This is a genomic window from Rhodopirellula sp. UBA1907 (assembly GCF_002337565.1).
GTDB classification, from domain to species: Bacteria; Planctomycetota; Planctomycetia; order Pirellulales; family Pirellulaceae; genus Rhodopirellula; species Rhodopirellula europaea.
On the sequence record NZ_DDGH01000030.1, the window covers coordinates 33,455 to 77,719 of the forward strand.

26 protein-coding genes and 1 tRNA gene are annotated in these 44,265 nt (G+C 55.2%); 15 read left to right on the plus strand and 12 right to left on the minus strand.

All coding sequences use genetic code 11. The features are described from left to right. The 3 genes from B2R17_RS06440 to B2R17_RS06450 all read left to right on the plus strand — a co-directional run. Positions 1-1,808: Ig-like domain-containing protein (locus B2R17_RS06440; RefSeq protein ID WP_286763327.1), on the plus strand; the 1,808-nt coding region annotated here is incomplete at its 5' end. Beyond that, the gene (locus tag B2R17_RS06445) at positions 1,805-4,786 is read left to right on the plus strand and encodes an ATP-binding protein (RefSeq protein WP_286763328.1); all 2,982 of its coding nucleotides are present in this window, start codon (positions 1,805-1,807) and stop codon (positions 4,784-4,786) included. The genes B2R17_RS06440 and B2R17_RS06445, both read left to right, overlap by 4 nt. Positions 4,787-5,023: 237 nt before the next feature. Further along, entirely contained in the window at positions 5,024-6,289 is a 1,266-nt protein-coding gene (locus tag B2R17_RS06450; protein WP_008665945.1) for an HD domain-containing phosphohydrolase, read from the plus strand. 216 nt (positions 6,290-6,505) lie between these two features. Here the strand turns inward: B2R17_RS06450 and B2R17_RS06455 are convergent, their stop codons facing one another. Then, positions 6,506-7,462, minus strand: coding sequence for a class I SAM-dependent methyltransferase (locus tag B2R17_RS06455; protein ID WP_037250791.1), 957 nt, complete (start codon positions 7,460-7,462; stop codon positions 6,506-6,508). 379 nt (positions 7,463-7,841) lie between these two features. Here B2R17_RS06455 and B2R17_RS06460 point away from each other — a divergent pair. Continuing rightward, positions 7,842-7,915: transfer RNA gene (locus B2R17_RS06460), tRNA-Val, on the plus strand. Between the two features lie 119 nt (positions 7,916-8,034). Next, positions 8,035-9,273: a tyrosine-type recombinase/integrase gene (locus tag B2R17_RS06465; RefSeq protein WP_007335295.1), complete on the plus strand. Its 1,239-nt coding sequence runs from the start codon at positions 8,035-8,037 to the stop codon at positions 9,271-9,273. Between the two features lie 700 nt (positions 9,274-9,973). On the opposite strand, the gene B2R17_RS06470 is transcribed toward B2R17_RS06465, so the two are convergent. From B2R17_RS06470 to B2R17_RS06485, 4 genes are all read right to left on the minus strand, one after another. Then, positions 9,974-12,274: an endo-1,4-beta-xylanase gene (locus B2R17_RS06470; RefSeq protein WP_236615631.1), complete on the minus strand. Its 2,301-nt coding sequence runs from the start codon at positions 12,272-12,274 to the stop codon at positions 9,974-9,976. Between the two features lie 54 nt (positions 12,275-12,328). Beyond that, on the minus strand, positions 12,329-15,583 hold the full coding sequence (locus B2R17_RS06475) for an alpha/beta hydrolase-fold protein (RefSeq protein ID WP_286763329.1): 3,255 nt from the start codon (positions 15,581-15,583) through the stop codon (positions 12,329-12,331). A gap of 80 nt (positions 15,584-15,663) precedes the next feature. Next, a complete protein-coding gene (locus B2R17_RS06480; RefSeq protein WP_236615630.1) occupies positions 15,664-17,025 on the minus strand; it encodes a DUF3237 domain-containing protein in 1,362 nt (453 codons plus the stop codon). A gap of 55 nt (positions 17,026-17,080) precedes the next feature. Beyond that, the gene (locus B2R17_RS06485; protein ID WP_422662593.1) at positions 17,081-20,980 is read right to left on the minus strand and encodes a PVC-type heme-binding CxxCH protein; all 3,900 of its coding nucleotides are present in this window, start codon (positions 20,978-20,980) and stop codon (positions 17,081-17,083) included. Positions 20,981-21,352: 372 nt separating this feature from the next. Between B2R17_RS06485 and B2R17_RS06490 the strand changes: the two genes are divergently transcribed. Further along, positions 21,353-21,862 carry a MarR family winged helix-turn-helix transcriptional regulator gene (locus tag B2R17_RS06490; protein ID WP_261340300.1) on the plus strand — a complete coding sequence of 170 codons (510 nt, stop codon included), beginning with the start codon at positions 21,353-21,355 and terminating at the stop codon, positions 21,860-21,862. 377 nt (positions 21,863-22,239) lie between these two features. Here the strand turns inward: B2R17_RS06490 and B2R17_RS06495 are convergent, their stop codons facing one another. Continuing rightward, entirely contained in the window at positions 22,240-23,496 is a 1,257-nt protein-coding gene (locus tag B2R17_RS06495) for a Gfo/Idh/MocA family protein (protein ID WP_286763331.1), read from the minus strand. A 582-nt stretch (positions 23,497-24,078) separates the two neighbouring features. On the opposite strand from B2R17_RS06495, the gene B2R17_RS06500 reads away from it, so the two are divergent. The 7 genes from B2R17_RS06500 (at position 24,079) to B2R17_RS06530 (ending at position 29,008) form a co-directional block, all read left to right on the plus strand. Further along, the gene (locus B2R17_RS06500; protein ID WP_008665927.1) at positions 24,079-24,759 is read left to right on the plus strand and encodes an acyl carrier protein; all 681 of its coding nucleotides are present in this window, start codon (positions 24,079-24,081) and stop codon (positions 24,757-24,759) included. Then, positions 24,734-25,327 carry a formylglycine-generating enzyme family protein gene (locus tag B2R17_RS06505; protein WP_286763332.1) on the plus strand — a complete coding sequence of 198 codons (594 nt, stop codon included), beginning with the start codon at positions 24,734-24,736 and terminating at the stop codon, positions 25,325-25,327. The genes B2R17_RS06500 and B2R17_RS06505 overlap by 26 nt, the downstream gene beginning before the upstream one ends. A gap of 3 nt (positions 25,328-25,330) precedes the next feature. Then, the gene (locus B2R17_RS06510; RefSeq protein ID WP_286763333.1) at positions 25,331-26,023 is read left to right on the plus strand and encodes an alpha/beta fold hydrolase; all 693 of its coding nucleotides are present in this window, start codon (positions 25,331-25,333) and stop codon (positions 26,021-26,023) included. 257 nt (positions 26,024-26,280) lie between these two features. Continuing rightward, the gene (locus tag B2R17_RS06515) at positions 26,281-27,252 is read left to right on the plus strand and encodes a hypothetical protein (protein ID WP_286763334.1); all 972 of its coding nucleotides are present in this window, start codon (positions 26,281-26,283) and stop codon (positions 27,250-27,252) included. Between the two features lie 124 nt (positions 27,253-27,376). Continuing rightward, entirely contained in the window at positions 27,377-27,838 is a 462-nt protein-coding gene (locus tag B2R17_RS06520) for a hypothetical protein (RefSeq protein WP_286763335.1), read from the plus strand. A gap of 61 nt (positions 27,839-27,899) precedes the next feature. Continuing rightward, complete coding sequence (locus B2R17_RS06525) at positions 27,900-28,556, plus strand: DUF2007 domain-containing protein (protein WP_286763336.1); 657 nt, start codon at positions 27,900-27,902, stop codon at positions 28,554-28,556. A 59-nt stretch (positions 28,557-28,615) separates the two neighbouring features. Continuing rightward, positions 28,616-29,008 carry a GIY-YIG nuclease family protein gene (locus B2R17_RS06530; protein WP_286763337.1) on the plus strand — a complete coding sequence of 131 codons (393 nt, stop codon included), beginning with the start codon at positions 28,616-28,618 and terminating at the stop codon, positions 29,006-29,008. An 84-nt stretch (positions 29,009-29,092) separates the two neighbouring features. Here the strand turns inward: B2R17_RS06530 and B2R17_RS06535 are convergent, their stop codons facing one another. Beyond that, positions 29,093-34,930: a DUF3320 domain-containing protein gene (locus B2R17_RS06535; RefSeq protein WP_286763338.1), complete on the minus strand. Its 5,838-nt coding sequence runs from the start codon at positions 34,928-34,930 to the stop codon at positions 29,093-29,095. A gap of 555 nt (positions 34,931-35,485) precedes the next feature. Here B2R17_RS06535 and B2R17_RS06540 point away from each other — a divergent pair. Together B2R17_RS06540 and B2R17_RS06545 are read left to right on the plus strand one after the other, a co-directional pair. Further along, positions 35,486-36,211 carry a hypothetical protein gene (locus B2R17_RS06540; protein WP_286763339.1) on the plus strand — a complete coding sequence of 242 codons (726 nt, stop codon included), beginning with the start codon at positions 35,486-35,488 and terminating at the stop codon, positions 36,209-36,211. Positions 36,212-36,350: 139 nt separating this feature from the next. Next, a complete protein-coding gene (locus B2R17_RS06545) occupies positions 36,351-36,737 on the plus strand; it encodes a GIY-YIG nuclease family protein (protein ID WP_286763340.1) in 387 nt (128 codons plus the stop codon). 31 nt (positions 36,738-36,768) lie between these two features. Here the strand turns inward: B2R17_RS06545 and B2R17_RS06550 are convergent, their stop codons facing one another. From B2R17_RS06550 to B2R17_RS06570, 5 genes are read right to left on the minus strand one after another with little or no spacing between them, the layout of a single operon-like run. Next, a complete protein-coding gene (locus tag B2R17_RS06550; RefSeq protein ID WP_286763341.1) occupies positions 36,769-37,071 on the minus strand; it encodes a cyclic-phosphate processing receiver domain-containing protein in 303 nt (100 codons plus the stop codon). Then, positions 37,068-37,967: a GIY-YIG nuclease family protein gene (locus B2R17_RS06555; protein ID WP_286763342.1), complete on the minus strand. Its 900-nt coding sequence runs from the start codon at positions 37,965-37,967 to the stop codon at positions 37,068-37,070. The genes B2R17_RS06550 and B2R17_RS06555 overlap by 4 nt, the downstream gene beginning before the upstream one ends. Next, positions 37,964-40,789: a DEAD/DEAH box helicase gene (locus B2R17_RS06560; protein ID WP_286763343.1), complete on the minus strand. Its 2,826-nt coding sequence runs from the start codon at positions 40,787-40,789 to the stop codon at positions 37,964-37,966. The genes B2R17_RS06555 and B2R17_RS06560 overlap by 4 nt, the downstream gene beginning before the upstream one ends. Beyond that, positions 40,786-42,786, minus strand: coding sequence for a hypothetical protein (locus B2R17_RS06565; RefSeq protein ID WP_286763344.1), 2,001 nt, complete (start codon positions 42,784-42,786; stop codon positions 40,786-40,788). The genes B2R17_RS06560 and B2R17_RS06565 overlap by 4 nt, the downstream gene beginning before the upstream one ends. A 46-nt stretch (positions 42,787-42,832) precedes the next feature. Continuing rightward, positions 42,833-44,176, minus strand: coding sequence for a hypothetical protein (locus tag B2R17_RS06570; RefSeq protein ID WP_286763345.1), 1,344 nt, complete (start codon positions 44,174-44,176; stop codon positions 42,833-42,835). Positions 44,177-44,265: the final 89 nt, after the last annotated feature.

The window sequence follows — 44,265 nt, forward strand, 5'->3', positions numbered from 1 at the left end:
ATGGCACGGAACTTTGGTTGGTCGACAACGCAGCGTTGGATTTCGATAGCAATTCGACGTTGGACGTGACGGTGGAGGTCTACGACGCGAGTTTGTCCGCGAGTGCTCTGGACAGCGTCGCTCATTCGATGTCCGTGACGGATGTGAACTCGTCGCCAACGGTGAGCCTGAGTCCATCAGGGACGTCGCTTTCAGAAGACACGGCAACGGGTTCGCGAATCAAGATGGCGGATATTATCGTGACGGACGACGCTACGGGAACGAACAATCTGTCTTTGTCAGGCGACGACGCGGCCTTGTTTGAGATTGACGGAACCGAGTTGTTCTGGCGTGGTGATACGCCTTTGGACTTCGAGACCGCATCGACTCTCACTGTAACGGTGAACGTGGATGATTCGACCATCGGTGGTGGAATCGATTCCTCAACCAATTTCACGCTGACCGTCACCGATGTCAACGAAGCACCCAGTTTCACCGTCGTTACTCCGCTCACAGTTATTGCGGAAGACGAGGATCTCTCGGGCGGATTGAAGGTTGCTGATTTGGATATCACCGACGACGCACTTGGTGCCGAAACTTTTTCATTGAGTGGCGATGACGCCGCATTGTTCGAAGTGGTCGGCACCGAATTGCGGTTGCGAGCTGGAATCACCCTCGATGCAATCACGAATCCTAACTTGGACGTGACCATTGATTTGGATGATGCGAGTCTCGGTGGAGGTTCCGAGGACACCGAATCGTTGCAGATCCAAGTCACCACGACGAACACACCGCCGACGCTCAGTGATTGGCAAGACAACTCGCTGGCGGGACAAACGGTCACCGTGCCCGCTTCCGTTTTTAACGGGCTATCCGACGATGTGGATGGGCAAGTCCTCACGGCTCATTTGAGTGCCGGACCGCTGGTTGGGGTCTTGGATCTGCAAGCCGACGGCAGCTTCACATTCACACCGCCGCCAGGATTCATTGGTTCCATTTCATTCGAATGGACCGCGTTTGACGGACGACAACACAGTGCGGCGGCGACGGTGACGCTGACGTTCTTGCCCGTGCCAGTCGTGCCGACCCCGCCTGCACCGACCCCACCGGAGGACACGTCTGGTTCCAATTCGGACGCATCGGATGGTGACTCCAACGACTCCAACAACGATTCCGACAACGGCGATAATTCGGAAGACAGTTCCAGCGATTCGGAGTCGGAATCCACAAACGAAAGCGACTCGGCAGAAGTCGCCGTTGGCATGCCCAACGCCGCCACAACCAATCCCGATGGAACCGCACAACAGTCGGGGCAATCCGGTGGTGCTGAAGAAACATCGACGGAACTCGAACGGATGAATGCGAGTGTCAACGAAGCGAGACTGGCGCAAGAGGCCGCCGAACGTGAAATGCAAACCGAAAGAAACCAGCTTGGTCTGACACAATCGGGCGGTCGAGTCCAGCGTTTGGATCTCGACTTCGATTTCGGATCCGACGGCGTCGCGATGACATCCATCGACTATGCCTTGATGAGCCAACCCGGCGAGATGTGGGACCAACTTGACAACTACCAACAAAAGGTCAATTCCCAAATCAAAGGTGACTTGATTGTCGTCGGTACCGCCGGTGCCGCGGCATCCAGTGTGACCGTCGGCGTTGTCGCATGGGCGTTGCGCAGCGGATTGTTGTTGTCTGGATTGATTGCCCATATGCCAGCTTGGAGCGCGGTCGACCCGTTGTTGATCATGCAAGGATTCTCTGGAACCGGTGACGGAGAAACACTCGAAGAACTCATGGACCGCCACGATAAAGCGATGACAGACGAATGATTAGTCTCTATCAGCGTATCCCGATTCGCATTCGGATTTCACTTGGATTGGTTGGTCTGATGGCCGGCAGTTTGCTGGTCGCCAGCGCTGCTGGATTCTTCCCCAACGAACAGGAAGAAATCCTTCACGGACGTGCGCGCTTGTGCGAAACGCTGGCAATCAGCGGAACCGCAATGGCCAGTCACGGTCAGGTCGACTCTTTACGAGTCACCATGGAATCGATCGTTCACCGAGATCCTCAAATTTTGTCGATCGGTTTGGTCTCGAGCGAAGGCAAATTGCTCGTTTCCGCGGGAGAGCACGCTGAGTTTTGGGACGAGAGTCTCGAGGATGATGTCAATCAAATGAAAGTCCCCGTGTTTCGATACGGAAAACAATGGGGCGAAATGCAGTTCGCTTTTGCATCAACCGGGGGTTTGTTCGGTCTGAACTATTGGGCTCCCGCTTGGTTGTTGATCGTCCTGATTCCCGCTTGTTTGATTCAGTTTTCATTCTTCTTGAAGAAGACGCTGGAGAGTTTGGATCCCTCCGGAGCCGTCCCGACGCACGTCGAGAACGCGCTGGATACCATCACGGTCGGATTGGTTCTGCTGAACTCGAAAGGCCGCATTCTGTTTACCAACCGTCGTCTGAACCAATTGCTGTCTCAAGAATCAGCGGATTTGATGGGAAAGAAGATCGACGATTTGGAATGGCAAATGATCGCCGACACCGGTGCTGTTCTGCCATGGGAAGAAGCGAAACAGAACGACGATTCGGTCATGGATCGAATTCTGCAATTCGACAACAACGGCCGCATGCTGACCTTCAGCGTCAACTGCACGCCCATCGCTGGCCAAGGGTACCTGGTCACATTCGAAGACATCACGCTGATCGAAGAGAACAAAGTCGCTCTCGCGAAAGCTCGTGACGCCGCCGAAAACGCTAACGCGGCCAAGAGTGATTTCCTGGCCAACATGAGCCACGAAATCCGAACGCCACTCAATGCGGTTCTCGGTTTCACCGATGTGCTGCGACGCGGATTGGTGTCCAGCGGTGACGAAGCCGTTGACCATCTCAACATGATTCACCGATCCGGTGCTCACCTGTTGGAACTGATCAACGACATCCTGGATTTGTCCAAGATCGAATCGGGGCACCTGCAGACTGAGACGATTGATACCAGCCTGGACGACATCGTCACGGATGTGGCCAACACATTGAAAGTCAAAGCCGACGAGCAAAACTTGGCGTTGAAAGTCGACTTCCGGACCGCGATCCCTAGAACGATTCAGTCCGACCCGACCCGATTGCGGCAGGTCATCACGAACCTGGTCGGCAATGCGATCAAGTTCACCGAGAGCGGATCCGTGTCGATTGTCACGTCACTATTGAAGACGCCATCCAACTCGCTGGAAGGCTATGATCCGATCGTTCGAGTCGACATCATCGACACCGGAATCGGGATGACGCCGGACCAGCAAGCCAAAATCTTTGACTCGTTTGTGCAGGCCGACAGTTCGACCACTCGTAAGTTTGGTGGAACGGGACTTGGGCTTTCGATCAGTCGTCGTCTCGCCGAGGCGATGGGTGGATCCCTGACGGTGCACAGCGAAGTTGGGATCGGCAGTACCTTCCGCGTGGAACTTCCGACCAGCATCGCGAGCCTGCAAGACATGGTCAGTCCCGAAGAGCTGGCTCGCTTGGCACAAGAGAAATCAGCCGGTGCGGTGAATTCGGAACTGCTGCGACTGCCTGCGAAACGAGTGTTGGTCGTCGACGACGGCGAAGCCAACCGCCGCCTCATCGAGTTGGTGCTCAAACGCGCCGGAGCGACCGTGATGAGTGCCGAAAACGGTCAAGAAGCCCTGGACATGATCGCCGAAGGAAACGATTCAGGCTATCCATACGAGTTGGTGCTGATGGACATGCAGATGCCGGTCTTGGACGGATACTCCGCGACTCGATTGCTGCGTGAGCGAGAAGACACGACTCCTGTCATTGCATTGACCGGTAACGCCATGCGTGGTGACCGTGAGAAGTGCATGGATGCTGGTTGCGATGACTTCCTCACCAAACCCGTCAACTTGGATGAGTTGCTTGAGATGGTCTCGCAATACTTGGGAGAAGTCGATCCAGGCACGTTGCGCAATGCAAACGCTATTGCAAATGAAGCTCCCTCCTCGGCGACTTCCAGCAGTGCAGGCGTTCTGCCAACAATGCAGTCGCCAGTTCTCGAGGCATCCACGCCCTTGTCGCCATCTGATTCACCAACCCCGGCTTCGAATAGCTTGCCATCTTCCGCCATCGTGCCAACGTTACCGATGGACGACGAAGACTTCCGAGCGATCGCGGGCGACTTCGTGACACGATTGCACGCCAGATTGGATGGAATCGAACAAGCGATTCAGGAATCCAAGTTTGACTTCGTGCACGGCGAAGCTCACTGGCTCAAAGGTGCCGGCGGAACCGTCGGATTGGATGTCTTCACCGAACCAGCACGAACATTGGAACAAGCCGCAAAGGATGAATCGACCGACATTGCTCAATCGATCCTCAACGAAATTCGCGATTTGCATGGTCGAGTGGCAATCCCGGGTATGGATCTGTCGCAGGAATCGAGCCCATCCGAATCGCTCAGTCCCGCTTTCGCGTCGGTCGATCCAGCGACCATCATCAATCCAATCCATTGTGCCTTGCCACTGGATGACCCGGACTTCCACGCCATTGTCTCGGACTTCATCGGTCGACTCGACAAACGTTTGGTAGACATGCGAGACGAGCTTCGCGATCAACGCTTTGATGCTCTGGAACTCAGCGCTCACTGGTTGAAGGGAGCCGGCGGCACGGTTGGCTATGGCGACCTGACCCAACCATCACGTGATTTGATTGACGCCGCACTGGCAAACAATCCGACAGACTGCGAAACCTATCTGTCGCAAATTGAATCGGTTCGTGCACGCATGATCCTTCCTGAACCATTGCCACAACCGGTTTGAGTCCACCTGACAAAGTTGGATTTGAGAAACGGAATACGAAGATCATCGGAAGACGGTATTGGCTCGCGAGCTTTTCTCAATCGTTGCGACCGACACAATCGTTCGGGTCGTTCGGGGGGCAAAAAGCAATCGCCATCAAATCCTGCTGGTGCGCGTTGCGCATCGTACCGTGAGGCATGTTTTTGAAACGTCCTCGACACTGCTCTTTTTGAAACCGCTCCCTTCGGACCACACTCGATGAACGCTTCCAATACCTCCACTGATACGGCCGTCTTCAGCGCGCCCGTTGTTCCTGGAAGTCATGGTGTTCTTCCACAAGGGAACTCAGCCAAACCCGTCGCCGCTTTGCCCGGCAAGATCATGATCGTGGACGATGAAATCGCCAACGTTTTGGTCGTCAAGAAATACTTAGAACGAGCCGGCTATCGCGATTTCGAAACGACTACCGATTCCACCTCCGCGTTTCGAATCCTCGAAACCAGCATGCCAGATGTTCTGCTGCTGGACATCAATATGCCCAACGTCGATGGCATTCAAGTGTTGGAGCGAGTCCGACAAGACCCGCGTTTCAAGCACTTGCCCGTCTTGATTCTGACCGCCAACACGGATGAACGGATCAAATTGGTTTGCTTGGAATTGGGCGCGACTGACTTTTTGCTCAAGCCCGTCGACCCGATGGATTTGACTCCGCGAGTTCGCAACTCACTGCAAAGCAAAAGCTTTCAAGATCGACTGCAGCATCACGCGGCGGAGCTCGAACTCAAAGTCGAACAACGCACGCGAGAACTGGAAGCATCCCGCCGCGAAGTCATTTACTGTTTGGCTCGTGCCGCCGAAATGCGAGACAACGACACCGGGAACCACGTCATCCGAGTCGGCCGTTTCGCAGGGATCATCGCCGCTGGGATGGGATTGCCGGATTGGTTTGTTCGTGACATCGAAATGGCCGCCCAGTTGCACGACGTAGGCAAGATCGCCATTCCCGATGCCATTTTGTTGAAACCTGGCAAGCTCGAACCAGAAGAGTTCGACGTGATCCAAAACCATGTTAAGTTTGGACACCAAATCATCCAGCCACACACCAGCACCGACGCTCGCCGAATGCGTACGCACGTGGAACTCGGTGCCGACATGCTCAGCAACGGCAGTGCATTGATGCGACTAGCCGCCAGCATCGCACAAACCCACCACGAAAAGTTTGATGGCTCGGGTTACCCGCTTGGATTGGCCGGCAGCGACATTCCTCTTGAAGGCCGAATCACCGCCGTCGCTGATGTGTTCGACGCCCTGTCCGCAGAGCGACCCTACAAGAAAGCCATGCCTCGCGAGAAGTGTTTCTCGATTCTCGAAGAAGGCCGCGGATCACACTTCGACCCCGATGTCTTGGACGCGTTTTTCGATTGCACCAAAGAAATTGTTCGCGTGCAGTTGGACTACATGGATCACTGCGAACCCACACCAGCCCCCGCGGCCCCAAGCGAACCCAACGAACAAGCATCCTAACCAACCCGCACCTCCGCCAACCTGCAACTCCGCCAACCTGTCGCTCGGCGGTCCCCCGCCGAGATCGCGTGCACCCCAGGATCCCCAACCTGTAATCGACAGTCCCCCGCCGAGACCACGCACACCGCAAACCCGCAGCGTCAGCAAGGCCACACCACCACAATCAATTGCCATTTTGCATAGATCACTTTGCAATTTGCAATTTCTCCGTCTCAGCTAACCTTCATTCCAAACACGCACAAAGAACCCCGCGTCAAGCTTCCGACCCGACTCGTCCGGCAACCGCAGTCGTCCCGTTTCAAACCGAAGCTTTCCTGATGGCCGAGTCCTCTTAGGGATCGCACCCGCCAAGTAGTCCTGAACATCGTTTTGGTTGACGTCTGGCGAATGCCCCGTGATCAACAATCGAAACGCATCCGGTTGCAGCAACCGCAAGCAATCATCGATCAACGGCCACACATCGCGAGCCAAACGCCAGGCCTTCCCGCTAGGGCCGTGCCCGTAAGCCGGCGGGTCCATCACAATCGTGTGGTATCGATTTTCGCGACGCACTTCTCTAGCCGCGAACTTGGCCGCATCATCGACCAAGAACCGGATTGGTGGATCATCCCATCCGTTTGACTTCGCTGCCTCGCGAGCCGATTGCACATTCGGTTTCGCCGCGTCGACATGAGCGACCGCAAACCCAGCCGACACCATCGCCATGGTCGACGCACCGGTGTACGCGAACAAGTTAAGAGCTTTGGCACGATCCACAACCGAGTCATTCGCGTTGGGCGGCGAGAGCAGAGAGCCATCCGGCAAGGCATGCGTCCGCAGCCAATCCCAATTGGCCTGTTGTTCCGGGAAGACACCGATGTGCCCATATGGAGTCGGCGCGACCGGCATTCGGAAACCGCCACATTCGACGTAGCGTCCCGGTTTCCACTTCACTCGATGATTCCATCGTCTTTCACTTTCGTCGAAACGGCTGGCCGCCACCTTCCACCGTGCACGTTGCTTCGCAGCCAAACCCTCCGCCGCCGGCGAAGGCCGATCAATCAGCCGCCCTGCGACCAATTCCAATTTTCGCCCGCCACCAAAGTCAACCAGCTCATACCGATCGTCTGTGCGGCCATCGGGCATACGAGAAGGACGTGATTCAGTCGAGCGAGAGGGATCCGAAAAATTCATGGCGAGCAGTGTATCTCCAACCCGCCACCTCGTGTCCCCCACGAAACAAGACCGAAAAAACGGCGTCAGCCAAAATCGAGCGTGCCAACATCCAAGCAATTTTCAAACCCGCCGCCTGCCCCATCTCCATCGCCCCAACCCACCATTTTTGCAATTCGCATTTGTCAATTTGCACTTTGCAATTCCAAAAAACTCCCCCCCCTGCTCCAGCAGCACCCAACCCAACTGTCTCCCCAGCTCTCCACCACCCGCCACGCCAGCCAGGTTCCCTCCAACCGCCGATCGAGTCTTGTCACACCGCGGCGCGGAAGTTAATCTTTCCGCCACGAAGCCCCTGATTCCGCGGCGAGTCCCACTCGCCGCGGCGGAAGAACCCTTCGGGCGATTAGCTCAGTTGGTTAGAGCGCTGCTTTCACACGGCAGAGGCCACAGATTCGAATTCTGTATCGCCCATTTCGGCAGCTTGCCGAATACCTCGTAAATCACAGATCGAAACGCCGCTCAGGCGTTACCAGCTCAGTCAGGCTGCGCGACTCACTTTCAGCATTTACGGTACAGCGTACCGCAAACGATTGGAACTGAATCGCATGCCAAGACAAAAAGCAAAGCTCCCCAAGTACCACTACCACGTCTCAGGCCAAGCCCGAGTCTATCTCGATGGACGGTACTTCTACCTCGGCACCTACGACTCGCCCGAGAGTCACGCCCGGTACTTCGCCCTCTGCAAGGAGTACCAAAAAGACGGCTGCAAGATGCCCGAGGACAGCTCGACCCATCCGAGCGAGGACGCAACCATCACGGTGAGCTGCGTCACCGCAGACTACCTCGAGTTTGCGAAGGTGAAATACGCCAAGTCGCCAGGGGATTACTCAAAACATGAAAGCCTCTGCGACCTTATGGATTACGAATACGGAGACCTGCCGGCGGTCGAATTCGGGCCGAGACGGCTCTCCGAAATACGTGACTTGCTCGTGGCCACCAAGAACCGCCGTGGCCGGCACAACACACGCCACTACATCAACCAGCAAGTTCAGATCATCGTGCAAGTTTTCAAACGTGCCGTCGCGAGAGAACTGGTTCCAGTCGAAGTCTGGACGGCACTGAAAGCGCTGGACTCGCTGCGAGAAGGCGAGACGGTGGCAAATGAATCCACCGACCGAGAACCGGTGGGGATTGAGGCTGTACGGCAGACCGCCGAGCACCTTTCACCAGTCCTCAAGACCATGGTGCGGATCCAGGCGGCAACCGGCATGCGCCCCAGCGAAGTGCTCCGGATGCGTCCAATCGACATCGACAAACGAACGGACGGTGTGTGGGTCTACCGTCCGAATGAACACAAAACGAAACGGCACGGCAAGAAGAAACAGGTGCCAATCGTCGGTGACGCCCAAGTGGCTCTCGCCCCCTACCTGAATCGGGAGCCAACGGAATATTGTTTCAAGCCGGAGGAATCCGCTCGTTGGTATCAAGAACAAAAATCCGCCAAGCGAAAAACACCAGCCAACCAAGGCGATCGCCCCGGTTACAACAAACGCACCCGTGCGGGTGAATCGAAACCGCGTGAGTACTCCCCGAAGTTCGACAAGGACTCCTATCGCCGAGCAATTGTCCGTGCAGCCAAGAAGGCCGGGGCGGAACACTGGACGCCGTATCAGCTTCGGCACACCGCCGCGACTGTGATCCGGGAAGCACTCGGGATCGAAGGAGCCCAAGCTCTGCTCGGACACTCCAAGAGGCAGATGACCGAGCACTACGCGAAAGAGTCTCTCGACAAGGCGATCGAAGCCGCCAAAGCTGGCCCAAAGATCTAGAGCCTTTGGGATGAGGATCCAAAGTCGGCAGCGAGTGCCGACTTCTGGTCCAAGGAAGAACGGCATGCCGTGTAGGGGCGACGAGCGACACCGCAGCGTCACTTGATGGTATCGAGGACAAGGTGAGCGGAGGAATCTTACGCACGGATGTCCATCGCGAACACGCGTACCCGACGCACCTATCGCCGGCGTTTCGTCGCCTTAGCGATAGCGGTAGAGAGTTTCGACTTGCCAGTAGAAGCCGATACTCTTGGCGACTTCGCTACATCAGATCGTTGCGCCGCGTGAGTCACGCTACCACAAAACTCGTTTGAGAGAGGACCGCACAGCGACTTGCTGGTTACCTCCTAATGGCGTATCGACCCGGAATTTAAGGCGTTCCAAACACCCTGAAGACGGCCGGGATGACACGACTTGAACGCGCGGACTCTGCACCCCCCATGGTTCTCCACTGGGACACTTTCAAAGCCTAACTTCGATCTGGGATTTCCCGCACCTCAGCATAAATACCGAGGATGTGACTTGATCCCTTCTCCTGATACAGGGGCAGTGGGAAAGCCAGGGCTTCATCTGGCCGGGCGTGCCAGGCCAGATGAATCGAAATCTTTGGGGGCCAGGCTGCCCAAAGCGATGGGCGGTCAATGCTCGCTCTAGTTAGCTCGTTAAGAACTGTCGCTCAAATACACGGCGGCAAAAACATTCAACGACTTATGTTTTTAGAGTCGATGGTCCAATCCGGATCGCGTCTCAACTGGCTATCGTCACCGACAAACATTTTGGCGCCTGATTGCTCGCCTTTGAGATGCCAGTCGAGCCAAGCGATTGCCACGGGAGAATACTTCCCGCCGTGTGGTCGCCGGTAAGTTCCTCCGTGTCCGACGTCTAGGTTTGTCATCACGATTGGCACATGATCCACTCGTGAGAAATCGTCCATCGCATTTTTGTAAGCGATGTCCGACGGTCCGCCCATAATATACAGGACGGGACCGTGAAACTTCCCGAGGTCATCCTTGGTCAGATTCGGCATTGCGGCCATCGGCGATTGAGTTTGCAACACGCCACTGTTGCAAACCACTGTGGTGGTGATTCTGGGATCACCTGAAATTTCGATGGCTTGTAGTCCTCCACAGGACATCCCCATCGCAGCAACTTTGGTCGTATCAATTTTCTCGAAGTAGATGCTTCTCTCGGTTGCATCCTGCGCGATGATCCAGTCCAAGGCAGCAAGCAACTGGGACGAACTCGTCCGTTGGCGAGACGCCTCACCTCGCTGCTGCAACTGATCGAGTGGTCCAATGCCGAGAACGATGTATCCGTGCGATGCGATCTCATTGAGAAAGTTCTTGTGTTCCTCCGTTGTGTTCGCACACGCGCCATTTCCCCATAGGAGGATTGGTAGCTGTTGTTCGCTTCCAAACGCAGTGAGATCGTCCGGGCGGTAGATCGTGATGCCGGCAAGCGTTTTCGATTCCGTGGCAATCGCGGAATAGGGTCCTCGCCCACCGTCTTCAATCTTTACATTGTTGGATTGGTCGGGTGTGTTTTCATCGCCCTTTCCGTCAGCCAACGCAATGATGCTGGCGTAGGCTGGTTTGGGGTTGTTGTTTCCGTCGAACAGCAAAGGGTGTTGTCCCCATCTCCAAGTGCGACGATCGTTCAGTCCCCAGAATGTAACGCGTTCGATGACATCTTCATGTTTCTTGAAGATGGAAAACAGCTTGGCATAGTCTTCGGCCTGTACGTTCAGATCTTCAAGGGAGGGCGGTGAACTGCTTCGGAACCGGCGTCTTCCGAACTGTCCTCCGGACTCACCGCGGATGGTGACATCGAGCTCCGTGATACTGACCTTCAGTCCCAGCGATGCGTAGTCGGTAATCGCTTTTTCGATGGCCTCGAACGGAACTCGCCCGCTCCGCCAATGGCCTTGAATGCCCACGGCATCGATTGGGGCGCCGTCGGCAAGAAGTCGCCTCAGAAGCACCATCGAGCTTTCATGTTTGGGCCCTGATTCAATGTTGTAGTCGTTGTAGTAAAGCACGGCGTCCGGATCCGCTTGGCGAGCGAACTTGAATGCCAACGTGAGAAACTCCGGACCGAGTGTTTGTAGCCAATTCGAGTCGCGAAGGTTTTCGGTTTTCGCCGTTTCCGCGTCACCACCATCGTTGATCGCTTCATTGACAACGTCCCAGCTTTGCAGTCTTCCTCTGTAACGTCCTGCCAACGTATCAATATGTTCTTTCATTCGACGCTTGACGGTCTCGGGATCGCGTCCCTCGAAGAACCAATTAGGCGTCTGTGCGTGCCAAACCAGTGTGTGGCCGTTAATCGTCATATCGTTCTTTTCGGCCCACTGCACCAAAGCATCAGTCTGCTCGAAATTCCAACGATCTTCGCCCGGATGAACTCGCTCGGGCTTCATGCAGTTCTCGGGAGTCACCGCCGCAAAATGCTCCGCTGCCAATTTAAGCTCTTCTTCGGAATAGCGAGAGGGAAGGTCACCCGCCATTCCAACTAAGAACGAATCCATGAAGGCGTCTTTGATCAGGCGATCGATTTTGACGTCGACCACCGGCGCGGGATCTTCTTTCGGTGGGGGCTTCGGAAGGTTGCGGGTTGCAACTGCATCCTGGCCACCCCTTTGCCCAAACGACCGAGTGATCGTGAGCTCATCTCCTTTGAGCTTGCCGGTGTATTCAATACGAACTTCTCGCTCGCCGAATTGGCGAACCTCCGCGAATTCGATGGAATCGTTGTCGACCTTCACATCGACAAACACAACTTTTCGCTCTTCGTCTCGATCGTCCACTTCCGCTTTCAATGTCGCATCGCCAGCGGTATCAATCACAAGGTGAAAGTGGTAAGTCTGCAATCCGAACGGTGATTCGAATTGACAATGCCAGGTGCCCGTCAAGTCTTCCGAACTTTGCTTTGGCTCTTGGGCCAGGGCAAACGTGGCGGTCAGGGCCAAGCAACAAAAGCAAGCGAGCGTTTTGGAAGCCATGCGAAGAGATCCGTGCAGGTATTGTGTGAGGAAGGAATCGATCGGAGACATGGTTTATTTGGCGTTGGCGGTTTCTCGGGCCAACAGCGAAAGCATCGCCGCGGCATACCGCTCGCCGAATCCGCGAGACCCTTCCGGGTTGAAGTGAAGCTTGTCGTCGGTAGGCAAACCTGCCGACGAGATCACCTGAGCAACCGAGATTGCTTCGGGCAACTTAGCAATAATTGCGTTGTGACTTGCACATCGCCCGCCTTGGTCAGCATGCACCATTTCTCCTGCAAGAAGAGGCACCGCGTTTGGATCTAAATCCAGGTCGGTTATCAAGTCATCGTAGACGGACTTGACCTTTTGAGGCCACTCTTTGTCACCGGTATTGGATTCGCCCTGGTGCAGAAGGATTCCTCTGATGACCCCATGCTTCTGCCCCTCCTTGGCCATGCCGACAAGGTATTGATAGGGATTGCCGTCGTAGCCTTTGACGATGTTCTTGAGCCAATCGCGTTCGCCGTCAACGTACGACTGAAACGATTCCTTCTGATACAGTTCGATCTTGCAACCTGGCACGCAGACCTTGATGATTCCGACGCGGGCGTCTTCCGGAAGGGAATTGACCATAGCTTTTCCGAATGAATCGACCATGCAAATACCTCGACCACGAGCGGCCAGCGGCGGCACGGCGTGGTACCAGTTGCGCTTCTGCCAGCCTCTTTGTTCGTTGTCAAAGTCGGCCATGACCAGCAGACGTTCGGGAACGTCGCGATCGGCATCGTTCATTCGCCCGCTACTATCCATGTTGGACTGGCCAAAGCAAAGGTAAATGTGAAAGTTTGGATCCACCGAGTCATCCATGGCGACAGCCTCTTGGCGTTGACCATCGCTCGGGCGTTGCATCGATTCCCGTGCGTTGTCAGACATCAAGTCGTCGACGGACTGGGAACGCTTGGCGGTGGCCTCTTCGGTCGCGAAATCACCAACCTTTCGCAAGAACATGATCGCGTCACCGTCGATCTTCCCCTCGTATTTGATGCGGATTTCGTTGCCACCAAAGTTCAGGTTTTCGACGAAGGAGACGGTGTCGCCGTTCAGTTCCACCTGCTCAAAGGTGACATCTCGTGAACGACCACCGACTTCGGCTTTTGCCGTCGCGGACAGTTCGCCGCCATCCTTGCCGAAGGTCATCACGTAGCTTTGAACACCAATCTGAGTATCGAAGTCAACTTTCCAGACGCCCGATAATTTGTCTTTTGGCTGGAACAACAGCGGTGCAAATTCCTTCAAGCTGCGTCGCCAAGTCTGCCATTCGTGGGCAGTCTCAGGGGACAAGTAGTAATATGCGTCGATCCCCATTTCCTTCAATTGCTCAACAGTTGCAGCGGGATTGCCACCGCGGCGTGTTCGTCCGCCCCCAACTTCCTTGCTTCCGTAGCTGACGAATACGAGGTCGACTTTGTCCTTGAAACCATCGGTGTTTTCGACGTCCTCTCTTCCAATCGTTGCCCCGCTGAAGAGTCCGATGTGAGAGAACTTGTCAAGGTTGCGGAGCGTGATGGATTTGGTCTCCATGCTACCCATCGACAAACCCGCCATGGCACGGTTTGGTTGATCGGTCAGCGTGCGAAAATTGCCATCGACGTACGGAACCAGCTCATCCACGAGAACCGTTTCGAAATCCTTGATGTCAAAATTGCGAAGCCCACCCATGCGAACCTCGTTCGTCATTCCGTAGGTCATCACAATGATGAACGGCTTCGATTTCCCTTCCGCGATCAGATTGTCCATGATCAGTCCGGCGTGACCTTGGACGCTCCATCCATATTCGTTCTCCCCCCAACCATGCTGCAGATACAGCACGGGATAACGTTGGTCTTGATCGTCATTGTAGCCCGGTGGTGTGTACACGAAGGCGCGGCGTTCCGCATCCGTGCTCTCTGAATGGAAATAGATCTCACGAACTTGACCGTGGGGAACGTTCTTCAACGCATAAAATTCACGATCGTGCGCGGGGATCTCAATCCCGCTCCCCCAACGCATCGCACCGAAGTAGTACTTGCTATTCGGATCCGGTACGTGAGCACCATCAATGATCAGCTCGTAGTAGTGAAAACCTTCGTCGAGAGGACGTGAATAGCCGATCCACGCCCCTTCTTCGTCTTTGACAAATTCAGTGCTGTCACGGAATGTTGTCGCCACGCTTTTCGCTTCCGGCGCCACGACTCGAAACTTGATTCGGCCCTGGGAGTTGACTTGTGGATACTCTTTGCCGGCTTGATTGGTCGGTGCCGGCTGGAAGTCGTCTTTGATTCCTTCAGGGACATCGGGGTTGCTGTCCGCAGTGCCATTGTCCGATGGCTGCTCCTCTGATTTCTTCGCTGATGCTTCGTTCACCGTTGAACCGCCAGACTCGTCCTGAAACAGCATTTGCGCGAAGTGATACAAATTGTTTCGCCAGTGAGTTGGATCGTGTCCGTAAGAGTCGACGTTCCAGACGTGTGGGATCTCGTTCTCTTTAAGGTACCGCTGCAATCGCTGACTGATTCGGATCAACCCATCTTTGTTTCCGCAGGACAGGTAGAGCAATTCGAGTTGCTTTTTTGCTTTCTCGGCATCGGGAATGAGTTCATCGGGGGCTTTCGTGTTTGGAGCTGACGAAAAGCCTCCTACCCAAGCGAACGTGTCCAGGTGCGTGAGGCCAAAGTTCAGCGATTGACCGCCACCCATCGACAGACCCGCGAGAGCGCGATGCTGTCGATCCGCATTCACGGAGTAGCGTGATTCGATCGCGGGAATTACGTCGTCAAGCAGATCGTTCTCGAACACGGCAAACGCGGGCGCGCTAGCCATGATGTTTCCTTCTGCCCGGTCGTTCTTTTGTGCCCGTCCATTTGGCATGACCACGATCATCGGGACCGCCTTCCCATCGGCGATCAAATTGTCTAGCAGCAGATTGGGAGACGCGAAGCGTTGCCATTCGGTCTCATCCCCACCGATCCCGTGCAAGAGATACAGCACCGGATACTTCTTCTCTTCTGAGTAACCAGGCGGCGTGTAGATATTCATTTTCCGAGTCGTGCCAACCGTCTTTGACTCGTACTCGATCATTTCGAGTTTGCCGTGCGGAACATTTTCACGTTTGTCGGCGATGTCGCCCGGCGGGTCCGGATGCGTTTGCTTGTCGTCGGGACCGAGTTCGACTGGACCGCCAAAACCTCCGCGTTGACGGCGAGGTCGCTCGGAATTTGTGTCGTCTTGTGCTGAAACTTGCACTGCCTGAAGCAGGCAAAACGCAAACAATGCCACGATTCGTTTCATGATTTCAACCTTGCTATCACGTGTTTGGAGAAGAGGAGAAGAACAGTCGAAAAGTACATGCCTCTAGCCGATCGGTATGGCTAAGGTGATTCCTGAGAGCGAACGCGAAAGACTCGCAATCGAATTGAGAACTCGCGTTTCCAGTCAACGTCCAAGGTGCCTACGAAGGTCGACTGATTGAGCCAATCGTATTGCCCCCGGGGGGCAATGAATCGAGGCGTGGTAAAACGCAATCCTGTTGGAGGTGCACCGACACCTAAATTGGAGACTCGAATGAGCACTCCGTCTTCCGTGCGAAGAAAGTAGGTTGCATCTGCTTCAGTCGCACCATCACTGCGGGAGAGATTCCAGTCGACGCCACCAGGAACCACTTCGCCCTGGATGTCTGGACCGTGAAAGGTCCCACCGACAATCGGAATGACCAGCCGTTTCCCGTCGTCGACCTGACCGAAATCGAGTGCTTCGCCAACCTTGATGTTGGCGGTGTAAACAAATTCAAGTTCAGGGTATTCAACGGGTTGAGGGAAGTCGAAGGCTGCCGATATCTCTTCCGCGTCGACGTTGGGCAGGCCCGATCGGGAATAATTCGCTGCTGTCCGCCATGCGATTTCTTGAAGCGTTCGGGTCAACGATTCATCCCATTGCGGCCGATTGACTTGCTCAAGCTTTTGTGTGGACGGCAGACCGAGGGGACTTTGTTGGTACAAAACCGCAAAGTGCAGATAAGTGTTCAAAGCTTCCAGGGGAGCCGAGGGATGAGCCGGGTCGACAAAGAGCTCGTCTTGATCCTCCAACCCTGGCATTTCCTTTCTGTAGATCCGTGAGCGCAGTTCAGAGGCCGCTTGAGAAGCCGGAATGAGAAAGACAATGTCTTGACCATCACCATATTTCTCATTCAACGAATCGATCTGAGTTTCACCCGCGTGGATGTTACGAGCGTTCATCAGAGAGAGTTGCTCAGGCGTCTTATCGCGATCGGGAACTTCCCAGGCCCCATTCGGAAAATCCTGATTGTCGATGTCTCCGCCTCCCCAAGAAAGCTGGACAAGGAATCGCATCTCTGGATTGTGCTTCAATCCCAGCTTGATGAAATTTTCGATCCCCTCGTCAGGGAATTGGATGGGCGACATCACGAAGACGTCGACATCGCCCTGCCTGAGAGCTTCCTTTGCCAGATTTTCGTCATCCGGTAGCTGCCAATGCTGCAACGTCCGTGATGCACCGATCTTTTGCAAACCAACCAGCTGATGGTCATCGATTCCCTGGGCCGATGCCAATTCTGTCAACTGATCCGGCACGTACCACATCAGGCTGTGTGACGCGTAAAAAACTCTTTCGCCTTTCACTCCAGTGTCACCCGCAACTTCAGCCAGAGCTTGAGAACTCAGGCTGAAAAGCACGCACGGAAGAAACGCAAAAAGAAAGGTGGAGAGTTTGAGCATCAAGTCGTCCTCACAATTTTGATTCAGTTGCCGGGATCGAAAGTCAGCCATCGGATTAGTGACCGCCGCCGGCAAACTCGACTGTGACGGCGAAGACAAGGGGGATCGAAAAATCACCTCCCTTGAGAAACTCGATCTTGGTGAGTTCCTTGTCGGCGTCGGCAGGGACTTTCAGGTAACGCACTTGCTTGCCGTTTGCTTCAATCGCCAGCGTCGATTCGGGCACGTCCTCACCGGCTTGATAAGTCACGATGTGCTTGCCGTTGACCAACTCGAAGTCACTTGTCGTGCTATCGCTGTAGTGCAGCCGAACGATCATGCTGGTCGTTTCATCCTTGAATCGCGGGTAAGCTGCCCAGGCAACACCGCCAAGTAAGTGAATGGCCTGCACTTTCCCAGAGCAATCAATGTTGACTGACTCCGGCAGCGTGCTCGGTCGCCGTGGGGAAGATGATTGCAAACCAATGATGTTGGCGATTCGATCTCCCTGCGGGTCGATCAACTCGAAGGGGATACTTTCAACTTCAACTCGACCGTAAGAATCAAGCTCAAGCTTGTCTCCAGAACGACCGCGGAAGCCGGGAAGCCCTTTGTTGCTGTTGATGGTTGCCACGCTCGAGATACTCAGCGGTGCGTGCTCGTCTCGTTTTGCCAGGAAGGACAACAAGTCAGCCATTTCGGCTTTGCTCATTGAACTTTCGAAACCCTCTGGCATCAGTGACTTCGGCGATGAGGACAATTGTTCGATGTCTTCACGCAGGACCAGTTTTTCTTTTCCCTGCGTGTCGATGATACGCAATGAATTGGCCGACTCACCTGCCAGCATTCCCGACAGAACGTTTCCGTCGACCGTCAAGATTTGGTAGGTGCGGAAGTTGTTCTCAACGCTGCGTGACGGATCAAGCACGTTGATCAGGATCTCTTCCTTTGGGTGGACTGACATCCCGGTCAAATTGGGACCGATCTCATTCCCCGTCTCGCCGTGGATGTGACATGCGGCGCAGTGCTTCTTAAACATTGCGATGCCGTTGGTGACATCGCCTTCTTGTTTGGTCACCGGCATCCACTGATCAACGAGCGTTTGTCGATTGGAAGTGACCATCGCTCCGCGTGACTCCATCAGCGTTTCCGCTCGCGCGGCGATAGCCGCCGTTGGATGGTTGAGCAGAGCCTGACGTTGATCCAATTGCAAATCGTTGAATTGCACTTGGCCTTCGGCAATCGCATCGAGCAAGTCTTCGGTACTTTCCGTGCGTGAAAGAAGCAGAGTAAGAATTTGGCTTCCCAGCTTTGGCCCCAGGGATGTACGCGATTCCAAGAGGGTTTCAGACAAACCATCGACGCGAGCGGCCTGAAGGGAGCGAAGTGCCTCAACACCGGTCTCGGGAGGAAGCTGTGGGGTGAAGAATTCCTCGACGGCGTCCAGGATTTTTGAACTGTTCGGTGCAAGCCGAATTGACTGCTCCCACGCGTTCAGTCGCGTTTCGGCTTCCGCGTCAGCATCCATCGCAGTCGTTAACAATTCATCCTGGATCTCGCCGACAATCTCGTTCAGGTTCTCGACCGTCCATTGATCGGCAACGGCAAGGATGGCGGCCTTACTCTCAACGGACGTGTTTTCCGCGAGGAACCGATCGCGAATCAGCTTCTGCGAATCCTCCGGCAGGCTGATCGTCAAATCTCTCGGCCACCCATTCGCGAGACCTTCCCATACGGTTACCGCCAATGGTGAATTTGGATCGATCTGAAGTAGTCGACCGATTTCTTCCGCAGTCGGGCGCCCCCGTGCGATGTGTTCTGCCAACACCGAGACGCGCTGGCTGATCGCGTCAGTCATTGCTGGATCCATTTTCGTCATTGCGACGATGGCCGAAGTTGGATCCGTAGAAGCGGCCGAAGTCCAGGCATCCAGCAAGACACCATCGGTTTGAATCGAGGGCAGCAATGCTGCCAGTCCGTCTCCGTCAATCGCATTCTTCGCATTCCCCTCAGCGACACGCAGCAACAGAGTCAGTCGGACCTTTGGGTCAACGTCGTTCTGCAAACCGGCTTCGATTGCTTGGGGGAGCTGGTCTTCGTGGCAGAATCCAACGGCCGCGTTGCGTACCGGGCTCGAAATGTGTGCGAAACCGGATTGGCATGCTGCAGCAAGCGTTTCTGCTGCGGCCGAACTGCCTGATTCCGATAAACCGGCGAGCGCCCAAATCGCATGCATCGCGGCGGGGTTCAGACCGATTTCGTCGACCTCCGATTGCTTGACCAACGCTGCCAGCGCATTCAAGACAGGTTCATCCGTTGCCTCGCGCTCGACGAGTAGACGCTGAGCTGCACGACGCCAGAAGAAGTTATCGCTCTTCAACGCCTCGACGAGCGCCTCGTTGCTGGCCTCGGCTAGCTGCATCGTTCGCGACGGCGACAACGCAGCCGATTCCTTGTTGAGCAGTCGATAAACGCGTGCGAATCGCTTGTCGCGAAGGTCACTCTCGTACGCAGCCCCCTTTCCAGTCTGGAACCCATTCGGGGTCGGGTTGTGTTGCACGATGTAGTTGTACCAATCAAGCACCCAAACATTTCCATCAGGACCAACTTCGGACATGATTGGAGCAGACCAATCGTCGATGCTTGCGACGGTATTGAACGCGTTGCGGCTTCGGTAACCGGCCCCGTCTTTTTCAAGCACGAAGGAACCGACCAGGTGCCCCGTCGGACCGCAAACCATTTGAATGCGGTTCCACCAAGTCTGCGGATAATTGCGTGCGGTGTAGATTGCCGAACCGCAAGCGGCGGTGTAGCCACCGTGGTAGTCGACTTGACGGATTTCATCATCAATGGGGTTGAACTTGAACGACTCCGAAATTGGCCCCAACGTTTCCGGTGACCAACCTGCGACTTGGTCGTAGTAGCGATTGGGAATGGGCATGTGAACGCTGGGGCATCCATTGGCGGTTGAACCAAACACGTAGCCCTCTTCGCTGAAACCAAGGCCCCAGGTGTTGTTGTTCGTGCCCCGGACGAATTCGAGTGCGTCAACGCGGATCGTATGTTCATCAAACTCATCGGTTGCAATCTCGGCGACCGCATTCGAGGCGGCATCGATCGCAAGCGCAGGAGCGGTTTGGTCGGAAGCCCCCGCTCGCACTTTGAATCGCCAAAAGCCCTGGCGGAATCGTTGTTGCGGCTCGCCATTGATGATGGGCTGAGAGTTGTTGTAGCCCTGCATTCCCCAGATCCAGTTGTCGGGACCATATTGGAAATTGCTTACGCCACCGTGAGTGTCACCCATCGCCCAACCGGTGATTAGCGACTGGCGGAAGTCAGCTTTGCCGTCGCCGTTGATGTCCTTGAGATAGATGGTTGTTTGGCCGTCCTGAACAATCACTCCGCCTCGATAGCAAACCAATGTGGAAGGGATGCTCAAATCATCCGCGAACACGGTGAACTTGTCCGCCTGACCGTCACTGTCGGTGTCTTCGCAGATCTTGATCCGGTCACGCCCAACGGCCGGCTTCTCATTCAGTTCGTTCGGATAATCCACTGTCTCGCAGATCCAAAGACGACCGTTTTCGTCCCAGGTCATCGCGATCGGTTTTCCGTCCAAACCGGCTGCTCGTTCATTAACGATCTCTCGGTTGGGCCAATTCTCATTGGACTCTTTTGCCCAAACAGAAAGCGTCATTCCCTGCGGTTTGGCGTACGCATTGATCGACACTTCAGCCTGCAGCGGATCCTGCATCAACGAGAATGGCTCAGCTTGGGTTCCCCACTGAGCCCCGGGCGTGTAGTTGGGGATCTTTGCGCCAACGTCTGTCGCTGAAAACGTTTGATCATCCAGAGAAGGTGGGTCCATCTCTGGAGTCGTGAACGGTCGGTTCTCGTCTGCATCAACTCTCGGACATAACAAAATGCAAAGGATTGAAAAACACAGGTGAATCGAACGTAGAAACTTGATTTTCATCTGACAGACCAAGAGGAAATGAACGCCATAAGTTTCCAGCGACGGCCGGGGTTGCCATAGCGGAGCCGTAGAGCTTTTCCGCTCTGAAAACTACACTTGATCGCTGAAGGAAGAACCGCATCCAAGAAAACCATGGGCGAAGAACCGGCCACAGTGACTTCCGGACGGCTGGCTAGCCCCCGTTGATGATATACTGCGTGCACGCAGTTTATCGGGCAAAGCCTTTTAACTTCGCTTTTTTGGATGCAATCTTTCAAATTTCACCCCAGACCCATGGGCAAGAGCGTCACCCACCGTCGGCGGCTTGGCGTTTTCGATCGCCTAGAAGTTTGCAATGTCTTGGGTCACCATCGTCACGACTGCCATCGCTGTATGCCAAATAGAAACAAGCCCGTGCTCCATCCCGAAACCGATTTGCGAAACCTGCCGCTTGCTCTTCGGTCGGCCTACTTGGCATTGCACCGTCGAACAGATGCCGTACTTTCGCCGCTAGGACTCACCGCAGATCAATTCGTGCTTATGCTTGCCCTGACCGAGGATGAGACACTCACACAGAAGGAGCTGGCAGACCGTATTTCATCCGACCCAAGCACCATCAGAGCGATGCTCGTGTTGCTCGAAAAAAAGGGGATGATTATTAGAAGGCAGCATCCGAAAGATCTCCGAGCCAAAGCTGTTTCACTATCGGCCGCAGGCCGGAAGAAAGCAAAGCAAGCATGGTCGGTGAGCCAGCCGATTCGGAATCAAATGAACGGGAGCTTGCAGCGAGAGCAAGCTTCGATGCTAATCGAATGTCTCAACACTCTCGCCAACTCACTCGGAGTCGCGTCACAACAAACCTCCAATTGCGACGTTGCCAAACGCCCCATCACCCAAGACTAAACGGGCCAGATGTCGCTGTATTCGGTGCCGAAGCATCTTTCGTTCGTCAACGTTGAGTTTTGGTGCGTTCGAATCGACAGCGAGACCTACACTTGGTGCAAAAAACATTGCGGATGGGCCACAGATGCTTCTCCGCTTCAATCGCAGCGTAGCGACGCCGGTCTTTCTCACTCAGTGACTCGTAAAGATTCACCATATTCAGTTCAATGACTTCGTTGTATCCAACCGTGACTGACTCACCGGAAAGAGAAACGACGCGGTCCTATCAATCAGCTCGACCAACTTCGGAACGTTGTTCTCAAACCGTTCCTTAGCCAGAAGAAGCCGAAACTCTTGGCGGCTTCGTTACCTCAGATCGTTGCGCCGCGTGTGTCACGCTACTCGTTCAATTGAATCGCTCGGCCGTCGCGGATCGATTGGGCCATCGCGGCCAACACTCGCATGTCGGCTAGACCTTCTTCCCCCGGCGTTCGCGGCTTCCGATCCTCCAAAAGGTCTCGCGAGAAATGATCCATCTCCGACGCGAAATGATTGACCTCGGCGATCTCATGATGGGTCACCACAGAATGCGAATCCGCATGGCTCTTTTGATGTGTCATCAATCGCTGGCCGTTGTAGCTGAATGCCGGCGTCAGTTCGATCAAACCATCGGCACATGCGACGCGGTAGAAGTCATTGCGATGAGTGCCGAATCCGCAACTGATGTTGGCCAGAACGCCGGAGGGAAACCGCAGCACGCAAGAAACGCTTTCGGGCACTTCGCGAAACCGTGGATCGTCGGTGGGTTGGTGTGCTTGAGCAAACGCCTCAACAGGTTCTTCACCGGTGACATAACGAGACGCGTTGATCGGATAGACGCCCACATCGCCGACCGGCCCGCCACCTAGTTCCGCGGCCAATCGAATGTTGGGGGCTTCGACGTTGATACTGAAACTACCGTCAAACGTCTTGATCTCACCAAACCGTTTTTCATCGCACATCTGCATGACTTTGCGATTCAGTGGTTCGTAGTGCAGTCGGTAGGCGATCATCAACTTGCGTTTTGCCTCCTCGGCCGCGGAAATCATTCGCTGACACTCTTCGATGGACACCGCCATCGGCTTCTCGCACAGCACATGCTTCCCTGCCCGAAACGCGCGGACTGTGAATTCGGCGTGCATTGAATTTGGCAAGACGATATAGACGACATCAATGCGGTCGTCTTCTAAGATCTTGTCGAAATTCTCGTAGTTATAGATCGCGTTCTTTTCGATTCCATAGGCTTCCGCAACGGTCTTCGCCTTGTCGGGATGGCCGCTCACCAGAGCGGTTGGCTCTGACAGATCGCACAACCCAAAAGCGGGCATGATCTGCCCCAGAGCGAGCTGGCCGAGACCAACGACGGCCCAGCCAATTTTCTTCTTTGGCACCTCTGGCAATTTCAAATTCGGCGGCTGGTCGTTTGGCGGAGCGAGTGGCACTTGGTCGCCCGACTTGTTCAATGAGCTGCCGCCAACTGGCTGGATTTGTTGGGCGTCAGGATAGCCGTTTGTGTTCTGAGCTGCGTTCGCACCATTGGTGCCAGCAGCGACCGCCAAGGAAGCTGTTCCTAGTTGCGCGAATTGACGACGATTGACTGCGTTGGATTTTGTCATGGCCCTTGTTGTCATCCTTTTAGCGTTGGTGGCGGAATCAGCACGTTCGATGAACAGCAACTGACGCGCCGGAACCGTAGTTCGTTTGGTCCAAGCCATGCAGCAGAATTGACAACGGAACCAACGACGAACAGAGCCAAGTGCAAGTCAAATCTCTGGACGCTTGCAAACCTACCTGCCTTGATCCCGCCACCGAGAAAGTCTGGCAGAACGACCAGTCCGGCGAAACTCGACGGATGAAGCTAGCTGATCTTTGAACCATCCAAATAACTTGCATGCACCGGCATCTTCTTCGTAGCAATTCGCTGATGTTTTCGTTCCACGCGCCACCCCGTCGACTGGGCAAACCGCATTCTGCTCCATCCGCTCAGCGTTCCGGCGAGCGATCGTGGGTGTTTTTGGTAAATTGTTTCTGACCAGCGGATGGGCTCTCCAATGATCGGTGCCGAACTCGCCGGTGGAGACTGGAACACGATTGCCGACATCATCCAAAAAGCACTTGCCGACGACATCCATGCAAGGGTTGTCTTCAAATGTTCGTAGTGCCCAACCCTCTCGATTTCCGGTGCAAAGATATCCTTCATGAGTGCTTCCTCGGTTTGGCTGGAGTTAGAGCAAGTCGAAAAGCGACTCTGTATCGTGACTGCAGAGCAACTCGGGCTGGGCCTCGATGAAGTCAAGCCGGAAAACCGCCTGATCGAGGATTTGAATTGTGACAGCCTTGATCTGATCGAGCTGATCATGGAGACCGAAGATGAATTCGGCATCACGATTCCCGACACACCGAAAACGGCTGTCGGAAAGTTGATCTTCACTCACCAGCCATTCAGGATTCGCGACCTCGCTGAGTTTGCTTTTTTGATTCAGGGGACCGGAGCACCGGTTCGCAGTGGCTGGCGAAAGATGCCTGTCGGGCTTCTACCGCCGCCCGAGTCCGGCTTCACGCAGCTTGGTGGAACAATCAACGCCGACGAGTTGGATCAAGCCGCCCTGTACGAAAAACTTGACGCTGCCAGCGAGCTGCCGATGTTCCGCCGGAAGACTGATGGAATGGTTTGTGTCCAAGTCCCTGCTGCTTCCGTCCTCGTTGGCAACGACGACGCAGACGCTCATCACGATGAGGGCCCCTGTCATTCAGTCACGTTGTCGCCATTTCTGATCGACATCGAACCTGTCTCGGTGACTGCCTTTTTGCCGGTTCCTCAATTCGATCGATCTGCAGAAACACGACATCGCAATGTTGATCACTCTTTCGCCAGATGACGATCGCCAAACTGACGTGCAGTTTGAACGCGGTGGACGGACTTGGAAGCCACTTCCTGGCACAGCGATGCAGCCAGTCGTGTTGGTTTCATGGTACGCCGCGGACGCCTATTCGCGTTGGGCAAACGGCCGCGACTGGGCGGCCGACGATTGGGAACGCAGCTATTTGCCAACAGAGGCACAATGGGAATACGCCGCCGCAGGGGCGTTCGACAACATAGAACACGTCTATGCCGGAATTCATCATCGCGGCAAGTCGTACGAATCAGACGGCTTACCAATTCCATTGGTGCAGCAGGAGTATGGACGATCGCGATTTGGTCTCAGGCACATGAGCGGAACGATCTGGCATTGGTGCCGAGATTGGTTCACGCCTGATTTTTATTCGAGTGACGCAGCAACCCAGCTCGATCCGGTGGCAGAAATTGAAACCGGTACGCGAAGTGAACGCGGCGGCAGCTGGGTAGGACCGATTGAATTGTGCCGTCCCGGTTACCGCCGCGGGCGAAACCCTGACGCTCGCGGTCGGTGCCTCGGGTTTCGGTGCATCGGCGAAATCCCAACTTAATCGATGGCAAAGTACACGATGCCAGTTGAGACAAAGACGCCACTCGTTCTGCTCTCCGGACTTGCCGCAGACGCTCGCATCTTCACGCCGCAGAAGGTCGCGTTCCCGCAACTACGGTGTCCCGCTTGGTCGCCCCCACACCGGCAAGAGTCAATCGACGAGTATGCCCAACGGCTTGCAGAAACACTTGATCCCGGACCTTGCGTCATCGGCGGTGCTTCGTTTGGCGGAATCGTCGCTCTTCATCTGGCAGAACACGTCGACGCCCAGGCAGTGATTCTGATTGGAAGTATCAAGTCGCCATCTCAGCTGCCTGTGTACGCCCGCTGTGCTCGTCCATTTCGTTTCTTGATTCCCTTCCTTCCAATTCGGTTCCTTCAATTGCTATCGCGGCCCATGACCGCTAGGAGAATGAAACGATTCGCGCCGTTTGCCCACGGTCTTGCTTGTCAGTTTCGCGACTCAGATCCGCGAGTCTTCAAATGGTCTCTGTCGAGAATACTGGACTGGTCGTTGGCTCCCGTTCCTTCGTGTCCGGTCTACCACTTGCATGGCGATCGCGACTGGACACTGCCGGTGAAATACACAGACCCAGACAAGGTCGTCGTCGGCGCCGGGCACGTCCTTTCGCTCACTCACCCCGACGAAGTGAATTCCTATCTCAAAGATGTCGTCAGCCAAAAGTCGCTCGAGTGAACGAAACGATGCCTCACGATGAGAAACCGAACCAACGCATTTTTGACTACCTCAAACAGAAAACCTTCCATTCCCTCGCGAGCGGCGACAAGAATGAAGAGGCCTTGGGACATAATGACCCACATCACGAGAAGTGAACTATCGGCTGCCATGTTGTTCGCAATCTGACTATCAATGCGTCTCAAACTTGCTTTCATGGTCGGTCGAGTGAAGTGCTGCGATACAATTCCGTTGTCCTGAGTCGAAAGAAATCCGTTATGCAGAAAATTTTTAACTGCCACCCAATCTGTCTCACCGCGGTTTACGCTGCATTGACAGTCAGTACGGTATCACCTGCATCCGCTCAATCCGCTTCACCGGTTCGATTGATTGATGAGAGCGAGTTGCCCACAGGAGAAGGACTTGCCTCGAATTTCGAGAGTGATCGAGAGATCGCCAGCCATGCAGCGGTTATTTTCGCCGACGACTTCGAATCTGGAGATCTCGGATCCAAGTGGGATGACACCAGCAACCGCGGGAACGCACTCTCGTTCGTCACCAAGCCATCCAGTGCGACGGGGCAAGATCCGGATGTGCTTGGCGAGCGATCGCTGAAAGTAACCGCGACTTTGGATAAGAATACCGGCGGCGGATTCACGAAATGGTTTGAGTCCTCCGAGCGACTTTTCATCCGCTTCTACACGAAGTTCGACGAAGACTGCGACTACGTGCACCATTTTTGTACGCTTCGTGCAAACAAGTCATTGCAGGGCAAAGACCGTTGGAGTGGATTCGGTGGAGCCGGGTTGTTGCCTGATGGAAAGGAGCGTTTCTCAACCGCCATTGAACCGTGGGGGAATTGGGGCAAGTGGTCTCCGCCAGGACGCTGGAACTTTTACAGCTACTGGCACACGATGAAAGCGAGCCCCGACGGCAAATACTGGGGCAACGGATTTCGCCCAGAGTCACAACCGAACATTCAGCGTGGCGATTGGATTTGTTTTGAGTTCATGATTCAGCACAACACGCCCGGAGAGAACGATGGTGAGCAAGCCTACTGGATCGACGGTGAGCTGCGTGGGCATTGGACAGGTTTCAACTGGCGAACAAGCCCCACGCTATTTGCCAACGCATTGACGCTGGAAAGCTATGTAACAGATCGCTGGACCAAGCAATCCGAAAACATCGTGTACTTTGACAATGTTGTCATTGCGAAGAGCTACATTGGCCCTTCGGGACCGAATCGGTAATCGTCCGCGGTCGGTTCTCTGCAAAGGCTTGGCATTGGACTCGCCCTTCTCGAGGCGGCGGACCACGGTACCTTGATGCAATTCAAAATCGAACCGAAACCATGCAATTGAAAGCCGAAAGCCGATGGGACAACTTCACGATGTGGGCGAAGCCGATGGCTGGCGATGTTGGTTGTGCGACGAACCGGTGGATCCCGACATGTCGCCCAACGACCCTCGCGGTGCGAGCTTGGACACACGCATCAGCAAGGGCCGAGCCAAGAAAAAGAAACAGGACAAAGGTGACCTGCCGACCGAACGCTTGGCTCACAAGAGTTGCAACACGGGCAAAGGCTCCAACGATCCAGTCGTGCCTTGGCCGGATCATCTCATCGTTGTCGATCCGGCTCCGATCATCGCGGCAGCCGAGCGGTTGCAGCGAAAAGGTGGTCGCGAGGCGATGGCTCGTTGCCCGACCCGCGAAGATGCCGACGCGGTGGCCGAGTGGCTCGTCGATCGACTTTCACGGCTCGCACCGGGGCTGAAAGTGCAAACGGAAATCTCCAACACCGGCGGCCAGCACTTAGTCAGCTTGCGGACCAATTAGGATTATCAAACTGAACTTCTCGACAACTGTGATCGCCCGAACACCGCGGAGAGGATGCTAAATGAAAGACGACTCTGAAACGCCATCGTCGCCCGATCCCAACGATGCAGAGACGCTTGCCACACCGACGCTTGCCTACACCGCCAGCGGCAACTTGGAAGCTCACGCAATCGTCACTTGGCTGCAATCCAACGGTGTCCGTGCTTATGCGGTCGAAGACAACTCGGGTGTGAGCCTGTTTGCGTTCGGCACCATCAGCCAATTTCACAAGCCACAGGTGTTCGTTGAGAAGTCGGACCTCCAGCGTGCCGGAGATTTGCTGCGACAATTCGAGAGCCAACGAGATCGACGCCGAGCGGACTTGGACAACGCACCAGCAATCAAATCCGAGTGCGAAGAATGCGGTGTGACCAGCGAGTTTCCCGCGTCCCAAGACGGCACAACGCAAAATTGTCCCAAGTGCAACGCGTTCATGGATGTCGGAAAGTTTGACTGGCCCGACGACTTCGATTTCGGCGACGCCGATGAAGAGCCGGAACAAGAGCTGTCCGCCGACGATGCATTGGACGCCGCCTCGCGACTCCATCAACTCGGCGATTGGAAGGAGGCGATTCAGGCTTACCAACAAATCAAAGCACGTTGGCCAGAACACGCTACCTACACTGCGAACTGCATTGCACAGATCCAGCAAAAGATTGACGCAACAGCCGGAGGCTAGAGATCGCCACCCGTTCGTCGCAAACAGCCCACACTGCAACAACTCCGGAAGCTTGAACCTTGTCGAACTCTGGCGTCTACTTCATCACCTGCGAGTTCCTCGGCAGACGATTCGTGAAGATCGGTCGGTCCACCAACATCGCAAGACGGCGAAGTCAGCTTCAATCAGGCTGCCCGTTCCGACTCAAGGTGGAACACATCGAAGCGATGTCCGAATCCGAAGCCGTCGTCAAAGAGAAAAAGTGGCATGCGATGTTCAAGGACATTCGCAAGCGATGCGAGTGGTTCAACACCATCTCAGATGACGTGAACACCCAACTCATGTTCCACTGGTTCCCCTACGAGAACGACATTGAAGCGTTCATCGAAGACCGGAAAGCACAGCAAACGACCACGGAGATCGACAACGAAGAACATAAGTTCGATCGCCAAGGGCAACTCCTGTTCGAATGAAGATTACGTCTCAATGGACACTGCGTCTCGCAGAGAAGCCGTCCATTGGTTTTGCTTGTGACCTCGGTTGATGCAGCCTGCCAATCAGTCCTTGCACACTGTTCGAATCGCTTCCTCGATTCTATCTCGGGCGGATTGCGACAGGCGTGCCAGACCGATACTACGAGCGAATGCGATGGCAGGGTCGTCTTCCGCGAGGAGCTCTCGTTGCTGATGGATCAAACCGGAAAGCTCGGCAATGGAGATCTCATCGACGCTGCGTCGGTCATCGTCGGATTTGGCAAACCGAAAATTCACAACCACCTGTGGCTCTTTGCTGGACCAAAGAAAACGGCCGGTCCCTTCGTCGGTTGCAACCATTTCGCCGAGCAGTTCCAGGATGCGGTTGCGTATGTTGGCTCCAGTTCTTGCAAAACCGTGGGCCCGGGCGATCTGTTTGGCCAGAACATCATCGCGAATCGGAGCTTCGTGCTTCAAAACTTCCATTGCCATCTGTTTCAATTCGTCATCGTAGGACGCGTCGTAGAACCGATCTTGGTTCCCAGAAGCGTCCGGTAGCTGGACGCGTGCATAGTCGGCCTTGGGATCGTTGGTCGCAGTGGATCCTGCCAGCGATCCTTCATCGGCCTTCTCCAGCTCGCCGGAGACGACAGCAGGCTCTGCTTCGTCTGGCATTGCTAGCAGAGTCTCTATTTCAAGCTTGGATATCTCGGTTGCTTCGCTTCGCGACTGTTCCAGCAATTCAGCCAGTTGCAGGTCAAGTGTCTCGGTTGCGGATTTTGCGTCGTACCACCAATCGGGCGACCAAACCCGCAGGATATTCCACCCAAGGTTCTCCAGAACCATCTGCCGAGTCTTGTCGCGGTCGCGAGCCACCGCACTGCGATGATAGGTCGCCCCATCGCACTCGACACCGGACAAATACGCTCCTGGTTTGTCTGGATGCCGAATGCCCAGGTCAACGCGAAATCCTGACACCCCCACTTGTGGCACAACCTGCCATCCCTTGTCTTGCAATGCTTCAGCAACAGCTTCCTCGAAGGGCGAATCGAATCCACCGACACTCCCCTCGATCCGTGCCGCGATTGCTTCGGGACCTTTCTCGGCGTATTCCAGGAACGCTTTCAGGTCACTCACGCCTCGAGCTTTGGACCGTTCGGCATTGAGTTCGTCAGCCTTGAAGGACGAGAATACGACGAGTTCCTGCCGCGCCCTTGTGACAGCCACGTTCAATCGCCTCTCGCCACCGTCGCGGTTCAACGCACCAAAGGTCAGGGGGATGCTCTTGCCAGAGATATCACGCCCAAATGTGATTGAAAACAACATCACATCACGCTCGTCGCCCTGGACGTTCTCAAGATTCTTCACCACGGTTGGCTCGATCCGTTCGTCGGCAAAGTACCAATCCAACTCAGGACAATCTCGCTGGGTTTGATCAAACAAGTCTTGGATCAGTGACTGTTGCTGAGAGTTGAACGTGATCACACCAAACGTCAATCGCTTCTCTTCCGGCAAACTGAGATTGCGTTTCATCCTCTCGACGGCATCGCGAACAATTGCTTCAGCTTCTTTGCGATTGGTGCGGCTCTTGCCACGATCGTAGACCGCATCGGGAAGATGCACGAACGAGACGCCACGATCCTCCGATTCCGCGGCGGGAAACGTGACCAAGTTATTGCCGTAGTAGTTCCAGTTCGAAAACGCAATCAATGATTCATGGCGACTGCGGTAATGCCAGTTCAGTTGCAGCGTTGGCAGCCCCGACGCCTTTGCTTCGTCCAGGATGCTTTCGAGGTCTTTCTCGTGATCTTCGATGTCGTCATTGGTTTCATCATCGTCGGTTCGACCAAAGAAGTTTGTCGGCGGCAGTTGCTTGGGATCGCCCACGATGATCGTTTGTCGGCCGCGAGCAATCGCACCGATCGCATCCCAAGTCGTGATCTGGGACGCTTCATCAAAGATAACGACGTCAAATAAGGCTTGGTCCGACGGCAGGTACTGTGCGATCGAAAGCGGCGACATGAGCAAACACGGCGCAAGCTTTCCGAACGCCTCGGGCATCGCACTAATCACCTCGCGAATCGACTTGCTGGGCCGAGTCAATCCGATTTGATGACGTAGCAGCCCAAGTTCACTTTTCTTGGGAATGCCTTCAACAGGCAAGTTGTGCGAGATCGCTTGTCTAGCACGCGTCGACGCTGCCGCTCGGGCCTGCTCATCCAGTTCCCGAAAGTCAGCGATCGCATCTTCATGCTTGAAACGTTGGAACGAACGCAGGACATCGTCCCGGTCAATCACGCCCCGAATCCACCATCGCGCGTAGGTTAGCTGGAATCGGTCGACCAAGTTGGATGCGTTCAATTCGCCTTGCTCCAGGGCCGTCACGAATGAAGCGAGTCCAGCCGTCTTCGCCTCCTTATTTACCTCACACCAGGATGTCCAACGCTGCAGCGCACTTCGATTCGATTCAATGCCATGCGCGGCGGCGATCGCAGCTTCAGCGATCCCCGGGGTCTCTTTTGATAGAGGCATCGCACCGGACACATCTGCGAACGCCTTGATGCCAGTTAGAAACACCTGTGTCGCCTGAAGAAATTGAGAAGCAGCCACGAATGGAGGTGCTTCAGCGTTCTTTCCATCAGTGTGCGGGTGAACGGCTTTCGAAATCTCGTTCGTCGCGTTCAACAGTTTTCCGATGGCGACAATCGAAGAGCGAAGTTCACCGGCCTTTGCTAACTGAGCCTCAAGCTTCGACGTGTCGGTTTCGGTGGCATTCCAATGGCTCGTCTGATCCGCGAGCGGACTGGCCTCGATGGTTTTCAATTGCTCCCGAACCGAACGAACCCCCGGGATATCGGTTGCTGGATTGGCAACACCACTCGATGCGTATGTCTGCAACAAACGAGTCACCTTTCGTTTGGCGAACCAGGACATCGGAAAGAATGCCGAAACGGCTTGTCGCCAGCTTTGGTCGATCTCGTCAAGCGGAACTGTGTCGAGCGAATCGGTGTAATCCGCGTCCATGGACTGCACCGCGTCACGGTAGGCGTCGATTGCGGCTGTCAATTCGGCTTTGGCCGCGGGGAATTTCGCAAATTGCTTGTGGAACAACATGCGAACATCCTCGCCGGCACAATCGACCAAGGACCTTGCCAATCGATTCAAGCCGTCCATCTCCGCCAACGAACAATCCAGCTTCGGTCCAACGCCGATCGCTTTTGCGAAAACTTGCAACGCGTCTTTCAGGCCGGTCGCAACACTTTGCAACTGCCCGCACTGAGCAAGCAGCGATTGCTCCCACGAGGCCGACCACTCTGTCTTCTTCACCATCGGCAACGCGGACGAGGGATCGATGGAACCATAGGTGAGTGCCAGTGAGTCAACGATGCGGGCTAGGTTTTGATAGGCATCGCGATCGTGCTGCACTGTGTCGGCCCAATCCAACGGAGGCGTTGGTTGGTCGCCTCCTTTCACGCAAGTGCCCATCGCCTGATACGCGGACCAGCCGTTGGGATGCGTCCGGTGAATGGAGGCAACGTACGCGTTCAATTCGTCTCGACGGATTTTCAGACGCTCGCTGATGGTGAGCCAATCGTTCTCGTTTGCGCGCCGATTGTTTTGCCATGCCGAATCCAATTGGTCGAGGAATTTCCGGCGTTCGGCCTTGTTGCTGTGTAGTTCAAGACAGCAATCGCCCAACCCATGTTCTTTCAGCCTCCTATAAACCACATCTAGCGCGGCCGTCTTCTCTGCAACAAACAACACGGTTTTGCCCACCGCCAAGCACTGCGAAATCACATTCGCGATCGTCTGGCTTTTTCCCGTTCCCGGCGGCCCCACCAGGACAAAGTCCTGCCCCTCGGAAGCGGCCATCACAGCGGCCAACTGCGACGAGTCGGCAGGTAGCGGATGATAGATGTCCTTGGGTTCAAACCGATCGTCGATCTGCCCAGGGGCCGGGATCGAACCCGGCGCGGATTCAAACGCCTGCTCGGGGCTGTCGATCAAATGGCGAACCACGCGGTTTTGCTTCAACGTCTCGATGCGATCGACCAAGTCTTTCCACATCAAGTATTTGGCGAATGAGAACGTTCCGAGTGCCGATTCATCGACGACTTCAAAGCCGGGGATGTCACGAACTTCACGCCGCATGGTCGCCAGGATCTTCGGAACATCGACGCCGCTCTCGTCGCGAGAAAGATCAGACTCAAAGAAGGACAGGTCTCGATCGAAGTCCTTTTTAAGCAACTGAATCAGGGTCGCGTTGAAACGGACATCGTCTTCGTGCATCGCCAGGTAGAACGGTGACAACGCACTTTTGCGAATCAGCTTGACAGGAACCAACAGCAACGGTGCCCGGTAGGTCTTGATCTCGTCCGGTTTCTGCTTCCATCTCAAGAATCCCACCGCCAAAAATAGCGTGTTCGACCCTCCTTCGGAGAGATCGTTTCGGACGTTGCGATAGAGCGTGGTCAATCGTTTTGACAGTTCATCCTCGGTAAGCGAGCAAGAAACTTCGTCGCGATTCAAAGCCTGGCGTGCAAACTCGACGTTCAGGTCCTGGCTGGTTCGCTGACGATGAGTTTCCGCGTCACGTTCGCCGAGCGGGTTTTGCTTCGGCAGCGAAAGCAACCGCAGCTTCTTTCCATCCGCCAAACGATCCTCGAGCAACGAGATATCAGGGCAGAGGATCGGTACTGATTGCTTGTTCGGCTTGAAATTCAACAGCCGATTGCGAAGCGAGAGGTCCAGCAACTTGCGTTGCCAACGGTCAATGCGACCTTCAGGCGTCACAGGCGTCTCATCTACCATCTCCAACGCGAGGTCGGCGATCGCGGGAGCGGCGGGCAACGGAAGCGGTCCACGTTCTTCTTGAGGTTCTTCCGCGTTGTTCGCCGCCGCTTGATGCGAAGCGAGCGGGCGAATTTGGCTCATTCGTGCACGCCCGATGTCGATCGTCGCGAGGTAAGCGTCTTCTTTTGCCTCGCTGGTCGCTGCCGTTGCTGTTTTGACCGCATCTTCAAAACGGGCTGGCGGACGTCCGGTAACGAGCGTGGTCTCAAAGGTGATCAGTTCGCGAGCAGCGATCGCTTTTCGGATCTCACTGCAATCTCGCTCGATCACATGCCCAAGTGTTTTCTCGATCAGCCACGCGCCGACGAAACAGTGACCTTCCACCATCACCACGACGGGATTCAATCCGACCGCTTCAATCGCGGCGGCGAACAGCAGCGTGCCGTCCAAGCATGTGGCCAAACCATCCGTCATCACCGTGGCGGGACGACGAGTTTTCTGGCCAACCAATTCGAAACTTCGTGGCGGGTTCGCATAAGTCAACGAGCGAGACGCGACCGCCGACCACAGGGACGCGACAAGCATGTATGCACGTCGTGGGTCACGGCTCTGGTAACCATCGAGTGCTGAGTCGTAGCCGTGTTTCGCTAACACATCGCTGGCAATCTTCAGCACCTTCGCGATGGCGGGATCGTTCGGCATCACAAACGCCGCCAGTAACTCGCCTCCGGAATTCAAGCCTCCCCACTCGTCTCGGGCCAAAACGCGAATTGCTTTCTCCGCCGTCCCAATGACTTTCTCACCATGACAGAGCGTGAACCTCAGGACACCACGTTCGGCTTCGTTCAGACCGTTCAAGTAGTCTGCGTCCAATTGCACGTCGCGATCACGAAGCACGTTTTCGGAATTGGCATCCAGTCGATCAAGCACCCACTGCTTGGGACGGATAAAGCTCGGTGACGAAGCGACCGACAGTCTGACATCTTGAATCGCTTCGCCTGTTCGGTTTCGGACCTGCAATGACTTCACCAGCGGGACCGAATTCTGCCAAGACGCATAGTTCAAGCAATCAGTGGCTTCCACTTGGATGCAAGCAGGTTCCGAAGTCACATTTAATTCGTTAGTCATGATGTCAAGCCAGCCCAATGTTCCTATCTGAAAGCGGGATGAGATTGTAGATGGCTGCGAGGCAATCAACATCTCGCATCGATGCGCGGAGCCGAATCGGAATTTTCGATGAAACGAACATGCCGGTTACGTTGACTTTGTCACTCAACAACAGAACGTTGTGGTGTTATCAAACGATGGGAATCACCATTCTCACCACGAGCGACAAATCAGCTCAAAGCAGGACGTGTTGAACTGCGTCGTATGCGAGGCATGCACGGGGATTGCGTTTGGACAATCCCGCTGCCCCACGCTGATCACGACAAGGTGATCACCGGAAGTGAGCACACGATTTCTGTCACCCAATCAGGCGAAGTGAATGCCTGCACTCGGCAAATTCTTGAACAGGCGGACTGGCTGCGGGCAGTTGTCTCGGTGGGCAATCGCATGGGATGGTGTCGCATCGACAATCGTGATCGAACTACCAAACGGACACGAACCCTTTGGGCGCTTCTGCTGTCTCGTTTCGTCGTCGGTCCCCGTCCGTTTTGTTTCCGCCGGAAATGCGTCGAAGAAGTGTCAAACCAATCCTTGGATCAGCTCGAAGCCTCCAGTGACGATCTGCTGCGAATTGTCTTTTCAAACGTGGATGAATCGATGCTTCGCGAGATCGCCGCCGCGGACTACGGAGCGGATTTTGACGAGCACCTTGAACAACTTGCAGCGATCAAGAGCGGCAAAATTCTCGCCCCGATGCAGTGGGAACCGAAAGAGGTTCTCGAGCTGATCCGGTGGTCGGAACCGGAAGATCCAAGTTGGTCGCCTGGATCGACCGGCGATCGAGGCCATTGGATGCGTCTGTTCGCGTGCGCCGCGTTGCTTCGCGCAGCGAGCGAACCCGCGAACCAAGGCCATTTTACCGGCGAAGATTCGACGATCATTCAGCTCGTTGAAAGTGTGATGAAACTTGGCGACAAGACTTCGCACGCGGCGCTGAAGTTTCTTTGCTGGTGCATGCAAACACGCCCACCCGAAGAGACGGAGCGTCCGTACTTTGCGATCGGGACACTGATCCTGCTCGTTCGGCTCGACAAGCTAGAGCCGGGGACTTTTGACGCTATCCAGCCCGCAACCAAACCGTCTGGCTTGTATCCAACAAGGTTGTTCAAGGACTGCCAGACGTCCAAAACTTGGCACCGGCTTGTCACGGAAGTGCTGATCGAATCAAACCATTCCAATCAAGACGTCCGAGATTTCGCGGGCAGTCTCCTCCAGGACAGTGACGCGGACGCAGGGGCGTGAAAGAGGCACGCGATGGATTACAGTGTCTGTCGCTACCTGACTGCACCTTTCCGCAAGCAGAAACGAATCGATTCCTTGTCCAGGGATCCGTTTTCTTCGCGGCCAGTTCGATCACCTTCAAGACCGGAAGCACCTCATCTTGTCAAAATCGGGCGTGTACTTCATCACCTGCGAGTTCCTCGGCAGACGATTCGTGAAGATCGGCCGATCCACCAACATCGCACGACGACGAAATCAACTGCAGTCGGGATGTCCATTCCGCTTGAAGGTGGAACACATCGAAGCAATGTCCGAGTCCGAAGCCGTCAAGAAAGAGAAACAGTGGCATGCGATGTTCCAGGACATGCGAAAACGATGCGAGTCGTTCAACGCCAACACGGATGACGTGAACACCCAGCTCATGTTCCACTGGTTCCCCTACGAGAACGAAATCGAAGCGTTCATCGACCGCCGAAAAGCACAAGACTCAGCCACCGAGTTCGACGAAGCAGTGGCACCCGATCAGCAAGAACAACTCTTGTTTTGATGACCACGAGCGTTTCGCAGCGAACCACAGCCTATTCAGCTCGTCGGCTCACCATTGCCTCGATCGCACGAATGCCATTCTCCATCTTGGTCCGAGCTGACACATTCGCCGAGTGAACCTGCATCGCTGGCGGCACGAAGCCGTGCAATGCCACCTGTTCTTCGATCCAAAGGACAACGTCGTATCCCGTGCCGCGATCGTCATCGCCAAGATCGTGATCCAGGCTGAGATCGGTAACGATCCCGGTTTTTAACAACGCGATCGCTTCATCAGGCCAATACACGCGATGCCAACCATCAGGCGTCCTACGTTCATCGTCGAGATAGACTTTCATTCGTCGTCGGAATCGGGAAGTTGCGATTGGTGCCAGTCGCCGTAAGTCTGCTGGGTGTCGATCGTCTTCCACGCGGCGCGGCCATTCGTGTTACCCGCAGCGACGATCGCCGCACCGGCACTGGGGCTGCTGAGGTAAACATCTTCGGCAAATAACAACAAGCCTTTGTCAGGCACTTCAACCAACTTCTGTTCATCGACCAATTGTTGTCGCAGATCGCGGTAACTCGTCCAGCTTGGACGTGGCTCGAACGTTGCCGTGGAACCCTTCAGCACAACAAACTCCCCGTCGACCTCTTTTGCCGTTGCTTTGGCATCGCCTGAACTGAATGTAAAGGTCGGTGAACTGGTGTCGTCCAGAATCTCGGCAGTCGGTTTCACCGTTGGTTTGGGTCGGAGAAAGTTGAATCCGATCACCGGAAGCATCAATTCGACGTGCTCCAAGAACCCCTCCATGTCAGAAGCATCAGCTTCCGGCAGCCAGGGAGCGTCCGGTGAAGTTCCGTTGTGGATCTTCACCCTGCCGGCCGCGTAGCCCAACGAAATCAAACGGCTTTCCAGGTAACGGACGTGAGCTTTGGTCAGGTTCAGGTCCTTGCTGATGACGCCGACGCATCGTGTCCAAAACTCCTTCTTTTCGTCTTTGTCGTGCTGAGCAAGCCGACGGAACACATTGTCACCTTCTCCGATATAAACGATTTCGCCCATGGGATTCTCCGGATCTGGCCCAGCCAACACGTAGATCCCGGTCCGCGAGATCTCTTCCCGCTTCGCCAAGTCCGCCAACCGAGTTCGCGGTGAGACCAACATCTTGCCCGACCAATTCATGATCTCCGCGGTTAGCAACCCCGACGCATCGCCGTCAGGCAAATAGATCCGTATCGAACGTCCGTTCATGTTGTGCTGAGCTCCTGATGATTCATTTCGGCTTCGAGTTGAAACGCTAATTCGTTTGCCGCGGACGCTGGAAATGGAACCCTCGCAGCGAGCTTCTCGGTTGTCGCCGAGTCAATCTTATAATCCTCTCCCATCACGACGTTGAACCATCGTTCACGGTCCATCACCACGCGATACATCTTCTCGTCTTGGGTCTCACCGACGTACGGGAGGAAAACGCCGATGGGCTTGCCAACCCTCTCTGCTTTGGCACCAATTCGGTCAACCCGACCGGTTCGCTGCTCGAGGTTGCTGGGGTTCCAGCAAAGGTCATGGTGAATCATGTGCCGGCAATTCAAATGCAGATCGACTCCCTCGGACATCACACTGCTGGCGATCAAGATCTCGGGATAGAACGGAGTGTTGAAAGTCAGCATCAACCGTTGCCGTGTTTCGCTTCGAGTTTGACCGTTGACCAATCTAACGTTGGGCAGCAGTTGTTCCATCACCTCCCCCTGCAGTTCGTCGTCATCATATTCCGCAGATGAATCCGATCCGAAATGTGCCCCGGTTTGAATTCGCTTCACGGCGTCGATGTAGGCGGCCCGCTGTTTGCTTCCGCATCGTTCGGCGAGGAACGAAAAGAACTGCTCGACGATAACCCTGAACGATTGGCCCGATTCGTCGAGGGCATCGAACGCTGCTCGCATCAACTCATCGGGTTCGTCATCGATACCCAATGGAAAGAACCGCACCAAGAATGATGGTGTCCGAAGATTGCGTCGCACAATCTCAACAAGGGTTTCTTCGTCGTCGGCGAGACTCGGAAACTTGCCCAACGACTGACGAGCCTCGCGGTCGCACGCTCGTCTTAGTCTTCCGTCGTCGTCAAAGAAACGCTTGCCCAACCGATCAAGCTCTTCCGCTACCGAATCGGCGGAGCATCGCAACTTGGCAGAACCGAGCCGGAGGATCTCCGCTTGAATGCCACTGGAGATTCGACGACGCAGTGCTCGCCCCGTTTGGACGTAGTGGCAAAAGACAACGAGTTTCTCACCCCGTTTCCAAATATCGACGGCACGTGCGACCGTTGCATCGACCTTGGGATGCGGCAAAGCAGTTGATTCCGCCGGAGCCAGCAGAACGTCGAGCTTCTTCAAATACCAATCGGTTCCGGACTCGGTCGTAGCACCGTTGTTTGGACCTTCCATCATGTCATCGTCGTCGTCGGTTGACTTTGTACCGTTCATCATCCGCGTGTGCAGAAATGCCTCGTAGCTGGACGAGAGGCCTTCTGCGAACACCGGGCGGGATTCAGGCGTGGCGGATGATGCTCGGCAAGCCAAGAGAAACGGTAACAGTGCCTCTCCGCAGACATCCAACCCTCGCCCCGCATCGCTGGGATCATCCAACAAAATCGCGTCCCCAACGTGTCGCTTTCGTCGCGGAACATTTTTCTCACCCGGAAGCTGGCGTGATTTCAAATGTCGGATCACCCACGGTTTCAGATGATCCTCGGCGACCTGCAACGTCTGTTTCGCTCGATCGAAACAGGCCAGCACGTCCGCGACAGTCCCTCGCAAGTCACCTGATTCGCGGACCGCGCTCCACCACTCCTCGACATTGCTGACTACCTTGCCATCAATATTTAAATCATCGCGAGTCAATCGTCCCCAGGCGTGGTCAAGGCACAGGGCGGCTTCCTGAGCACGGTCCAGACTCTGACGCAATGATTGACGCGACTTAGAAAAGTCCTCCAGGCCTGCCGGCGGTGCGGACTTGCCAGTCCAGTGGATGCCCTCGAAGCGATCCAGCACACTGCACAATTCGCCGTGACCGAGTTGAAACGGTGTCGCCGTCAAGAACATCATCCGTTCAAAGATGCCAGCCAAAGCTCCTTGCGAGATCGCATTCGCATCGTCAAGAGATTCCTCCGAACGAAAGAGCTTTGCCAATCGCGTGTCAGAGTTTTTCAGGTGATGGGCTTCATCGAGAATCAGCAACGGCAGACGTTGCCGAAACTTCGCAAGACACTCTTGCCAAACTTCGCGCAACTGTTCCTTGATCGCGTGACGCGCGGCGACCAACTTTGTTCCAAAATGTTTCGTGCGTCGCTGCGGAATTTGTTGAAGAGCGTCAAACACAGCCGACGTATCCAGTTCGGGAAGCAATTTTACAATCGCCTCCGGCACCGGATCGTCGTCTTCGTCGGCAATACCACGGAGTAACCGCAGCCACTCGCTCGGTGGATTTCCAAGCAGCTTGTTCCAGATGTCGTTGTCTTTTCGAGTGAGGTCTTTCTTTTGAAGCAAGTCGCCGAGGAATCGTCCGAGAACCCGCTTCAGCCCAGCAGTATTGTGACGTCGATGAAGGCTTCGCTGAATCAATGCCAACATGACCCAAGGATCATTCAGTCCGCGACTCATTGCCCCGTGGGTCATGAAAATGATCGAGCAACGACGGTCTTTGGGATCGTCCAACAGTTTTAAGAATTCAACGGCCCGCTGAGCCGTCTTGAATTTCACCCGCTTGGCGAGTTCGGGCGGCAGGCATCGTTCACAGAACAAATTCAGGTCTTCAGGCCATTTGTTTTTCAGGTTGGCGGGCACCATCACGACGACTGGCCGACCACCACGATTCGCTAGGGCGATCGAAACGGCCACCGAAATGGCGACGAACGTTTTTCCCATGCCAACCTCATCCGCCAAGATGACACCTGGCTGATCGGTCAACCTTGCCAAGATGACTTTGGCTGTCGTCGTTTGACGTTCCGCGTCCGACGCCGAGATTCGCCCCGTCACGTGCAGGTCGATTTTCGGATGCAGCGAGTAAGCCAAGCTCATTGGATCACCTCATCAAACACCGATTCAATGTAGGCCCGCAAATTAGCCGGCTCGCTGTCACCAGCATCATCCTTCAGCAAGGATCGAAGTTTGTCGTTGAGTTTGGAGATTTCATTGCGGTGGATCGAGACATCGACGCAACCGGTCGTCGCGACAACATCCGCACGCGACAGTTCCAACGCGAGTTCTGCCAGCAAGAACGCCGATTCCGCGGACGTTGTGGCTTCACGAGCAATCGCCTCTGCTAGGGCAAAGACACCTACGGGACCGTACAGCCGCCAGTTCAAAGTTTCGATCGTGGCAGTCGGTCGTTCAACACGAAGCCGCATCTTGGTCAGTGCCCACGACAGGCGGCGAGTCCGTTGCAGCAAGAAATCACTCGTGTCGACGCGCTTGTGGGGATCAATGGCCGTTGCGGTTTCGTCATGATCTGACTTGATTTGTTTCGCCAGATAATCTGCCATGACCCGATGCAACGGCCGCGACGACCCGAGCAAGTTCAGCAACACGTCCAACGGCAGATCTTTCAATTCATCCGGAGGTGGCAGTGAGTTCGATGATTCCACGTTGACCGGCCACCAAGCCAACGCGTCGCGATCTCCCAACCGAACCTCGAAACCGCTCGGTGGTCTGGTTTTCGTCCAAGGCAACGTTTGCGTGATTGATGATTGGCTCGCTTCCAAGCAACTAGAATCAAACCAGATTTTGTCGGTTCCCTCGATCAACAATACAAACGGTTCGCAGTTCCCGCCGGCAAAATGCAAGGTGATCGCACCGTCGCCTGCCGTGTCCAGTGAAAAGACCGCGTCGCCGAAGAAAGCTGGCAATGCTATTTGCGACAACGATTCCGCATCCTCGTCATTCGCTTTCGGTTGCCAGTTCACTTCGTCAGGATCGACCGACTCGCTCTTTGGAAAAGTCGCCTCGACCGCTTTGAGCAAACGCTCGTCTCGTTTGCCATCAAGCACATAGACCAAATTGGCTTCCAGGTTCGATCGTTTGCCAATGCCCATGCCGGCACTCGTGAAATTGCTCGATCCGATTTGGTAGACCGCATAGCGATCGTCCTGCAACCAGATTCCTTTGGCGTGCAACGGTCGTGCATCCGGCAGCAGAACTTGATTGAACTCGATAACCGCGCTGCTACGCGGAGTGCGACGCAATGAATCCGGTGCCTGCAGTGACCAGCGGTGGTGCCCCAGCTCTTCCCAGCCCGAGCACTCCTCGCCAGCGACGTGATACCCGACAACGACCTCGCCTCGTTGCCGCAGCAAACGCCAGACTTCGTCCACGGGAGCATTCTTCGATTCCGGCGGGTCGAAGAACGGGCTGACAATGTCCGCCGACTTTGGCCCCACGCCGGCAGGCCAAATTCGACTCAACTGATCGAAGCCCGATTCACCGGCTGGTTCGACAAACAGCGTCTCGACTTGAACCGGCGCCCGTTTACGATCCGCGGCCATGGTGCCCCAAGTGCTGCAATTCTCTTCGACTCGGTCGAGCAGCGTGTACCAGCGGGTTGCCGCCGGCGTGTTGGTCACGCTGTAGCTGATTGCTCGCCGCAAAAAGTTTGTTGTTTGCAGCAAGCATTCGACCGGAGTTTTACTGCCAACGTGAAAATCCAAAACCCCGAACACTTCAAGATTTCGGCGGTAACCGTCCTCGGTCAGGTTTGCCGATCCGATCATCACGCGAACTTGATTGGACCACACCAGCAGACACACCTTTGAGTGTTGGATTCCCGGCAAACGGGCCGGCAGCAAGTCCCAACGCAGACTCCGCGTACCACGACAGTGATGTACGTCGACCAAGACCGATGCGCACTGCAAGCGAGCCAGCTTGTCTTCCCGTTCGATCAGGTAAGCCGGTCCATCGTCGGTTGGGTTCGTTTCCAGCCCAAGGAAGCTAGCCAGGCATTCTTCCTCAAAAAACGCAGCGTCAAAAGTGAATGAGGTCGCGACCACGCCGATCGGTTCTCCTGCCTCTTTTGGTGGCACCCATGCGTCGAGCAGCTTCCCGAATCCTTCTCGTTCTATTTTCCGTTTAGCCAACTTTGACCTCGCCAGACAGCAGGTTCAAATCGTCTGCGAACGACCACAGCGAATTGGTTCGGTAAGCATGAACGTACTCGCTTACCGGTCGAACCTCGTAGTCGCGAATGTAGCCCGGGCGAATCAGATACGACCCGTCATCGAAGCGATCGAACCACGGTGCCTTGCCATGCGGAGGTTTGTCACTTTGAACCTTCGTATGAAACGCCAACAACTGCTCCGCCCATTCGACAGGGCCGACCGGCTCGGCGAACTCTTCGAACGATCGTGTAAAACGATCAACCAATCCCAGCGGCGAAAGTGCGTCAGTCACATTCGGATAGACCTGAGCGACGTTCGCGGCGGCGTTCTTAACGGCGTCCAAGTCGGCAAGTTCCGTCGACTTTAATCGTAGGCGGTGCTGGACCATGAAAGCCAAACAAGCATCCAAAGCGTTTTGCAAATACCTCGCGAACTGTTCGTAGCAGGCGATCGCCTGAAGCAGTTCGCGAAGCGGTTCGCTCGCACCGCCGATTAACCATTCGTGAAAACGTCGTTCAGATGGCCGATCCGTTTTGCGTTGCTCCATCCAAACCGCTTGTCCGGGCTCCGAAGTCAATGCCTCAAAGATCTCGCCGCGATGACCGTCGACCCATGCACTCTCATCGCCTGTAACGATCGCTGCCCGAATCGCTTCGGCTTCGCCAGATCTTGCCTCGTAGATGCCAAAATGGTCAACAAAGAACTGCCCCCACGATTTCCGTGCCGTGGCGCCCGCATCCAGTCCATCAGCGATCGCTTGTCGCAAACGGTCGCGGTGTCGGCGACCAGGCCCATCGCCGCTTCCCAGAAAACCTTCTAGGTTCTGATCCGTTTCCCAAGCCGACAGAATGGAGAACCCCGCATCACCGAGGCGTCCAGTTTGCTCGACACCAATCTCGCGGGCGAGAGCTCGATAGATCCCATGAAAACCAAAAGTTCGCGGCCCCTTCAGATATCCGCGCGCCGACATCGGAACGCCCTCGGCACGCAACTTGTCTGCCTTGTCTCGGCCGGGCAACCCACGCAGCGATGATTTGTCCTGCGTTGCACGGGCCAATCCTTCGACGACGTACCATTCAAACACCTGCCACGGTTCACTCACGCCATCATCTGCAACGACGTCGTCATCGAATGTGCTGCATAGCCACAACGATGCCGCGATCACCGTCAAGAATCTTGGATGCTGCTGCCGTTCGCGGACGCCCGGAACCATCCGCGAAGCTAACGCATCAGCGATCGGATAAAGCCCAAGCGGATCAATCGACCCTTCGGCCGATTCGGCCGGATCCGCCTCGCTTAACATTGGCATTAACATTTCAATCTCTCCAAGAAAGGCAAAGCCCCAACAGCTTGCCGATCGCGCCATCGGTATCTCCGAGCTGCTTAGCAACGCACGGTGAATAA

What these genes read in the sequence shown, in the direction of transcription:
- B2R17_RS06445 (WP_286763328.1), top strand. Translation starts at nt 1,805, where the DNA reads ATGATTAGTCTCTATCAGCGTATCCCGATTCGCATTCGGATTTCACTT.
- B2R17_RS06450 (WP_008665945.1), top strand. Translation starts at nt 5,024, where the DNA reads ATGAACGCTTCCAATACCTCCACTGATACGGCCGTCTTCAGCGCGCCC.
- B2R17_RS06455 (WP_037250791.1), bottom strand. Translation starts at nt 7,462, where the DNA reads ATGAATTTTTCGGATCCCTCTCGCTCGACTGAATCACGTCCTTCTCGT.
- B2R17_RS06470 (WP_236615631.1), bottom strand. Translation starts at nt 12,274, where the DNA reads ATGGCTTCCAAAACGCTCGCTTGCTTTTGTTGCTTGGCCCTGACCGCC.
- B2R17_RS06475 (WP_286763329.1), bottom strand. Translation starts at nt 15,583, where the DNA reads ATGAAACGAATCGTGGCATTGTTTGCGTTTTGCCTGCTTCAGGCAGTG.
- B2R17_RS06480 (WP_236615630.1), bottom strand. Translation starts at nt 17,025, where the DNA reads ATGCTCAAACTCTCCACCTTTCTTTTTGCGTTTCTTCCGTGCGTGCTT.
- B2R17_RS06485 (WP_422662593.1), bottom strand. Translation starts at nt 20,980, where the DNA reads ATGAAAATCAAGTTTCTACGTTCGATTCACCTGTGTTTTTCAATCCTT.
- B2R17_RS06490 (WP_261340300.1), top strand. Translation starts at nt 21,353, where the DNA reads ATGCCAAATAGAAACAAGCCCGTGCTCCATCCCGAAACCGATTTGCGA.
- B2R17_RS06495 (WP_286763331.1), bottom strand. Translation starts at nt 23,496, where the DNA reads ATGACAAAATCCAACGCAGTCAATCGTCGTCAATTCGCGCAACTAGGA.
- B2R17_RS06500 (WP_008665927.1), top strand. Translation starts at nt 24,079, where the DNA reads ATGAGTGCTTCCTCGGTTTGGCTGGAGTTAGAGCAAGTCGAAAAGCGA.
- B2R17_RS06505 (WP_286763332.1), top strand. Translation starts at nt 24,734, where the DNA reads ATGTTGATCACTCTTTCGCCAGATGACGATCGCCAAACTGACGTGCAG.
- B2R17_RS06510 (WP_286763333.1), top strand. Translation starts at nt 25,331, where the DNA reads ATGGCAAAGTACACGATGCCAGTTGAGACAAAGACGCCACTCGTTCTG.
- B2R17_RS06515 (WP_286763334.1), top strand. Translation starts at nt 26,281, where the DNA reads ATGCAGAAAATTTTTAACTGCCACCCAATCTGTCTCACCGCGGTTTAC.
- B2R17_RS06520 (WP_286763335.1), top strand. Translation starts at nt 27,377, where the DNA reads ATGGGACAACTTCACGATGTGGGCGAAGCCGATGGCTGGCGATGTTGG.
- B2R17_RS06525 (WP_286763336.1), top strand. Translation starts at nt 27,900, where the DNA reads ATGAAAGACGACTCTGAAACGCCATCGTCGCCCGATCCCAACGATGCA.
- B2R17_RS06535 (WP_286763338.1), bottom strand. Translation starts at nt 34,930, where the DNA reads ATGACTAACGAATTAAATGTGACTTCGGAACCTGCTTGCATCCAAGTG.
- B2R17_RS06550 (WP_286763341.1), bottom strand. Translation starts at nt 37,071, where the DNA reads ATGAAAGTCTATCTCGACGATGAACGTAGGACGCCTGATGGTTGGCAT.
- B2R17_RS06555 (WP_286763342.1), bottom strand. Translation starts at nt 37,967, where the DNA reads ATGAACGGACGTTCGATACGGATCTATTTGCCTGACGGCGATGCGTCG.
- B2R17_RS06560 (WP_286763343.1), bottom strand. Translation starts at nt 40,789, where the DNA reads ATGAGCTTGGCTTACTCGCTGCATCCGAAAATCGACCTGCACGTGACG.
- B2R17_RS06570 (WP_286763345.1), bottom strand. Translation starts at nt 44,176, where the DNA reads ATGTTAATGCCAATGTTAAGCGAGGCGGATCCGGCCGAATCGGCCGAA.